Below are 45,597 nucleotides of genomic sequence, written 5' to 3'. Positions count from 1 at the left end.
GGCATGCCTGCATTCAAGGACGTTGATTATTGCTCTCTTTGCTTTTACGCCGAATTTGCGCTTTTGGCAAAAGCAGTTTTTAATGGTTTTCATTCCACGTTCCCTGGCCGCCAAAGTCCAGCAATTACTGGAAAAATGGCCGGTCGGCAGAAAACACGCCAGATCCACATCGGGCACAACGGATTCGGGGACATTTCGGGCGGCTTGATCGCCGATTAGGGGACATCTCTGGGCAATAAGGTGACAGATTGGATGTCCCCCTATACCAATGATACCCTTTTCTTTCTTTGAAATCGGCCATGAGTGTCACATTCAGCCGAAAGCCCTTGACAGAATCGCCCGTTAGGACGCTAATGCGGGACAGGAAGCGAAAAGCGTTTGGGTGAATGCCTCGGAAAGGGCATAAGGGGCAGGATCAAGTCCCTTCGAACACCCGGACAATAAGGTTGCACAAGCGACCCAGGGGCAGAGGGCCGGGCCACCGGTCAGCAGGAGCAGTCATGCAGGTGATCCGACCTGTCGGCCGTGAGGCCGCATCAAAGAAATATGACCTGCTGTCAGCGATGATGGCATATGCGCTTGCTGGCGACCAGAACAGACAACGCCTGATTCTGCGGCTGATGGCCTTGATCACCACACGCTACAACTGGCAACGCAACGAGTTGGTCATGGGGCAGAAGGAAATTGCCCGTCTCTGGTCCGTCGATGAGCGCACGGTGAAACGCGACATGGCGCGGCTTCGCGGTCTGGGCTGGATCGAGGTCAAACGCGCAGGTGTGCGGGGCAGGGTGACCATGTATGGTCTGGATATTGAACGGATCATGCTGGATACCCGACCTGCCTGGCCGAATATCGGGGATGATTTCATCGCCCGGCTTGACGGTCCCGTCGCGCCCGCCGACACCAAGGTCGTGCCATTTCGCCGTCCCGAGCAGATTTCCGCTGACGGGCTGTGGGGTGCCGCCTGCGAATATCTGGCCGGGGAAGACCCGGCCCTTTTCGATGCCTGGATCGCGGGACTGGCCGATGGCGGACTGGAAGATGGATGTCAGACCCTGCTTGCACCCAGCAAGTTTCACGCAACCTATGTTCGGACTCATCTTCTGAAACGTCTGCAGATGACGTTGCGACGTCTCGACGGTTCGGTTTCAGCGGTCCGGATCCAGTGCAAGACGCTTTAGGGCCCGCATCGATACTGTAACAAATTGCCGCCCCACTGCGAAGTGAACGATATCCTGCCACATTTCGCATGTGGCGCCATATATTGCAGGAAGGCTACAAAGCAGTGTCGCGCCCAATATTGTTCATCATCCTAGCCACCACGGTTGTCCTTGCCTGGCTTGCCATCCCCACAGATCAGCTTGGGCTGGACTGGCTGCGCGATCAGGTTGCCAGCATTCGCGACATGATCCATGCCTATCCCCTGGCATCCTGGGGCGTTTTCTTTGCGGCCTACATCGCTGTAGCCGCGCTGTCATTGCCCATAGCTGTCTGGCTGACGCTTGGGGCAGGGGCCTTGTTCGGTTTCTGGCAGGGCCTGCTGCTGGTCTCATTTGCCGCCAGCATCGGGGCAACCTTTGCCTTTCTGGCGTCGCGTTACCTGTTGCGGGACTGGGTGCAATCCCGGCTGGGAAACCGTGCGCAGGTCATCCGTGACGGGCTTGACCGGGATGGTGCGTTCTATTTGTTCTCTCTGCGCCTCGTGCCGGTGTTTCCGTTCTTCATCATCAATCTGCTGATGGGGCTGACCGCCCTGCCGGCCCTGAGGTTCTATATCGTCAGCCAGATCGGCATGCTGCCTGCGACCGCGCTTTACGTGAATGCCGGGACGCAGATAGGACAGCTTGAATCCCTGTCGGGCATCTTGTCGCGCGAGGTTTTGATCTCGCTTGGCCTGCTTGCAGTATTTCCCTGGGTGATCCGCCTGGTTCAGCAAAGGTTGCGCCGCCGTCGCGCCTATGCCGGTTTCACGCGCCCGCGCCAATTTGATCGTAATCTCATCGTCGTCGGGGCAGGGGCGGCAGGTCTGGTGTCGGCCTATATTGCCGCAGCCACCAAGGCCAAGGTTACCCTGGTCGAGGCCGGAGAGATGGGCGGGGATTGCCTGAACACCGGATGCGTGCCCTCCAAGGCGTTGATCCGCAGTGCGGAACTGGCTCATGAGATGCGCCACGCCGACCGTTTCGGTCTGGAGCCACATCAGCCAGAGATCGTGTTTCGCAAGGTGATGCAGCGCGTTCACGATATTATCGCCGCCATTGCGCCCCATGATAGTGTCGAGCGCTACGAGAGCCTGGGCGTCGAGGTGCTGCGGGGTTATGCACGGCTGGTTGATCCCTGGACCGTAGAGATCGCCAAACATGACGGCAGCGTTCAGCGGCTGACGACAAGATCCATCATCATTGCCACCGGCGCGCAGGCTGTCATGCCTCCTTTGCCAGGATTGTCCGAGGTTGGTGCCTTGACCTCGGACACGATGTGGGAGGCCCTGCGCGATCGCGATCATGCACCCGGGCGACTGGTCGTTCTGGGCGGCGGGCCGATCGGTTCGGAACTGGCGCAGGCCTTCGCACGACTGGGGTCGCATGTAATCCAGATCGAGGCCGGAGATCGCCTGCTGGCCAAGGAGGATCCCGAAGTTTCGGATCTGTTGCGTGCCGCACTTAAATCCGAGGGTGTCGAGATTCTGACAGGGCAGGCGGCTACCGCCGCGGGGGTTGCCTCAGATGGCACGAAGTGGATCACCGTCGGGAATGGCGTGGATGCACGGAGGATCGAGTTCGATGAAATCATCGTTGCCGTCGGACGCGCACCACGCCTGAAGGGCTTCGGGTTGGAGGAGATGGGCGTCAGGGTTTCGCGCGTGGTCGAGACGAATGAATATCTCGAGACCGTCTTTCCAAATATCCTCGCGGCAGGGGATGTCGCCGGACCATATCAGTTCACCCACACGGCCGGCCACCAGGCATGGTTCGCCGCAGTGAATGCACTGTTTGGCAATATCCGGCGCTTCAAGGCGGATTACCGGGTCATCCCCTGGGCCACCTTTACCTCGCCCCAGGTTGCGCGGGTCGGCCTGTCGGAAACCGAAGCTGCCGAGCAGGGCATCCCGGTCGAAGTCACGCGCTATTCACTGGAGGAACTGGACCGCGCCATTGCTGACAGCCAGACTTCGGGTTTCGTCAAGGTGTTGACCCAGCCGGGCAAGGACAGGATCCTCGGGGTGACAATTGTCGGCGCTCAGGCCGCGGAACTGATCGCCGAATTTGTCCTGGCGATGAAATATGGTCTCGGGCTAGGGAAGGTTCTGGGAACGATCCATGTCTATCCGACGATGGCCGAAGCGAACAAATATGTTTCGGGCGAGTGGCGGCGCAATCATGTCAATGCGACCATGCTGTCTGTCGTCGAGCGTTTTCACGCATGGAGGCGAGGATGATCGACGCAAGGATTCTGCCGCTTCAGCGTGCCGTGCTGCAACCCGTCGGGTTCAGGCTAAAGAACCTGGGCATTCACGCCGACTGGGTGTCATTGGCCGGATTTGCCATTGGGGTTGGTGCATTTGTCGCGATTGCACTCGGGCAGACGGCGCTTGGCCTGGTCCTCATCCTGCTGAACCGCTTTTTCGACGGTCTTGACGGCGCGGTTGCGCGGGCGGCGACCCCTTCGGATCGGGGCGCATTTCTGGATATTGCGCTGGATTTCTTTTTCTATGCGCTGGTGCCCCTGGGCTTCGCGCTTCAAGATCCTCAGGTAAACGGATTGCCCGCCGCCCTGTTGATTACCTCCTTCGTGGGAAGCGGGTCGTCATTTCTGGCCTTTGCCGCGATTGCCGCGCGACGCGGGCTGACCTCGGCTCACTATCCGACGAAAGGCATCTATTATCTGGGGGGGCTGACCGAAGGGTTTGAGACCATCCTGCTGTTTGTCGCCATGTGCCTGTGGCCTGCGCAGTTTCCGCTCTTCGCAGCGATCTTTGCCGGGGCCTGCATGTTGACGACCCTGCTCCGATGGCGGCAGGGCTGGTTGGCATTCCAGAACAACGACGAGCCAGAACCATGAATTGCAAAGAGGTTCCGGGGCGACCCGCCCCTTTGCCTCCTATTGTCCTTATGAATGCCGCCAATAGGAGGCAGAGTGGAGCTGCTTCACTTTTGTTCCGGTTTTCTGCGAGCAATGCTCGCCATAGAGGAGACCGGACATGGCACCCAAACACAGTGACGATTTCAAACGCGAAGCGGTTCGGATCGCGACAAGCAGCGGGCTGACGCGTCGGATCTACAGCGCCCCGAGTGCCGATCTGGCCGAGGCCGAGCTCGATGCCTTCGAGGAGAAATGCGCCGGGAATGGTTTTCAGCCCGCAACCAGTTCGCCATACGACCCGTCTTAAGGACGACACAGACAAAATGCTCCATCTCCGCGGACAAAGCGCGTGCAAGGGCATCCGCCTTGTCATCCGGGTCGTCCCTTCGTCGGTCGCTACAGCTTGGCAACTGGTCCGAAACCTCGCGACCATCTCTGAGGCGCAGGTGATGTCCAGATCTATTGCTGGGGCCGGATTTTCGGGCTGCCGTTCTGAACGGCCCGGAAACCTGCGCGTATGATTGCCACCAGAGTAATGGCGGTCAATGCCCAGAAGAACCAAGTGATCGGACCCCGGACCAGGATTGCCGGACTCCCCCCCGACATCAGCATGGCCTGCCGGAAATTGTCCTCTAGCAACGGGCCGAGGATAAACGCGATCAGGAAGGGCGAAGCCGGAACATGATAGCGCATCATCAGAAATCCGAGCCATCCCATCACGAACATGACGCCTACGTCGAACAGGTTGTTGTTGACTGCAAAGACGCCATAGATGCAAAGGATCAGCACGCCGGGGATCAGCAATCTGCGCGGGATATCGGCCACATATTTGAACCCCTTGATTGCTGCGGATCCGATCACGAACAGAAGGAACGAACTGAGGATCAGGCCGATGAACAATCCATAGATGATGTCGATATTGGTCACGAACATCATCGGACCGGGCTGCAAACCATGCACCATGAAGGCGCCGATGATAATGGCCGTGATCACGTCGCCCGGCACCCCCAGTGCCAGCAAGGGGATCAGCGTGGCACCCGCAACGCCGTTGTTGCCAGCCTCGGCAGCGGCCACGCCTTCAACCTCGCCCTTGCCGAAATTGTCCTTGTTCTTCGACGTTCGGCGGGCTTCGGAATAGGACAGAAAGGCCGAAGGTGCCGCGCCGATGCCGGGAATGGATCCCAGAACAACGCCGATCACGCTGCCCCGGACGATGGATCTGAAGGAGCGGCGGTAATCGGCGAATGTGACCCAGTTCTTGCCCAGACTGCGAGCCTTGCCCAGATGGCCCGTCGGGTTCAGCACCATGGCCAGAACTTCGGGGATGGCGAACAGGCCAATCAGCACTGCAATGAAATTCAGCCCTCCCATCATGTTCGGGTCACCGAAGGTGAAGCGGTTTGTCCCATAGACCAGGTCCAGCCCGATAGTTGCGAGCAACAGACCCAACAGGGCCGACAGGGCGCCTCGCAACAGGCTTTCTCCAGAGACGCCCGCAATGATGGTCAGCGAGAACAGGATCAGGGTAAAGAATTCGGGCGGTCCGAAGTTCATAGCGAAAGAGGCCAGCCATCCCGCGAACAGGACCAGTGCCAGATTCGAGATCAGATCGGCCGTGCATGAGGCCCAAAGAGCCATGCCAAGGGCGCGCCCGGCCTCTCCGCGTTCGGCCATGGGATATCCGTCCAGGATGGTGGCCGAGGATGCCGGTGTGCCGGGGGTCTTGATCAGGATGGCTGGAATCGAGCCACCGAAAATTCCGCCCTTGTAGACGCCCAGCAACAAGAGAAGCGCAGGAATGGTGGGCATGGCGAATGTGAAAGGCAGCGTCAGGGCCACCGCCATGGTTGCCGACATGCCCGGAATGGCACCGCCGATGACGCCGACCACGACACCTATTGCAAGGGACATCACCGCCTGGAGATTTCCGACGAGCGCAAGGCCCGCCATCACGCTGTCGATTGCATTCATGGCAGCCTCACCAGATTTCCTTGCGGGATAGCAACGCTGGCGACATGGGCAAAGAATGCATAGAGCGCCAACGGCAGTAGAATGCCGCAGATCACGGCGGCAACCGGATGGCGGGTGCGCACCAGCGCTGCAGTCGCGATGAAGGCAGCCATGCTCATCCAGACCATGCCGATACTGGCCGTGCCGAGAGTGATGATCAGCATGATCAGCGTCATGATCGCCAGCCGGATGCCGGCCTGCCGTGGATCGCGAACCGGCTCGTCAAATCGTGGCCCGTCCTTCGCCTCGCGAAATGCGGCCAGCACCAGCCCGACACCCACCAATCCGGTCAGGCCCGAAAGGACATAGGGCCAGAAGGTCGGGGACAGAACGATGTTTCGGACATTGCTGGGTGACGTGACCCAGTTCGGGATCGCGATCAACAGCAGAAATGCAGATGCCACGATGGCCGTCAGGCCCAGGCGCATCTGTATGGTATAAGCGTTCACAGCATCCTCCCCGATGCTGAAGGCGCCGCAACAGCACGCTGTGCGGCGCTTTCGAAATGGATTGAAGCGCGATCAGCCTTCGATCCGCATGCCCAATTCCTCGGCAAGGGCGCGGAACGTGTTGTATTGCCCTTCGATGAAGGCACTGGCTTCCTCGGGGCTCATCAGATCAACGATCGAGCCAAAGGATTCCATGCTGTCTACAAAGCCCGGATCGGCAGTGGCCTCTGCCATCCACACGCCCCATTTGTCGGCGATGTCATCAGGAAGCTCCCTGGGGCCCGCGATTCCGGTCCAGCCGACCAGCTGCTGCAATGCCGGTTTGCCCAGATCCACTGCCGTGGGCGCATCAAAACCCGCCAATGGCTCGGCAGTGGTCACAAGGATCGGTTTCAACTGGCCATTGACCACGAAACCGGCCAGCGCCGAGGAGTTGGTGCAGACGAATGTCGTGGTCCCGTTCAACACGGCCGTCGCGGCCGCTCCGCCGCCTTTCTGGGGAATATGCGTGACCCTGTTCAACGGATCCTCGACGCCAAATTCGTCCAGAACCATGACCGCGGCGATATGCAGCAAGGTGCCGACTCCCGAGGAACTGTAGGAGACATTGCCCTCATCGACCATGGCCACCAGATCGTCGATCGACTCGATTCCGGAATCCGGGCGGACGGCACAGACCACCGGGTTGATCTCGTAAACGGTGACGAACCGGAAGTCGTCGATGCCATAGGGCAGAGTAGCTTTCATGGCCGGACTGACCGTATGTGAGCCAACGCGCGCAAACAGCATCTTGTAGCCGTCGGGCTTGGCATTCTGGACCGAGACCGAACCCGTGGCACCTCCGGCGCCCGTGACATTGGACATGACAAGCGGTTGGCCAACGGCATCGCCCAATGGTTTGGCGATGGTGCGGGCCGAAATGTCGGTGGCACCACCGGCCCCGAAGGGGATGACCATGGTGATGGGGCGTTCAGGGTATTCTGCCAAGGCGGCAGTCGCCGCGAAAGTCAGAGGGATCGCGCTGGCGATGGCTAGGGCTTTCGATCTCATTCATTCCTCCCAGGAAATACGCTGCATGTCTGGCCGGATGGCAGGATTGATCCATGCAGTTTCTTATTATCCGGAAACTATAGGAAGAAGGTAAGCTTACAAGAAGAAATAATATATTACCTTTCATGTAAGTAAAAATGACAGTAATTTTCCAGGGAAGTTGTGGGCGAGGTGCTGCTTTGATGACGCGCCCTTGTGGTTTCTGAAGGCCAGACTGCCGCGGTGCGGCGAAATATGACCGAAATTTGTCCGCAATGCGGGGAAGATGTTTGTTGCGGGAGATGTAGAGGCATTTTTATGTAAGATAGAATTACAATAATGGTTAGAAATTGAAGTCTTTTGTTAGAAAATAAGGGATATATAAGTTGACCGGTGATTGAATTGTTGGGAATGCCAAGTTGTCCGAGCGTAGTGAAAAGCTGGAAGTTTCCGTATGGCGTGGTCAACACGACAGGGGCTTTTACGAAACCTTCGAGGTTCCGGCCTATGACAATCAGACCATTCTGGATGTTGTCAGCTGGATCCAGCAGAATGCCGATCCAACGCTGACCTATCGCTTTGCCTGCCGTGTCGGAATGTGCGGCTCTTGCGCGATGATGGTGAACGGGACGCCGCGCTGGACCTGTCGCACCCATGTGAAAAAGGTGTTGAAAGACAACAGGATCAAGGTTGCGCCGCTGCGCAATCTGCCGGTCATCAAGGATCTTGTCACCGATATGGATCCGTTCTTCGACAAATGGGTCAAGGCCGGTGGACAACACAGGCCGACGCGGTCGCGCCATGATCCGATCGAGGAAATTCGTCCCTCCAGCACCGGGCGCGTGGCAGCGGATGCAGGGATCGAATGTATCAACTGTTCGGTGTGCTATGCGGCCTGCGATACCGTCAGCGCCAATGAAGATTACCTTGGTCCCGCTGCGCTGCAACGTGCCTGGACGATCGTGAACGATGAAAAGCATGGGGCCCGGCAAGAGGTTCTGGATGCGGTATCTGCCAGCGGGGGCTGCCACAACTGTCATTCGATGGGAAATTGCACGGCTTGTTGCCCCAACGGGCTGGATCCGCTGTCGGCGATTGCCGGGCTGAAGCGCGCGACCATGCGCAACTATCTGAAAAGAGGCCGCTGATGCTGGATATCCGACTCTATATGGCGCAACGGCTCAGTGCGATGGTCATGGTGCCATTCGTTTTCGTGCATCTGGGCGTGATGGTCTATGCAATCCAGGGCGGGTTGAGCGCGGCGGAAATTCTGGGACGCACGCAGGGATCTCTGTTCTGGTTCCTGTTTTACGGCATGTTTGTCGCCGCCGTATCGCTGCATGCGGCGATCGGATTGCGCGTCATTGTCCATGAGGTCAGCGGGCTGCGCGGATTGTCTCTGTCGGCGCTGACCTGGGGCGGCTTTGCGATCTTCTTTTTTCTGGGGGCACGGGCCGTTACGGCCGTGACGATGATCTGATGCGCAGCTATCGCAATCATCCGCTTTGGTTCGCCTTTTTCCTGCATCGTGTTTCGGGGCTGGCGTTGGCGTTGTTTCTGCCGGTACATTTTTATGTGCTGGGCATGAGCATCCGATCTCCGCAGGCGCTGGACGGGTTTCTGAATTGGGCGGAACTGCCGCTGGTCAAATTCGCGGAATTCGGGCTGGTCTTCCTGCTGGCGGTGCATTTCTTCGGCGGGCTGCGCCTGTTGGCGCTGGAGTTCCTGCCCTGGTCGGCGCCGCAGAAATCACTGGCCGCCGGCGCTGTGGCAGGGGCCTTCTTCATTTCCGGCATATTTCTGTTGAATGCGGTGTAAGCCATGCCTTTGAAAATCGAAATCGACCGCCACGATACCGACATTCTGATCCTTGGCTCTGGCGGTGCGGGGTTGTTTGCGGCTTTGCATGCCCAGAGATCGGCGCCGCCCGGGACACGTGTGACCATTGCGGTCAAGGGGCTGATCGGCAAATGCGGCTGCACCCGGATGGTGCAGGGCGGCTATAATGTGGCGCTTGGCCGGGGTGACAGCGTCGAGCGCCACTTCATGGATACGATTCACGGCGGCAAGTGGCTGCCTGATCAGGACATGGCCTGGAGGCTGTGCGAGCAGGCCGTTGTCCGGGTGCGCGAGCTGGAAAACGAGGTCGGCTGTTTCTTCGACCGCGAGGCCGATGGACAGCTGCATCACAAGGCCTTTGCCGGGCAAACTGCCGACAGGACCGTGCACAAGGGTGATCTGACCGGAATCGAGATCATCAATCGCCTGATGGAGCAGGTGCTGTCTCGTCCGATTGAAAAGCTGCAGGAACATCGTGCGATCGGGTTGATCCCGACGGCCGATGGCTCCGCCTTGGCGGGGGTTCTGTTCATCGACATGCGCAGCGGCACCTTCCGCTTCGTGCGTGCAAAGACAGTGATGATGGGGACAGGCGGCGGTCCGACCATGTACAAATATCACACGCCATCGGGTGACAAGACCATGGACGGTCTGGCCATGGCCCTGCGCCTTGGGCTGCCCCTGCGCGACATGGAGATGGTTCAGTTCCACCCGACCGGTCTGCTTGCCGGAGAGTATACCCGCATGACCGGCACGGTTCTCGAGGAAGGGCTGCGCGGGGCAGGCGGGCAATTGCTGAATGCGCGCGGCGACCGGTTCATGTTCGACTATGACCCTCGCGGCGAACGCGCGACCCGCGATGTGGTCAGCCGGGGGATCTATGCCGAGATGCGCAAGAACAATGACCCCGACCAGGTGGGCATGTTCATTTCCATGGCGCATCTGGGGCCAGACAATGTCCGCAAGAAATTCAACGGGATGGTGAAACGCTGTGAAGACAGCGGCTTCGATCTGGCCGCCGGCAAGGTCGAGGTCGTGCCGACGGCGCATTACTTCATGGGCGGCGTGGTCGTTGATCCTGACACCCGAACCGCGATCGAAGGCCTGTATGTCGCTGGCGAGGATGCGGGCGGGGCGCATGGATCAAACCGACTGGGCGGCAATGGTGTTGCCAATTCCACCGTCTATGGCGGCGTTGCGGGCGATGTCATGGGCATGGATATCCGCGCCATGACCAGCCTGCGCGACCCTGATGAAGCGGTGCTGGCGGCCGAGGTCGACCGGGCGCTGCGGCCGTTGGGGAAAAAGCCCGGCCATGTCCTGAGCCTGCGATCACGATTGCAGGAAGCGATGTGGGAGGATGTCGGCGTGATGCGCACCGGCCCCGGCATGGAGCGCGGCCTGAAACGCATTGACGAAATTCGCGCCGAACTGCTGGAAACCGGGGTGGATGCCTCGAATCTCGCCTTCAATCTGACCTGGCATGACTGGCTGAACATGGCTTCTCTGACCGAGGTTTCCGAGGTCATCACCAAGGCGGGCATCGCCCGTGAGAACTCTCGCGGGGCGCATTTCCGCGAGGACTTCCCCGAGGCGGGGGCGCTTGAAGAGTCCTATTTCACCATGGCGCGTCAGCAGAATGGCGTCATCGAGGTCGAAAGAAGCCCCGTCCGCTTCACCATCGTCCGACCGGGCGAAACCATCCTGCCGGAAGGCGAACCCGAAACACTGGTGGCACAAGCATGATTTCCATTGATCTGATCCAGAAGACGGCCCGATCCCTGATGGACAAGGCCGCCATCGAGATCCCCGAGGATTATCTTGAGGGGTTGCAGGCTGCGGCCGAAACCGAAGACGGCGATCTGTCCTCATTCGTATTGCAGGCCATGCTGGACAACTATGTCGCGGCCAAGGAGGACCGTCGCGCCATGTGCGGTGATACCGGCGTGCCGCGCTGGTTCATCAAGATGGGGAATGACGCCAGGATCGAGGGCGGCATGTTCGCGCTGGAAACGGCCCTGCGCCGCGCGACGGCTGAAGCTACAAATGGTGTTCCCTTGCGTCCCAACCGGGTTCACCCGCTGTGGCGCACCGATCACAACAACAATGTCGGCATCGGCGCCCCCGAGATCGAATACGGTTTCGAACCCGAAGGGGATTGGGTCGATCTGATCACGGTTCACAAGGGCGGGTTGTTCGGCACCGATTACCGGATGTTGTTCCCCTCGGATGGCATCGAGGGGATCAAGCGCTTCTATCTGGACAGCCTCGTCGCCTTTGGCAAGCGCGGCCTGGCCTGTCAGCCCGCGATCATCGGTATTGGACTGGGCGGGTCGAAGGACACCTGCATGGTCTTGGGAAAACGTGCGGCGGTCCTGCGCACGGTGGGCAGCCGCAATTCCGACCCAGGCATCGCCCAACTGGAGGATGAGCTGAAAGAACTTGGCAATTCCATAGGAATGGGCGCGATGGGTTTCGTGGGCAAGAACATGGTGATCGACTGCAATATCGAGGTTGGTTACTGTCATACGGGCGGCATGCAGATGTCTGTCCACGCCTTCTGCCTGTCATCACGCCGCGCGGTGGCCCGCCTGTATCCCGACGGGCGCGTCGAATATCGCACCGACCCTGATTGGTTCACCCCCTATCAGCGACGTGAAACCGTGGAATGGGAACCCGCACTGGAGGATGCCGGATGAAACCGCGCGAAGTCGTTTTGAGCACCACCCCATCAGCGGAAAATATCGCCAAGCTGCGATTGGGTGATATCGTCTATCTTGACGGTCTGATGTATACGGCGCGCGAAGGTGTCTACATGCGCGCGCTGGAACAGCAGGCAAATATTCCCATGGAACTTCCTTCGCAAAGCGCGGCCAATTTCCATTGTTCGCCCGCGGCCAATATCCGTGCAGATGGCACCTTTGATCTGGGGGCCGTTACGGCGACAGCCTCCTTCCGCTTTGCCAAATGGTTGCCGGAATGGATTGCCAAGACCGGCGCCAAGCTGATCATCGGCAAGGGCGGCATGTCTTCAAAGGATTACAGAAGCTATTTCGTGCCCAATGGCGCGGTCTACCTCTCGACCGTCGGCTATGGCACCGGCGCGCTATTGGGGCGCGGCGTCGAAAATGTCGAGGCGGTTCACTGGCATGAGGAACTGGGACTGGCGCAGGCCATGTGGGTCATTCGCTGCAGGCATATGGGACCGTTCATCGTCGCTTCGGATATGGAGGGAAACTGCCTGTTCGAGCGCGAGAATGAGAAGATCAGCAAGAACCTGGATCGGATCTATGAAGGCACGCGCCCCGCAGTGCTGAAGCGCTTCGGGGAAACCGATGACCGCTCTGAAGAGCTGATCGGCTGACCCGGCGTCTGGCCCGGCCGAACTGGCAACCTGCCATCAGGACAAGGCTGCCAGTTGGGGTGCCTTTATCGGGTTTCCATGGGCGCGGCGATATCTCGGCCCGAGTCTCGCAGCAGGCGCATGGAGTTGAGCGTGACCAGCACGGTCGCGCCGGTATCGGCCATGATCGCGGGCCAGAGGCCGGTCAGCCCGGCTATCGTGGTGATCAGAAAGACCAGTTTCAATCCAAGGGCAATCGCGACATTCTGCCGGATCACCCGCATCGTTGCACGTGCCTTCGCGATCATGCGCGGCAGGTCACTGATCCGGTTGCTCATCAGAACAGCATCGGCGGCCTCCATCGCGACATCGGTTCCCGAGCCGATCGCGATCCCGACCTGTGCGGCGGCAAGGGCAGGGGCATCATTGACGCCGTCGCCGACCATGGTCACGATGTCTGATTGCGCCATGGCAGCGACAATCCCTGCCTTGTCTTGTGGCAGCATGCCGGCCTGAAATGCCATTCCCAGGGGGGTGGCAAGGGCGCGGGCCGTACCTTCATTGTCTCCGGTCAGCATCAGCGATGACATGCCTTGGGCCTTCAGGGCCTGCACGGCCTTTGCGGCCTCGGGGCGGGCTTCGTCGCGCAGGGCGATCAGTCCGATCATCATGCCGTCGGCACAGATGACCGACAGCGTCTTGCCCTCGGCCTTCAGGCGGGACATCTGCGTCTCTGCGTCAGCATCGGCCTTGTCCTGCAGCGGGGCGTGATCGGGCGCGCCGACATAAATCTGCATGACCCCGACCACGGCCCTCATGCCTTGGCCCGGCAGGATGGTAACCTCCCTTGCGTCCAGGCGATTCACCCCTTGTTGATCCGCATGGGCCACCACGGCCATGGCCAGCGGGTGCGAGCTCTCTCTTTCCACGGCGGCGGCGATGGCCAGCGTGTCGTAACTGCCCGCCGACAGATCGATGAAATCCGTCACGACGGGCTTGCCCGATGTCAGGGTTCCGGTCTTGTCGAAAACCACGCGATTGCTGTGGGCCAAGGACTCCAGCACGGCGCCGCCTTTGATCAGCATGCCGTGGCGTGCCGATGCCGCCAGACTGGCCGCGATGGCCGCCGGGACAGAGATCACCAGCGCGCAGGGACAGCCGATCAGCAAGAGCGCCAGCCCACGATAGATCCAGTCATCCCAGGCCAGGCCCAGAAAGAGCGGGGGCGTGATGGCGACCAGCGCAGAGACGGCAATCACGATGGGCATATAGATGCGCGAGAAGCGGTCGATGAACCTCTCGGTCGGAGCCTTGGCGGCCTGGGCCTCTTCGACCAGGGCGATGATCCGCGAGATGGTGTTGTCGGCACTGTCACGATCCACCGAAATGCGCAGGGTCGCGTCATGGTTGATGGTGCCGGCGTTGACGCGATCACCTGGGGATTTCTCCACCGGGATGCTTTCGCCGGTGATGGTGGATTCATCGACCGCGCTGCTGCCCGAGGCGATCACGCCATCTGCCGCAATTCGATCCCCGGCCCGCACGATGATCTGCTGTCCGATCTTCAGGTCTTCGGTCGCGATTTGGTTCAGATTTCCCGAGGCGTCCTGGACCAATGCATGTCGTGGCAGCATTTCCGCAAGTGCCTTGATGCCCGATTGCGCCTGCCTGGCCGCCCGGCCTTCCAGCATTTCACCCAGAATGAACAGGAACACCACGAAAGCGGCTTCGGTCGGTTCGCCGATGATGATTGCACCGAGCGCGGCAATGGTCATCAACATCTGAATCGTAAAGATGGCCCCCATCCGTGCGGCGGCGATGGCGCGCAGGGCAATCGGAATCAACGTGACCAGCGCGGCAATGGAGAAAGCCAGCCTTTCGGCATTTGGGAACGGGAATGACACGGCATGGGCCGCAACAATCGCACCGGCGGCCAGCGCAAGCTGGGCGGGTTTGCCTTGCAGCCATCCTTTGCGCCTTGACCTGTCTTTTTCGGGATGTGAAAGACATTCAGCGCCGAAACCAAGCCGCCCCATGACGCGGCGGATATCGGCTGCCGTGGTATCCCCGTCGGGCAATGTCACAAGCAATTCCTGGCGGGGCAGAGAAACCTCGACATCCGTTGCGCCGGGCATCCCCTCCAACGCGGTCCGGATCGTGGCCACACAGCCTCCGCAATCCATGCCTTCGATCTTGAACCGGAAACGGTTGTCGGGACTCGAAATGTCGGCCATGGCGCGATCTCCTGAAGATTCGCATCATAACCTAGTATCTCTAGCAACTATAGGTTCAAGACCAAAGAAGTAGATGGCGACGATTTTTTGTGGAATGGTCATTGACCCTCCAGCCGCTGGAAGCATTAGGTCCACGAGATGACGGCGAAGCACGAAAGGAAGATCGCCATGCAGTCCCAACGGGTCATCAGGATTGGTGTTGATGGCATGAATTGTGCCTCATGTGTCGGTCGCGTCGAAAGGGCGTTGCAGGCGCGCGAAGGGGTCGAAAGCGCCGAGGTGAATCTGGCCACCGCCAGCGCGACCATCCGTCACGACGGCAGGCTGACGGTTCAAGACGTCGAGCATCTGCTAGATGAAACCGGCTATCCGGCAAGACTGGAGACAAGTATCTTCGATATCGACGGTCTGTCTTGCGCCTCCTGCGTTGCACGGGTCGAGGCTGCCTTGAACGCGGCACCCGGCATTGCCGGCGCCGAGGTCAATTTCGCGGCGGGCACAGCGAAGGTGCGGCATCTCCCGCAGGTCGGGCCGGCGCAGATCGCCACCATCGTGGCGGATGCCGGATACAGGGCGCAGCCACATCAGTCCGGTCAGGACAGGGCAGCGGATCACGAGCAGCAGCAGGCCGGGGCGCTGAAACATCATGTGCTGATTGCCTCTGTCCTGGCCCTGCCGGTCTTCCTGCTGGAGATGGGCGGGCATGTGGTGCCAGGCTTTCACGATATGGTGGCGGCGACCATCGGGATCCGAACGTCCTGGATGCTGCAGTTTCTGTTGACGACGCTGATCCTTTTCGGGCCGGGGCGGCAATTCTTTCGCCACGGCGTGCCGGCCTTGTTGAAGGGGGCGCCGGATATGAATTCTCTGGTCGCCCTGGGCACCGCTGCGGCCTATGGGTTTTCGACCGTGGTGACGTTCTGGCCTGCGCTTTTGCCCGAGGCCAGCCGCAACGTCTATTTCGAGGCCGCCGCCGTCATCGTCGCGCTGCTGCTGCTGGGGCGCTATCTCGAAGCTCGCGCCAAGGGCCGCACGGGTGAAGCGATCCGCAAGCTGTCGGGCCTGCGCGCCCGCACCGCCCGCGTCGAGCGCGATGGCGCAGTGGTCGAATTGCCCGTCGAGCAGATCGAGGTCGGCGATGTCGTGCATCTGCAGCCGGGTGAGAGGATTGCCGTCGATGGCATGGTCGTTTCGGGTAGGTCATGGGTCGATGAAAGCATGATCACCGGAGAACCGATTCCGGTCGAGAAATCGGAAGGGATGCCGGTTACGGGTGGCACCATCAATGGCAACGGTGCCTTCGCCTTTCGCGCGACCCGTGTCGGCAGTGATATGGTGCTGTCGCAGATCATTGCGATGGTCGAAGAGGCGCAGGGCGCGCGTCTGCCCATTCAGGGGTTGGTCAACCGCGTGACCTTGTATTTCGTGCCGGTGGTCATCGCGGTTGCGGTGCTGGCATTTGCGGCATGGATGTTGTGGGGACCCGAGCCGAGATTGGCCCATGCACTGGTGGCGGGGGTGGCGGTGCTGATCATCGCCTGCCCCTGTGCCATGGGGCTGGCAACGCCGACCTCGATCATGGTCGGCACCGGGCGCGCCGCCGAATTGGGTGTGCTGTTCCGCAAGGGGGACGCGCTGCAGGCCTTGCAGTCCGTGGATGTGGTGGCCTTTGACAAGACCGGCACGCTGACCGAGGGACGCCCGACCCTGACCGATGTCGAGGTCGTCGCCGGGATCGAACGCCGCGAGGTTCTGGCGCAGATGGCAGCCGTCGAGGCCAAATCCGAACATCCCGTCGCGCGGGCTGTCGTGGAAGGTGCGCGAGAGGCCGGTCTGATCCTTGAAACCGCAGACGATTTCAGGGCGATGACAGGGCAGGGCGTGCGGGCCACGGTTGGCGGGCACGACATTCTGATCGGCACCATCCATCTGATGCAGCAGGAACAGATCGCACCAGATGCCCTCGCGTCGCGTGCCGATGAACTGGCACGACAGGGCAAGACGGTGCTGTTCGTGGCGCGCGATGGGCATCTTGTCGCCGTGGCGGCGGTGGCCGATCCCATCCGTGACAGCGCCCGGAGCATGGTGGCGGACCTGCATGAGCAGGGCGTCAAGGTCGCGATGATCACCGGTGATCGCAAGGCCACGGCCGATCGCGTGGCGCAAGAACTGGGCATCGACGAGGTCGTGGCCGAAGTGATGCCCGATGGCAAGGTGGCAGCACTGACCCGTTTGCGCGGCTCGGGCGCGGTGGCCTTTGTTGGCGACGGCATCAATGACGCGCCCGCCCTGGCCTCGGCGGACGTGGGCGTCGCTGTCGGCACGGGGACCGATATTGCCATCGAAAGCGCGGATGTGGTGCTGATGGGGCATGATCTGGGCGCAGTTGCCAATGCCTTTGCCATCAGCCGGGCGACAATGACCAATATCCGGCAGAACCTGTTCTGGGCCTTTGGCTACAACATCCTGCTGATTCCGATTGCAGCGGGAATGCTCTATCCGCTGAACGGTATCCTGTTGTCACCCATGCTGGCTGCCGGAGCCATGGCATTGTCGAGCGTGCTGGTGGTGAGCAATGCCTTGCGCCTGCGTCGCGTCCGGCCTGCCACGTCACGACACGATCAGTGATCAGGGATGATGGCGATGACCCGGGTGCAAAAGGTATTGCAACCGATTGCAATTTCTGTATCGTCTCTCGCGAGGCCGCAGCGGGAGGCGAGGCGGCTCGACCCATCTGGAATATCGGGAGAAGGAGCCTGAAATGATTGGCATTGGAATATTGGGCTGTGGCCGGATCGGGCAGGTCCATGCCAGGACATTGGCGGGCTTGTCCACGGCGCGTGTCGCTGCGGTTTCGGACGCATTGCCGCAGGCAGCGCAATCACTGGCCGACGCGACGGGCGCGCAGGTTCTTGATGCACAGGCGCTGATCGAATCCAAGGATGTCGATGCAGTGATCATCGGCACGCCAACCTCGACACATGCCGAACTGATCGAAGCCACGGCCAAGGCCGGCAAGGCGATCTTCTGCGAGAAACCCGTGGATCTCATGGCGGATCGCATCCGTGATCTGATGAAGGTTGTTTCTGATTGCGGCGTGCCCTTCATGACGGCCTTCAACCGTCGATTTGACCCGAATTTTTCCGAACTCAAGCGACGGCTGGATGACGGCGCGCTGGGAGAGGTTGAAATCGTTACCATCCTGTCACGCGACCCCACGCCCCCCCCGCTGAGCTATATCGAGACCTCGGGCGGGCTGTTCCGCGACATGATGATCCACGATCTGGACATGGCGCGCTTCCTTCTGGGCGAAGAACCGGTCCAGATTCATGCTGTCGGCTCGGCGCTGGTCGATCCCGAGATCGGCAAGGCCGGCGATGTCGATACGGCGGCGGTGACCATGACCACGGCCAGCGGCAAGATCTGCCAGATCAGCAATTCACGTCGTGCAACCTATGGCTATGACCAGCGCATCGAGGTGCATGGTCAGAAGGGCATGCTGCGGGCTGCCAACCAGTTGGACCATACGGTCGAGCAGGCGGGCGAGGCCGGCTTTGCCACTGCCCCGGCCCAGCACTTCTTCCTCGAACGCTACGCGGCTGCCTATGCTGCGGAAATGCACCATTTCGTCGATGCGCTGACCGCAGGACGCTCGCCGGTGCCGACCATCGAGGACGGGTTGAAGGCCCAGCTTCTGGCGGACGCTGCAACCGAAAGCTGGAAAAGCGGAACGATCATCCAGCTTTGATCATGTGAAGCGCAGCAGACCATCGCGGTTTGCTGCGCTTGCCCCTTTTGCATCGGGAAGGGTCAGGGCCGGGCGCAGTCCAGAAATCGCGCCTCGGCCAACGAAATTTGTCGCTCCTTGTGGTGCAGGACAAAGAAATTGCGTTGCGGCAGGTCGATATCGACCCGCGCAATGCGCCCGTTTTCCAGCAATGGCTGGATGACAAGTGTGGACAGAATGGCGGCACCGCCGCCGGCCTTGACGGCGCTGCGCACCGCTTCGTTCGATGGCAACTCGAAAGCGACGCGCATCGAGGCCTTGTCCAACCCATTGCGCTTCAAAAGGTCCTCCCAGACGGCGCGGGTGCCCGAGCCCGGCTCCCGCAGCACCCAGGTTCCCTCTTGCAACTGAGCAGCGGTCAGGGGCGGCGTCCTGGCCCAGGGGTGATCCGGGGCAACCACCAAAGCCATTTCGTCACCGGTCAGCTTGGTGACGGACAGGGTCGGGGCCTCGACCACACCTTCGACAAACCCCAGATCGATGGTTGCGCCCTGCACCATGGACGCGATGTCCTGTGTGTTCCCGGTGGTGAGGCTTAGTGAAAAATCAGGGTATTCATTGTGGAACCGCTGCATGACGCCGGGCAGCCAGTAATTGGCGACTGTCTGGCTGGCCCCCAGTCGCAGCGTGCCGCGCCGCAGTTGCGCCAGATCGGCCAGCAGACGTTCGGCCTGTTCCGCCCGACCCAATACGGCACGGGCCTCATCGAGAAATTGCCGTCCGGCATCAGTCAGAACGATCCGCCGCCCGACCCGGTCGAACAGGCGGACGGCGTGGCGTTGTTCAAGGGCCGAGATGGCGGCGCTGGTTGCACTTTGTGTCAGGTTCAAAGCCGCCGCCGCCTGTGTCACATGCTGACGTTCGGCGACGGCGATGAAGATGCGCAACTGTTCCAGCGTCATGTCGTGATCAATACCAATCCCAGACTGAGCGCAGAGATGAACAACCAGGCACCGGCCCCCAGCAGGGCTGGGCGCGGCCCCTCGGCCACCAACTTGCGCAGATCTGTTTCAAGTCCCATGGCAGCAAGGGCCATGGCAAGCATGAATTGCGTTGCGCTGGTGGAATAGGGGGCAAGATCTTCGGGCAACCAGCCGGTGCTGGCCAGACCGACCATGACCAGAAAGCCCAGGACGAACCACGGGATCGGGATGCCGCCGCCATCGTGATCCTGACCGGACTGGCGCATCCGCCGTGCGGCCGCCACGCCCAGCATCAGCACCATCGGCGCCAGCAGCATCACGCGGGTCAGCTTGGCCAGGGTGCCGAATTCTCCGGCCTCTTGCCCGCGCGCATAGGCGGCGGCAACAACCTGTGCGACCTCGTGAATCGATGAGCCTGTCCACAGTCCGAACGCATGCGCGTCCATGCCCAGGAAACCTCCGATCAGCGGCATCAGCACCATCGAAAGAGAACCGAAGATGGTCACGCAGGCAACTGCATAGGCGACATCCTCGTCACGAGCGCGGGTAACCGTATTCGTTGCGATCACCGCCGAGGCACCACAAATCGAGCTGCCTGCAGCGATCAGCTGCGTCAGCCCCGCGTCGACCTTCAGCAGCTTGCCCAGCCATGTCGTGAAGGCAAATGTTGCCACCAGCGTCACGATGACCACTGTCACGCCAATGCCGCCGACCTGCATGACCTGTTGAAACGTCAGTTGCAGACCCAGCAGCACGATCCCGGCGCGCAACACGCGCTTCAGGCTGAACTTGACGCCCGGTTTGGCGATGGCGGGTGTGCCGCGCAGATTGTGGATCACCATGCCGATCAGGATCGCAAGGATAAGGGGGCTTAGCGCCGAAAAGCCTGGCAGCAGGCGCAGGCCAAAGGCCGCAGCGGCGATCAGCGCGGTCAATGCCAGACCGGGCAGAACGGATCGCGCACCGTGATCCGCAGGCGCGGCTGCGATAGGGGGGGCATCGAAATGCTCGGTGCTGGGAGTACTCATGTCCAGTTGTCCTGTCTTGGTGGTGGCGCCACAGGTAGTTCACGACAATTAAACAATCCAATTGATTATAATTTGCGAACCGTTCGATATTATCGAACGATTGACAAGGCTTTATCCGGCTGTATCCGATAGGTTTGATTGTCGCGGAAAGAGAGGTGCCAAATGCAGATCGGAATCGGAGCTCTTTCGCGGGAAACCGGGATCAAGGTGCCCACCATTCGCTATTACGAGAAGATCGGGCTGGTCCCGGAAGGCGACCGCACCGCGGGCAACCAGCGCCGCTATGATCAGGCCGATATTGACCGGTTGCGCTTCATTCGACATGCCCGCGCCTTGGGTTTTGACCTCGCGGCGATCCGGGAATTGCTGGCCATGTCAGAGAAACCCCAGGCGTCCTGCCATGAGGCGGACAGCATTGCGCGCGAGCATCTGGCCGAGGTAGACCGTCGCATCGCCCAGTTGCAGGCGCTGCGCGAAGAACTGGGTCGGATGATTTCCGAATGCAGCCCTGGGCGGATTTGCGACTGCAAAGTCATCAATGTTCTGGCCGATCACGCGAATTGCCTGCACGATCAGCATTGATCCGTCAGCCCCCGTGACAATCGCGACCCGGCGGGAGGCGATCTGGCTGTCGAGCGAGGAAACCGCAGCGGATCCGCATATCCAAAGCCTGCGCTTGCAGGCTTTGGATGTTGTGATTGCCGACTGTTCGCCGATCAGTGGCTGTGGCGGGGCAGCGCCTTGTTGCCGATGTCGCGGAACTGGTCGGCCCCATCCAGCACCATGCCATCACTGAACTGGCGCACGCGGTCGCGGAAAATAGCCTGCCATGGCGACTGGCTTTCGGGCACCTTATAGCCTCCGGCAGCGTCCAGCGCGGCACGGCGGGCGGCGATTTCCTTGTCGTCCAGCAGCAACTGCACCTGACGCGTGTTCAGATCGATCCGCAGCCGGTCGCCATCCTGCAGAATGGCCAGATTGCCGCCATCGGCCGCCTCGGGCGAGGCGTTCAGGATCGAGGCCGAACCCGAGGTCCCCGATTGCCGCCCGTCACCCAGACACGGCAGGCCACGAATGCCCTCCTTGATCAGGTAGGAGGGCGGGCGCATGTTCACCACTTCGGCACCGCCCGGATAGCCCTTGGGGCCTGCACCACGCATCACGAGGATGCTATCGGCGGTGATGCCCAACGCCGGATCGTCGATGCGCTTGTGGAAGTCCTCGGGGCCGTCAAAGACAAAGGCCGGACCTTCAAAGGCCATGGGATCGGCGTCATTGGACAGATAGCGTGCGCGGAAGTCATCGGTGATGACCGAGGTCTTCATGATCGCCGTGTCAAAGAGATTGCCCGACATGTTCAGGAAGCCGGCCTTGTCGGTCAGCGCACGATCCAGAGTGCGGATCACATCGCTGTTTTCGCAGGGCGCATCCGCATAGAGCCCGCCAAAGGCCTCGCCCGTCACCGTGATCGCATCGGGATGGGGGATCAGCCCGCCGCGCAGCAATTCGGCGACTACGGCCGGAAGACCGCCTGCCAGATGGAAGTCCTCGGACAGATAGGCGCCGGCAGGCTGGACGTTGGCCAGCAGCGGAACCTCATAGCCGATCTTTTCCCAATCGGCGTTACTGATCTCGATGCCCAGATGTTTGGCGATCGCGACCAGATGAATTGGCGCATTCGTCGATCCGCCAATGGCCGAATTGACGACGATGGCGTTTTCAAAGGCCTCGCGGGTCATGACATGCGAGGGTCGCAGATCCTCGCGGACCATATCGACAATGCGCCTGCCGGTGTAATAGGCCATCTGGCCGCGTTCGCGATAGGGGGCCGGAATCGAGGCCGATCCGGGCAGTTGCATGCCAAGCGCCTCGGCCAGCGAATTCATCGTCGAAGCCGTGCCCATGGTGTTGCAATAGCCCACCGAAGGTGCCGAAGCCGCGGCCATGTTCAGGAAGCCTTCGCCGTCAATTTCCCCCGTGGCGTATTTTTCGCGGGCTTTCCAGATGATCGCGCCCGATCCTGCGCGCTCGCCCTTGTGCCATCCATTCAGCATCGGGCCGACCGAAAAGGCGATGGCGGGGATGTTCACCGTGGCGGCAGCCATCAGCAGCGCGGGCGTGGTCTTGTCGCAGCCAATCGTCAGGACCACCCCGTCGATGGGATAGCCATAAAGGCTTTCGACAAGGCTGAGATAGGCGAGATTTCGATCCAGCATCGCCGTGGGTCGCTTGCCGGTTTCCTGGATCGGATGGACGGGAATTTCCAGTGGAATGCCACCGGCAGCGATGATGCCGTCGCGGGTGCGCTTGGCCAGTTCGACATGATGGCGATTGCAGGGAGACAGGTCGGAACCTGTCTGGGCAATGCCGATGATCGGCTTGCCCGAGCGCAATTCTTCCAGCGTCAGCCCATAGTTCAGGTAACGCTCCAGATAGAGCGCGGTCATCTCGGGATCGGCCAGATCGTTGAACCAGCTTTCGGAACGAAGAGGTTTGCGTGTGCTGTCTGTCATGGATAGCTCCGAAGGTTAATGACCAGTGATGCCCGGGAAGGCGATCAAAAGGGCAACGGCAAGAATCTGCATGCCGATGAAAGGCAGCAGCGAGCGGAAGATATCCCCCAGCGAAATATCGGGTGGGGCAACCGATTTCAGATAGAAGGCCGCGGGTCCGAAGGGCGGGGACAGGAAACTGACCTGCATGTTCATGGCGAAGACGACGCCGAACCAGACCGGATCGTAACCCATGTCGCGCACGATGGGCACGAAGATGGGCATGCACAGCAGGGCAATCCCTACCCAGTCGAGGAACATCCCAAGCACGAAAAGGATCGCCATCATGAACAGGATCACCACGGTGGGATTGTCGGAAATCCCGGTGATCAGGTTGGACACGAAATTGATGCCGCCCATCAGGTTGAACACGCCGACCAGGGCCGAGGCCCCAATGCCGATCCAGACGATCATCCCCACTGTGCGCAGGGTCTGTTTGGCGGCGCCGATCATCAGATCGACGGTGAACTCGCCCCGGATGATGGTAGAGAGGGTGACGCCGATCACGCCAATGGCCGAGGCTTCGGTTACCGAGGCGATCCCGCCATAGATCGAACCAAGCACGAAGATGACCACGAGGATCGGCAGGAACAGACCCTTGAGCAGGCGCAGCTTTTCCGCGCGAGTGATATCTTCGGGTTCGGCAATGGGGGCCAGCGCCGGGTTCATATAGGCACGGATCAGGATATAGGCGGCATAGAAGCCCGCCAGCATCAGGCCGGGCAGGAAGGCGGCAGAGAACAGATCGCCGACCGAGACATTGGCGGTCAGCCCATAGATGATCAGGACGATCGAGGGCGGCACCATGGTGCCAAGCGCACCGCCGGCGCAGCAGACCCCGATGGCCAGATTGCGATCATAGCCAAGCCTCAGCATCTGCGGCAGGGCCAGCAGGCCCAGCAGGATGACCTCGCCGCCGATGATGCCGGACATGGCTGCCAGCACGACGGCCACCAGCAATGTCTGGATGGCGACACCGCCCCGGATACGCCCGGCCAGCACCTTCATGGCGTCAAACAGGTCCCGAGCGATGCCGGATCGGTCAAGGATTGCCGCCATCAGAACGAACATCGGCACCGAGACGAAGACAAAGCTGTTGACGAAGCTGAAGATTCGCGAGGTGATCAGGGGAACCGCCATGGGGCCGAACCAGCCAAGCGCAAAGATCAGCGCGACCAGCAGGGTCACGAAAGCCAGCGGCATGCCCGTAAGCAGCAGCGCCATCAGCATGACAAACATGGCCAGCGTCGCGCCGCCAATGCCAAGCGACTGAAAATCGAAGAGGAAATCCATCAGGCTTGGCCCTTCCTGCGCAGGTAGTTTATCGTGAAGATCGTGAACTGGACGACCAGAAGGACCAGGATGATCAGAAGGAAGATTTTCAGCAGCCCCGGATAGGGCGGGTTCCAGGCCGAGCCCGAGGTTTCCAGTCGAAAGTCGCCCTGCGGAGTCCACGCCGCGCGTTTGACACTCAGCCATGCGGCCCATGCAAAGAACAGCGATGCGATCAGGCAGGTCAGCGAGATCAATATGTTGAAGACCCGCTTCATGCCCGCCGACAGCCGGTCGTAGAAGATGACCACGCGGATATGCTTGTCGATGGCGGCAGCGTAGAGGCCACCATAAACGAAGGCGAGGGCACTGAGGAATACGACCGTTTCATGCACCCAGCGTGTGGGCGCATTGAAGACGTAGCGCATCACCACCTCGTAGAACAACAGTCCGGCCGAGGCGAGAATGCCGATGGCGAACAGCAGGCCGATGGCATTGACGGCTTTCCCGAACAGTCCGGCTTCGGGCACGGCTTCGGGTGTCTGGTTATGGCTGGCGAGAGTTTCGTCGATGACATCGGTCATGGGCGCATACGGCCTCTGGTCTTGAGGTGGAAAAACCCCCGGCATGCGGCCGGGGGCGATATGTTCAGGGAAAGCGTGATCAGTCTTCGGCCATCAGGCCGTTTTCGACCAGATAGGTGGTCAGCAGATCATAGACCTTCTGCGAGTTTTCCGAAGCCTGCGCAGCCTTTTCCCATTGGCTGCGGGCGATGGCGCGGAACTTGGCGCGGTCTTCATCAGACCAGTCGTGCACGGTGATTTCGCCACCGGCCTTCGCCTCTTCCACGGCCTCCATGTCGCGCTTGAGAACCGTCTCGGACTGATAGGTCGCGAATTCGCGCACCGAATCCTCCATTGCGGTTTTCAGATCGTCGGGCAGAGAATCCCATTTGGCCTTGTTGACGGACACCTCGATCAGGGGCATCGAGTGAAAGCCCGGATAGACCGGATGCTTTGCCACATCATGCAGGCCCTGTGCAGCATTGGTCGAAAATGTGTTATAGTCGGCGGCGTCAATCACGCCCTTGTCCAGCGAGGTAAAGACCTCGGATCCGGGCAGGTTCACAGGCGAGGCACCGGCTGCAGCAAAGACATTCTGCACCATGCCTTCGGGGGCACGCAGTTTCAGGCCCTTCAGATCATCCACGCCATCCAGCGGCACCTTGGAGACAAAGGCTTCAAGGCCCGGGGTCGTCGCACCGATGAAATGCAGGCCATAGGGCTCGAGCATTTCATTCATCAGTTCCTTGCCGCCGCCGTTTTCCATGAAGTCGAACATCTGATCAGGCGAGGACCATGCACCCACCGGGTTCGCGATCAGGCCGAAAGCCGGATCCTTGCCCGAGGCATAGGATGTGTCGGTGAAATGGCCGTCCAGAATGCCCGCGGCGACAGCATCCATCGTTTCGGAATGGGCGACGATGGTTTCGACGGGCAACATCTCGACGGCGACGCGACCATCGGTCTTTTCCGACACCATTTCGGCCCATTCCTTTTGCAGCACGAAGTTCGTGTTGCCGGCGGGGTCCGAGGATTGAATGCGGAAAGTGAATTCCTGGGCTTGCGCGGCGCCGCCGAGGGCAAGTGCAACGGCGGTTCCAAGAAACAGGCTGCGGCGAGTCAGGGTCATGGCAGGGCTCCTCCCTAATTTCAACGTGCTCGGGCACGGGAATCTGTCCGGGCTGCGAGTCTGCGGCACGATACGTGACATAAAATGACAGCGCAATCATTTTTGTGGCGCTGATTGCCCTGGCTGGCGTTCATGCGGTGCAGTCACCGACATGTTGGTTGAAATCGGAACGCTCAGATCATTCAGTTCAAGCTGAACATATTGTATCTTCAAGTAATTCTTGAATGATTCCGGTGGTTCGGCAAGAATGCCCCCGCGAATAGGAAAGCGATACGCCATGGTGCGAAAGACAAAAGGCCGTTCGAAAAGGCCGACATTGGTTGATGTTGCCCGAGAAGCTGGTGTTAGCGCGATCACCGTATCGCGCACGATCCGGTCGCCTGAAATCGTCTCCGAGACCGCGCGGCGCAAGGTCGAAGAGGCGATCTCCCGGCTGGGATATACACCCGATCCGGCGGCGTCGGCATTGGCGTCACACAGCACCTCGACCATTGGCCTGTTGGTGCCCTCTCTGACCAACAATGTCTTTTCCGATGTCTTGCGCGGCGTCTATGAGGGGGTTGAAGGGACAAGATTCTTCATACAGATCGGCAATTATCGCTATAGCGCGCTGGAAGAAGAAGGGCTGATCCGCAATTTCCTCAGCCAGCGCCCGGCCGGATTGATCGTTTCGTCGATGGATCAGACACCGGCAGGGCGGGCATTGCTGGAATCGGCGTCCTGTCCGGTCGTGCAGATCATGGAAATCTCGCCCGGAGCCGTGGACATGAGCGTCGGTTTCGATCAGTTGGCCGCGGTGCGCAGCGGTGCGCGGCACCTTCTGGATTGCGGCTATCGGCGCCCCGGGTTCATCAGTGCGCGCATGGATCCCCGCGCACAACGCAGGCTGGCCACCTTTCGTGAATTCACCGCCAGCGCGGGGGTGCTGGATGACAGGCGCATCATCACCACGCCGCAGCCGTCCTCGGTGGGCATGGGGCGCTATCTGATGGAACAGCTTCTTTCCCGTGCCCCGGATATCGACGCGGTGATGTGCAACAATGACGACCTGGCCGTCGGGGCGCTGATGGAGGCCAAGCGGCGCAATATTCCGGTTCCAGATCAGATGGGAATCTGCAGCTATAACGATATCGAGATGGTGCGCCAGATGGTGCCCGCGCTGACGGCGGTTGCAACGCCGCGCCATGAAATCGGCGCGCGCGCCATTGCCATGTTGCTGGCTGAAATAGCCCAGCCGGGTTCGGTCGACCAGCGTCACCTCGATCTGGGCTATGAATTGATGATCCGTGAGTCCACCCGTCCGGTCTGAAGGCGCTGGCGGTGCGGTCAGTTGACGGGGCGCAGGGTCCCCCGTTCGATCACGCGGCAAGGAAATAGCCGCGCTTCGGGATAGCGGTCGGGCTCGCTAAGCATGGCGGCCATCAGTTCGATCGAGGAACTGACGATCTGCTTGATCGGCTGATGAATCGTGGTCAGATCGATCCCCGCCCATCCGGCCATTTCCATATCGTTCAGCCCGATGATGCCGACATCGCGTCCGGGCGTCAGCCCGTGGTCGCGCAGGGCAGACAGCGCACCGATGGACAGAACGTCATCGGCGCAGAAATAGGCCTCGGCCAGACCATCCTGCAATTGCTGCTGCATGGCCAGACGCCCGGCGTCAAAGGAGTAATTCTCGGCAAAACGATGGGCAACGGTCAGTTGGGCATTGCGCGAGGCTTCGTCCAGAAAGCCGGCCATTCGATCCTGTGTCGAGGTCGCGCTTGCCGGCCCTCCAATGAACCCGACTTTGCTGTACCCCCTTTGCGCCAGGGTGCGCAGGGCCATTCTGCCGCATTCAACATTGTCGATGCCCACGATATGCACCTTGGGAGAGCTGGTGTATTTGCCAAAGGCATGAACCACGGCCACCCCGGCATCGCGAAAGGCCAGCGCGAAATCGGACGGCAGGGTCGATGAGGCGACAATGACTCCGTCCACCGAGTACTGACGCAGCATCCTCACCGATTTTTCGGGGTCGGTTTCATCAGAGAGATTGACCAGGAGCGGTCGCAGGTCGCGCTCTTGCAGGCCGCGGGTGAACTGGTCGAAGATCTCGAGGAAGATCGGGTTGTGGAAGTTGTTCGACACCAGGCCAATCAGGCTGGTGCGGCCGGTATTCAGGCTGCGTGCCAGCACATTGGGTGAATAGCCCAGTTCCTGGGCCGCCTTTTCGACCTTGCGTCTTGTCTTGGCCGAGACAGAGGCGCCCTTGGTAAATGTGCGCGAGACAGCCGAACGCGAAACACCGGCGCGTTCGGCGACCTCTTTAAGGGTAATGACCATTGCGGCTCCGATCCATGTGAATGCCTTTCATTGCGAACCGGGGTTCATGCATTGCTTCCCTAAAATATAACAAATGCAATCGATTGCAAAACAGTCTTTTGCATTTTGGTCAACACCGAGTTCGCATTTCGGCATCACGTGGCTGAGGACGCGGCAGCCTGTCCGGCTGCGGAACCGGGCGGGCGTAGGTCCGCGTTGTTCACGCATGAAGGGCAGGGATGCCGTGATCAAGGGAGACGCAGATGCTGGCTTGGCTGAATGAACATGGCGCGTTGCTTCAGGCGGCTGTCGGGATTGTCACGGCGCTCGTCTGGGTCATCTATCTGCATATTTTCGTGTCGGGCCAGAAACGGCAGCGCCGCAACGAAATCCTGATCACGGTGGCGGGGCAACGGGACCTGACGGGGCATATCCTGGTCTGCAATCTGGGCTTCGAGCCGGTCTATATCCTGGATATCCTGATGAAGAGATGTGCGGGCGACGACCATACGGTGTTTTCCGTCGCGGACCGATCCGAGGTGCGGGCGGAAGATCAGACTTCGGTTGACAAGGTCACGTTGCAGATGCCGCTCAACAGCGGTGACTTCGTGGATGTCGGACCCATCGAGACCCTGCTCAGCCGTGGCGATGCGACAGGCACAGACCTGTCCACCCGAGAGGATCTGACCCGGCTGGAACTGACCGTGGCCGCCGTATCGGCCGCGACCACAAGCATTGTCGCGGCGCGCCGTGTTTTCGAGCTGGAAACCTCGGAAAGGGGCGCAAGGATATTGCGCCCGCTCAGCCTCTACGCCGAACAGATCCGCGACCGGCGCGGGCGGCGCGCCATCGAACGGCAATTGCAGGCCATGATCTGATCGCAGACCTTGCCGGGTGGGGCCACCCCCCGGCAAGGCCCAGCCTGAACTGCCGAGATCAGGCCATCGCCGGTTGTGTTACCGGACGCAGGCGCTGTTCGGTTTCGGGGTCGAAGTACAGCGCATCGGCGGGGTCGAAGTCGATGCCCACGGCGGTTCCTGCCGGCAGGCTTTCATCATTGCGCGATTCAGCGACCAGACGGGTGCCATCAAGACAATTGACATAGTCATAGGACACGCCGCCCAGCCTTTCTCGCAGATCCAGACGCAGGCTGGACCCACCGGGGCTGACCCGCAGATGCTGGGGCCGCAGGCCGACCAGAACCCTGCCCGAGGCGGTCGCGGGCAGTTGGGGTGCGGCGATCATCCTGTCGCCAAGGGCCGGAATGCGGATCTGGTTTCCCTGCACGACTCCGTCAAGGAAATTCATGCTGGGCGAGCCGATGAAACCGGCGACGAATTTGTTGTCGGGATCCTGATACAGGTCCATCGGGCTGCCAACCTGTTCGATCGAGCCGGCGCGCAGCACCACGATCTTGTCGGCAAGGGTCATCGCCTCGACCTGATCATGGGTGACATAGATCATGGTTGCGCCGATTTCCTTGTGCAGCCGGGAAATCTCGACGCGCATGTCCACGCGCAGTTCAGCATCAAGGTTGGACAGCGGCTCATCGAAGAGGAAAACCTCGGGACCGCGAACGATAGCCCGCCCGATGGCCACGCGCTGACGCTGACCGCCCGACAGGGCCTTGGGCTTGCGCGTCAGATAGTCCTCAAGCTGCAGGATGCGCGCCGCTTCGGCGACCTTGGCCTTGACCTGATCCTTGGGCTGACCGTTCATCTTCAGGCCAAAGCCCATGTTTTCTTCGACCGTCATATGCGGATACAGCGCATAGGTCTGGAACACCATTGCCACACCGCGTTCGGCTGGATCGGCATGGGTCACGTCGCGCGCGCCGATTTGAATTGCCCCGTCTGTGGTTTCTTCCAGTCCGGCGATCATCCGCAGCAGGGTCGATTTCCCGCAGCCCGACGGGCCGACGAAGACGCAGAACTCGCCATCTTCGATTTCCAGGTCAACACCATGGACCACCTGAACGGGGCCGTATTTCTTGATCACATTCTTCAGCGTGACGCCGGTCATTGGGTGGTCTCCTCCGTGTTGCGTTCCGGAAAACGCCAGTTTTCGACATCGCGGGCGATTTCGGCCGCGACCTGCTTCAGTTCGGGGGCAAGCCTGCTCAGCTCGTCCAGCGATCTCTTGGATGTCTGCGCGGTCAGCGACAGGGCGCCCAGAACCGAGCCGCCGCGCGCCAGAATGGGAACCGCGCAGCAGATGATACCGGGTTCATGCTCCTCGCGGTCAAAGGCATGGCCGTCGCGCCGGATCTGTTCCAGCTCGCTGACCAGAGCTTCGGCACTGCTGAGCGTGGTCGGCGTGTGGGGGTGGTAGCTTTGCGCATTCAGCGCGTTCTGCAATGCATCCGGCGAAAGAAAGGCCATCATCGCCTTGCCGACGCCGGTGCAATAGGCGGGGCCGACGCGCCCGGCCTGAGAGAACATCTCGACCGTCTGCGCCGCGCTGCGCTTGTCGACATAGAGGACATGCCCACGGTCAAGCTGGGCGACATGGATGGTTTCGCCGGTCTGCCGGGCAAGTCGGTCGATATGCGGGCGTGCGATGGGGGCCAGGGATGACTGCGCCCAAGCCGAATGGGCCAGCCGGACCAGGCGGACACCCAGCGCATAGGTTCCCATCTCGGATTCATGCTGCAGCATCCCCTGATTCGTCAGCGTTTGCAGCAGGCGGTACAAAGTCGCTTTCGGGTAGGGCGATTGCGAAAGCAGGTCGACGAAGCGGACGGGGCGCCCAAAACTCGCAACCATATCAAGCACATCCAGCGCCTTTCCCACAGTTCCGTCCGAATGGCCCTCGGCGCTCATCGTCTGTTTCTCCTGCATCTCGGTCTTGACAGAAATACCAATGTTGCAGATAGTTTTCAATATTCAAGACTAAGTTTCGAATAATGGAACCATTTTGGGAGGATTTCATGGTCCGTTATCGCACAGGCGCAGTGGCGCTTACCGCGGTTCTGATGATGTCCACCGCCGGCATGGCGCAGGACAAACGAGTCGTAACCTACAACGCTGATTTCGATCCTGCGCCGCTGGCGGCGATGGAAGAGGTGATCGCGTCTTTCGAAGAGGCCAACCCGGATATCGAGGTGCAGCTGAACAATTTCGATCACGAGGGCTACAAGACCTCGATTCGGAATTTCCTCAGCGCCGATGCCCCGGATCTGGCCAACTGGTATGCCGGCAACCGGATGAAACCCTTTGTCGATGCTGGCCAGTTCGCCGATGTCTCGGATGTCTGGGAGGAGCACGGGCTCAAGGACAAGCTGGCCTCGGCCTTGCCGTCGATGACCTTTGACGACAAGCAATGGGGCGTTCCCTATACCTACTATCAATGGGGCATCTATTATAACAAGGATGCCTATGAGGCAGCAGGCGTTGAAGTGCCCGGACCCGAAGGGGTCAGCTGGGATCAGTTCCTGCAGAACTGTGAAAAGTTCAAGGCGGCAGGCATTGACTGCGTGACGACCGGAACCAAGGCCCTGTGGCCGGGGGCGGGGATTTTCGATTATATCAACCTGCGCACCAATGGCTATGAATTCCATATGCAGTTGACCGCCGGGGAAGTCGCCTGGACGGATGACCGGGTCAAGGCGGCCTTCGCGGAATTTGCCAAGCTTCAGCCCTATCTGACCCGCAACCATGCCGCACTTGACTGGCAGGACGCGGCAGCATTGCTGGTTCAAGGCAAGGCCGCGAATTATGTCATGGGCAATTTCGCCGTTGCCGTCTTCAAGGAAGGCGGAATGACGAATGACAATCTTGGCTTCATGGGCTTCCCGGAAATCACCGAAGGGCTGCCCCGCGCCGAAGAGGCTCCGACCGATACGGTTCATCTGACCACGGGTGCCAAGAATCCCGAGGACGCCCGCAAGTTCCTGGCATATCTGGCTACGGCCGAGGCCCAGACCACCATCAACAATGCGATGGGTCAGTTGCCGATCAACAAGGACGCAACGGTTGGCGACGATCCCTTCCTGCAGGCTGGCTTCGAAATGCTGTCCACGGCCGATGGCGGGATCGCGCAGTTCTTTGACCGCGATGCTCCGGCAGAAATGGCCAAGGCCGGCATGGAGGGCTTCCAGGAATTCATGGTCAAGCCAGAGAATGTCGATCGGATCCTCGAGCGGCTCGAGAAGATTCGCGGCCGCGTTTACTGAGACCGATACTTGAACCAACCGGCTGTCCCGCATCTTCGGGGCAGCCGTCACCGAATGACCGGGGATTGAAGATGGCGAATACCGTCTGGAAGGCAAAGCGGCGGAACCTGGCTCCGTGGCTGTTCCTTGCGCCCGGGCTGATCATGTTCATCGTGTATGTGATCATCCCGATTTTCCAAAGCATGTGGATCAGCTTTTACGACTGGGACGGACTGGGCGAAAAGACATGGCTGGGATTGGCCAATTATGTCGAGCTGCTGGATGATGACGCGTTCTACACATCGCTGAAGAACAATGTGATCTGGCTGGTTCTGTATATGCTGGCGCTGCCGGCGGGCCTGTTCATCGCGATATTCCTGAACCAGTCGATCCGGGGAATGCGTCTTTACAAGTCGCTGTTCTTCTTTCCATTCGTGATTTCCCAGGTCGTGGTCGGCCTGATGTTTTCATGGTTCTACGCGCCGAATTTCGGGTTGTTCTACAATCTGATCGAAAGTTTCACTGGGCAGGGGATCGCCATTCTGGCCGATGACCGCTTCGTGACCTATGGCATCATTGTCGCTGGTCTCTGGCCGCAAATCGCCTATGTGATGATCCTCTATCTGACCGGTCTGAACAATGTTGCTCCCGACCAGATCGAGGCCGCGCGGCTTGACGGTGCGAAAGGCTGGAAGATGCTGTGGTATGTCGTCCTGCCGCAATTGCGCCCGGCGACCTTCATCGCTGTGGTGGTGACGGTGATCGGTGCCCTGCGATCCTTCGACCTTGTCTCGGTCATGACTGACGGCGGGCCCTATGGATCTTCGCGCGTGCTGTCCTTCTACATGTATGAACAGGCGCTTTCGGAATACGGGTATCGCATGGGCTATGGTGCCGCGATCGCCGTTGTTCTGTTCGCGATCATGATGGTCTTCATTTCGGGCTTCATCTGGAAGATGTGGCGCGACGAGAGGGGGCGCTGAGCCATGTTTCCACGTCCAATTGAACAAACCTCGCCAGCCAGCCAGTGGCTTTACAAGATCGCCGTGCCGGTCGCGCTCGTCGTGTGGCTGCTGCCCCTGCTGGGCGTGGCGCTGACCTCGATCCGGCCTGCAACCGACCTGGCCCAGGGCAACTACTTTGGCATTCCTTCGGCCATCGCGCTGGAGAACTACGTCCAGATTTTCACGGAATCGCCCATTGCCGGCTACATGCTGAATTCCTTCAAGGTCACGGTGCCGACCGTGATCGGGGCGGTTGCCCTGTCCTGCATGACCGGCTTTGCGCTGGCAATTTACGGCTTTCGCCTGAATCTGATCGTCTTCTTCATGTTCGTTGCGGGCAATTTCGTGCCTTTCCAGATCCTGATGGTTCCGGTGCGCGATCTGACGCTGAAAATGGGCATGTATAACAGCTGGACCGGGCTGGCGATGTTCCACATCGCCTTTCAGACCGGATTTTGCACCCTGTTCATGCGCAATTTCATCAAGGCATTGCCTTATGAACTGATCGAGGCGGCACGTGTCGAAGGTGTCACCGAGTGGCAGATCTTCTGGCATGTCGTCCTGCCCCTGATGCGTCCGGCCATCGCGGCGCTGTCGGTGCTGATCTTCACCTTCATCTGGAACGACTATTTCTGGGCGACGGTTCTGACCACCTCGGCGGAATCTCAACCGATCACGGCGGGGCTGTCGTCGCTGAACGGGCAATGGATCGCGCAATGGCATCTGGTCAGCGCGGGTTCGATCCTTGCCGCGCTGCCGCCGGTGCTGATGTTCTTCCTGATGCAGCGCCATTTCATTGCCGGTCTGACGCTTGGAGCCGTCAAATGAGCCATCTCTGGCATCTGCGCCATGATGATCAAAGCCTTGTCCTCGCCGCAACGGGCGGGGGCTTGCCTCGGGCAATCTATTGGGGGCCGGCGCTTTCCGGTGATGACAGCGAAGAGATGATGCTGGCCGCGGACCGTCTGGATTATACCGGCGGCATGATGGATGGCATTCCCGATCTGTCCATCTGTCCCGAGGCGCGCCGCAGTTTTCCGGGGCAACCGGGCATGGTGCTGCGGGCTGGTGATGGCACGCCCTTGGCACCGCGCCTTGTCCATGTCAGCGACGCGCGGGACGGCGGTGTCATCCGGCTGACCTATGGTGATGCCGATCTCGGGCTGACCTATGTGGCGACCTTCCGGCTGCATGCGACCTCGGGTGTCATCGAAGCCAGCGCCAGCCTGCATTCAGAGGTGCCGATCCGCGTCGAATGGCTGGCTGCTCCGGTGCTGCCCGCTCCGCAGCTTTCCGACGAGATGATCGATTTTTCAGGGCGCTGGATCGGTGAATTCCAACCCTGCCACAGCACCTGGGGCGCGGGCATCCGCATGCGCGAGTCCCGCACCGGTCGCAGTGGACATGAACATTTCCCCGGGCTGATCGTCCCGGTGCGTGGCGCGACGAATACGCAGGGGCAGGTCTATGCCTTCCATTACGGATGGTCGGGCGGTCATCGCATGATCGCCGAAGAGCTTCCCGATGGTCGCCGCCAGATCCAGTTCGGCCATGCCGCAGGCAGCGAACTGGAAGCAGGAACCAGCTTTCAGACAGCACCCTTGCTGATCAGTTTCTCCCAGAGGGGAATGAACGGCTGCGCCACGGCATTTCAGCGCCATTTCCGCGACACGATCATCCGTTTTCCCGATCCGGCGCGGGCGCGCCCGGTGCATTACAATTGCTGGGAAGCAGTCTATTTCGACCATGATGTCAGCGAATTGCAGCAGATTGCGACCCTGGCTGCGGATCTGGGGGCAGAAAGATTCGTGCTGGACGATGGCTGGTTCGGCAGGCGCGACAATGACCTGCGCGCGCTTGGTGACTGGACCGTCGATCCCCGGAAGTATCCCGACGGTCTGGACCCGCTGATCAACCACATCCACGGTTTGGGGATGCGCTTCGGGATCTGGTTTGAACCCGAAATGGTGAATCCCGACAGTGACCTGTATCGTGCCCATCCCGAATGGGCACTGGGGGATGCTGACCAGTTGCTGGGCCGCCAGCAGATGGTGCTGAACATGGCCCTGCCTGCGGTGCGGGACTATCTGCATGACCATATCGCGGCGATGCTGTCGCAATATCAGATCGACTATATCAAATGGGATCACAACCGCCTGCTGCCCATGCCGGATGCCGCGCAGACGCGGGGCATCTATGATCTGCTGGACCGGCTGCGTGCCGATTTCCCGCATGTTGAAATCGAAAGCTGTGCCTCGGGCGGGGGGCGGATCGACGCGGGGATATTGTCGCGCACGCATCGCGTCTGGCTGTCTGACAGCAATGATGCGCAGGAAAGATTGCGCATCCAGCACGACGCGGCGCTGTTCCTGCCTGCCTGTATCACCGGTAGCCATGTCGGTCCGCGTGAATGTCATACCTCGGGGCGGGTGCTCGATATTCGCTTTCGGGCATGGGTCGCGGCCCAACGACATATGGGATTCGAGATGGACCCGCGCGAGCTGACACCCGAGGAAGCCGGGGTCCTGCGCGATGTCACTGGCTGGTGGAAGGCCAATCGCGACTGGATGATGCAGGCTGATATCCTGCGGCTGGACAGCGCCGATCCCGCGGTGATCGCCGAACAGCAGCTGGCAGGCGACGGCGCGCGCTTCGTGGTGTTTGCCGGGATTGCGACCACCTCGGCGCAGATTTCCCAGCGCCCCCTTCACCTGACCGGATTGCAAGCCGATGCGCGTTATCGCGTCGATCTGCGCAACCGCGATGATGCCGGCCCTGCCTCGCGTGGCGAACCCGCATTGAAGTCTGGGCCCCTGGAACTGAGCGGCCAGTTCCTGATGAACCATGGTCTGATCCTGCCCAACAGCTTTCCCCAGCGCATCTGGGTGATCGAAGGCATGCGACTGTGACCGGACCGCGTCGCTGCGTGACAGGGGCGCGGTTACAGCAATTCCGGCGGGCAGAATGACCCGCCCCGACAGAACGGAGAGCCAATGATGAGTGAAATTGCGACCTATCATGATCTGAAGGATGCGTCGGTATTCATCACCGGCGGAGGGTCCGGCATTGGCGCCAGCCTGACCGAAGGCTTCCTGCGCCAGGGCGCGAAAGTGGCATTTGTCCAGCGTTCTGACAGCTCGGAATTCGTCGAGGAGATGTTCGACAAGACCGGCAACCGGCCGTTGTTCATCAAATGTGACATTACCGACACCGCGGCACTGCAGGGCGCGGTCGAACAGGCCGGGGCAGCTCATGGTCCGGTGACGGTGCTGGTCAACAATGCTGCCAATGACAAACGCCATAGCACGCTGGAGGTTGACGAGGAATTCTGGGACTGGTCAATGGCGATCAATCTCAAGGCCTATTTCTTCGCGGCGCAGGCGGTTCTGCCGCAAATGAAACAGGCGGGCGGCGGCTCGATCATCAATTTTTCCTCGATCAGCTACATGATGGGCAATGCGGGCTATCCGGCCTATGTCACGGCCAATTCCGGCATCAACGGCATGTCGCGCGCGCTGGCACGGGAATTCGGCCCCGATCGCATCAGGGTCAACGCGCTGGCACCCGGTTGGGTGCTGACGCAGAAGCAGAAAGACCTCTGGGTAACGCCTGAAGGTCTGGCGGCTCATCTTGATCGCCAATGCCTCAAGGATACGCTGGATCCTGATGATATTGTCGGCGGCGTGCTGTTCCTGGCATCGAAAGCGTCAAGAATGATGACCGGTCAGGCAATGGTCATTGACGGCGGCGTCGTGGTTACAGGATGAGCGGCACGGATTCCATGGAACCGGCTGCGCCGGAGTGGATTGCGGTGGATTGGGGCACCTCGAATCTGCGGGTCTGGCTGATGGATGCGCAGAACCGCGTCATTGCGGAACGCCACAGCGACAAGGGGATGTCCAGTTTGAGCGCGGCCGAATATGAACCGGTTCTGCTGGAGCTGATAGGCCCCGCCACCGGATCGGCGCGACGACTGGACGTGATTTGCTGCGGCATGGCCGGTTCGCGACAAGGCTGGGCCGAGGCGCCTTATCGCGCCGTGCCCTGTTCCCCGGTGGATTTCCTTGCCGCCACCCGGGTGGAAACCAACGATCCGCGCCTGTCGGTGCGTATCCTGCCCGGTTTGCGGCAGGATGTGCCCGATGATGTCATGCGCGGCGAGGAAACCCAGATCGGCGGCTTCCTGGCGGAAAAGCCTGATTTTGAAGGCACCGTCTGTCTGCCCGGGACGCATTGCAAATGGGTGCGCATCCGTGATGGAAAGGTGCTGGAATTCCGCAGCTTCATGACAGGAGAGTTGTTCGCCCTGTTGTCCGGGGCATCGGTCCTGCGCCATTCGGTCGATACGGATGAATTCGATCAGGAGCATTTCCTGATTGCCGTTATGGATGCGCTGAACGCGCCGCAGTCATTGACCAGCGAGCTGTTTTCGCTGCGCGCGGCCTCGCTGCTGCGCAATGTTGCGCCGGTGGCGACGCGCTCTCGCCTGTCGGGGCTGCTGATTGGCACCGAACTGGCCGCCGCGCGCAGCTTCTGGCAGGATCAACCCGTGGCGATCATCGGGGCCTCGGGGCTTGGACGGTCTTATCAGGCAGCGCTGGAAAGTCAGGGAAATACAGCAGAAATCTGCGATGTCGCAGAACAGACGATGCGCGGGCTTTGCGCTGCGCGCGCAGCATGGAAGGAAGTCACCAATGCAACGTGAGATTATCGCAATCCTGCGCGGGATCACGCCCGATCAGGCTGAAGAGGTCGCGACGGTCCTGATCGATGCCGGAATTTCCAAGATCGAAGTGCCGCTGAATTCGCCCCAGCCCTTTGACAGCATCCAGAAGATCCTGAAAATCGCCGGAGAGCGGGCCATTGTCGGGGCCGGGACGGTTCTGACGGTCGAGGATGTGCAGCAGTTGTCCTCGATCGGTGGCCAGATGGTCGTTTCGCCTGATTGCAATCCCGAAGTCATTGCCGCGACCAAGGCGATAGGGATGCTGTCCTATCCAGGCGTGATGACCCCCAGCGAGTGTTTCGCCGCTTTGCGCGCCGGAGCGGACGGGCTGAAGCTGTTCCCGGCCAGCCTGATCGGCACGGCGGGGCTTTCGGCAATGCGCGCAGTGCTGCCTGAAGGCACCAAGACCTATGCGGTCGGCGGTGCGGGGCCCGACAATTTTGCCCAATGGCAGCAGGCCGGGGCAGCCGGTTTCGGTATCGGCACCGCCATCTTCAAGCCCGGATTTTCCACGGACGAGGTTGCAAAACGTGCGCAGGAGATCGTGGCAGCTTATGACAGGGCCTATGGCGCATGACGGCTGAGGTCTTTTCCGACACGGTTTGCCGTTTGGGCGAAGGACCACTGTGGCATCCGCTGCGCGAGGAATTGTTCTGGTTCGATATTCTGGGCAAATCCATGTTTGCCAAGCCCCTGAACGGACCCGAACGTCGCTGGCATTTTGATGAACATGTCTCGGCGGCAGGCTGGATTGATCAAGACAGCCTGCTGATGGCTTCGGAGACAGGGCTCTATCGCTTTGATATCCAGTCTGGGCAGCGTGAACTGATCGTCTCGCTGGAGGCCGACAATCCGGTGACACGTTCCAATGATGGCCGCGCCGACCCATGGGGCGGTTTCTGGATCGGGACCATGGGCAAGAACGCCGAGCCAGGGGCCGGGGCGATCTATCGCTTCTATCGGGGCGAATTGCGCAGGCTGGTTTCAGACGTGACCATCACCAATGCAATCTGCTTTTCGCCTGATTCCCCACTTGCCTATTACGTCGATACGGCCAAGGGGCAGGTCATGCGACAGGCTTTGGAGGAAACGACCGGCTGGCCGCTGGATGCAGCAGAGGTCTTTCTTGATCTGTCCGGACAGGATTTCGGAGCCGATGGCGCCGTGACCGATGAAGACGGCAACTTTTGCGTGGCGCTTTGGGGTGCTTCGCGGGTGGACTGCTATGACCATGCGGGCCTGCTGATTTCTCAGGTGAAGATCCCCACGTCCCAGACCAGCTGTCCGGCCTTTGGTGGCCTGGATTTCAAGACCATGTTTGTCACCACAGCAGGTGATGGTGTCTCGGAACTGGGGGCTGGGATGACCTATGCCGCGCCGGTGGCCAATGCCGGACGCGCCGAACCGCAGGTGATATTGCAGGAATGAGCAAACGTGAGCTGGGGGTCTGCTATTACCCCGAACATTGGCCCGAGGCGCAATGGGCCGAAGATGCCCGCCGCATGGCTGAACTGGGCCTGGCCTGGGTGCGGATCGGCGAATTTGCCTGGGGCCGCGTCGAACCGAGGCCCGGGCAGTTCAACTGGGGCTGGTTGGACAGGGCCATCGAGGTTCTGGGTGCGCATGGTCTGAAGGTCGTGCTGGGGACGCCCACGGCGACGCCGCCCAAATGGGTGCTGGATCGCCATCCCGACATGCTGGCTGTGGATGCCCAAGGGCGTCCGCGCAAGTTCGGCTCGCGCCGTCACTATTGCTTCAGCCATCCGGGCTATCGTCAGGAATCCGCACGGATCGTGACGGAATTTGCGCGTCGCTATGGGCGCAACCTGCATGTCGGGGCATGGCAGACCGACAATGAATATGGCTGCCATGACACGGTGCTGTCATACTCGGATGCCGCACGCACGGCCTTTCGGGACTGGCTGCGCGCGCGCTTTCCGGCGCAGGATCGCAATGGCGGGGATATCGAGGCGTTGAACCGCGCATGGGGCAATGTCTTCTGGTCGATGGACTATGAGGATTTCGACGATATCGATCTGCCCAATCTGACCGTGACCGAGCCGAATCCGGCGCATGTGCTGGCCTTTCGCCGTTTCAGCTCGGATCAGGTGGTGCAATACAACCGCATGCAGGCCGAGATCATCCGGCAGTATTCCGACGCGCCTCTGTCCCACAATTACATGGGCCGGGTGACGGAATTCGATCACTACAAGCTGGGCGAAGATCTGGATATCGCGACCTGGGACAGCTATCCGCTTGGTTTTCTTGAGGACCGCGTTGGTGCGGGCGTCGAAGATCAGCGTCGTTTTGCACGTCAGGGCGATCCGGATTTTCAGGCCTTTCACCATGACCTCTACCGCGCTGTCGGGCGCGGGCGTTGGTGGGTGATGGAGCAGCAACCCGGCCCGGTGAACTGGGCACCCTATAACCCAGCCCCCGCGCCGGGAATGGTGCGGCTGTGGACATGGGAGGCCTTTGCCCATGGGGCCGAGGCCGTCTGCTATTTCCGCTGGCGTCAGGCCCCCTTTGCGCAGGAACAGATGCATGCCGGGCTGTTGCGCCCCGACAGCGCCGAGGCGGAAGGCTTTGACGAGGCGCGGCAGGTCGCGTTCGAACTGGCCGATGCACCGGATGTGCAGCCCGTGACAGCCCCTGTCGCCCTGATCTTCGACTATGATGCGGAATGGGCCTGGGCGGTGCAGCCACACGGCAAGGGGCTATCCTATTTCGGGTTGGTGCTTGACCATTACCGTGCGCTGCGGCGTGCCGGTCTTTCGGTGGATATCATCCCCCCCGATCACGACGCGCTGGCGGATTACCGGGTCATTCTGGCACCTGGTCTGATGCATATGCCCGCGCGGCTGAAACAGGCGCTGGCGGAATGCGGCGCACAGGTTCTGCTGGGGCCGCGCAGTGCCGCGCGCGATGCGCATATGAACATACCTGTCCCGCTACCACCCGCACTGCCCGGATTGAAAGTGACCGTAAGCCGTTGTGAAAGCCTGCGTCCCGACCTCCCCGAAGCGATCGAGGGCGGCGGTCAGATCACCGGCTATCGCGAGCATCTGGAGCATGACGGGCAGGTCGTGCTGCAGGACGCGCAGGGTCGTGCGCTGGCTGTGCGAGACGGCAATCTTGTCTATATGGGGGCATGGGGCGACGCCCGGGCGCTTGATCGTCTGGTCGCCGATCTGTGTGAGCGCAGCGGTCTTGCACATATGGCGCTGCCTGATGGGGTGCGCTGCCGCGATACCGCCAGCGAACGCTTCTGGTTCAATTACAACACCGAAGCGGTCGACCTGCCCGGTATGGGTGAGTTGCCGGGTTGCGCTGTGTTGCGCCAGCCGTGCCCCTGATCAGGCCGCAGCCGTCCACAAGCGAAAACGTCTGGTGCCGGTGATTTCGCGCACCAGACCCATCGCCAGCATCCGGCTGAGCAGCCGTTCGGCAGTGTCCCGGCTGATCCCGGCATGTTCTTCCACCATGGCGGTGGTCATCAGCGGTTGCGCGGCCAGCGCGGCGATCACCCGAAGCGAATTGCTGCCCTTGATCCGTGACGTGCGCGATCTGGCCTCTTCGGCCCAGCTGTTGACACGCAGCAGTTGCACCCTTGCCTCGGCTGCGCCCTCGGCCACCGCTTCCAGATGCCGGGTCATCCTGTCGACGGGGTTGCCGCTGTCATTCCAGATCCTGCGGCCATGCCGTCCCAGTGGCACGAAGGTCAGGGTTTCGCAGCAGGCGGCCATGGAACGCCCGGTCCATACGGCCGCCTCGGTCAGATCATCGGCAGGCGACAACTCGGCCAATCGCCACAGGATACGGGCAACCGGAGGGCGTGCCAGCGGATGCAGGCCGTCGAACTCTTCCAGTTTGCGGGCGAATTCCTCGCTGGCCTCATCGAATTCATCCCCGGCGGGGCGCAGCGCCATGGGCTCGGCCAGTCTTGACATATCGGCTTTGCGCAGGCCCAGGAAATCCCGGGTGTCGTCCAACTGGCCACGACCCTCCAGGCGACGCAGGGCCCAACGCGCCAGATGCATGGCACTCAGATCTGTGTCGGCCCGCGCCTGCATGACGTCGCGGCCGATTTCCTCGCGCCGGATCGGGGTCCCTTGCGCCCAGAGCATGGCCTCGACTTCGATCAGGGCAATGCGGCGGATGGCGCCAGCCTGCCAACCCCGCGGCATGCCCGCGATCAGCGCGTCCAGCCGCCCCACGGCCAAGGCCGCCATTGCCATGGGTCCGGCGCATTCGGCCTGAGCAGCATACCATGGCGGCGCGGGCACAGCCTCTTGATGCATCGCGACGGGCAGGGGAGGTTCAAAGGGAGGGCTGTGGTGGTCCATGTCGTCCGCTGTTCAACTGTGTCGCCGTCCCATGATAACGGCTTTGTGCGCAATGGACAGGTCTTGGCCAGGCCAATTTGCAGCTGGGCCATCTTTGTGACAACGGGACGAGCGCAGGCCTAACTCGCTGCCGATTGGTGCAGGGTGTTGGTTGTTGCGCCCGTGATCAGCTCGCCGTGGACCAGCAGCTCTGCATAGGGTGCTGCAGGCGTGCGGATTCGGCGGATCAATGTCTCTGCCAGGGTCTGGCCCAATTGATAGGGCCGGATCGATATGGTCGTCAGCGGTTCGGCGGCCAGCGCGGCCTCTTCGATCCCGTCAAAGCCGACCACGGAAACATCCAGACCCGGCCGCAGCCCTGCGCGGGCAAGGGCCAGCGTGGCGCCAAGGGCGATCATGTCGCCATTGCACACCACCGCAGTCACTTCGGGATGGGCGACATGCAACTGCTGAAAGGCCTGCATGCCGGCCTTCCGGCTGTCGTCACAGGGCCAGATGACGGGCTGGGCCAGATTGCGCTCGGCCATGATTTCGCGATAGCCGGAAATCCGGTCAAGACGGGATTCAACATCCAGATTTCCGCCGAGATAGGCGATGCAGCGATGCCCCAGATCGGCCAGATGCGTGGTCGCGAGGCGTGTGGCCGCACGATTGTGAATGCCGACATGATCAGCGGCATGACCGGCTGCGTGCCGCAAGAAAGTTACATTTGGCACGCCATGCGTGTGCAGCAGGGCGACCGTATCTGCTGGCGTATCGCGTGCGGGAACCCACATCAGCCCGGCACGGGCGCTGCGCACCAGCAGCTCGATCTGGCGACGTTGGCGTGTGGCATCGTCCCGGCTGTCGAGAACCGAGGCGAGATAGCCCTGACTGTCCAGAAAATCGGTGACGCCGCTGACGACCTCGGCATTGAAAGGGTTGGCGACGTTATGGACCAGCAAGCCGACTTCGCGCACTTCGCCCGAGCGCATCGAGGCCGCGCGCCCGTCAGGCACATAGTTCAGCCTTTTGGCCGCGTTCATCACCTTTTCACGCGTGTCTTCCGAGATGCGACCAACGCCGCGCAGGACCTGACTGACAGTGGCGACCGAGACTTCGGCCTCGGCTGCGACAGATCGGAGAGTTGGTTTCTTCATGATTTCCGCCAGATGTATCGTTTTGGCAGATTTCCGTTGTCTGCCTTAGAATATTACCTTGCTGCCGCAAAAAATTGCAATAATGAAAGTGTTTGACAGTGATATAACGTTATATCAAACTGGTGGCACGAGGAATCGCCGGTCAGTGCAAGGCCAGGGTGGTTGGAATTGCTGCATCTCGCGGCTTCTTGGGAGGAAGACAATGAAATCATTCAAGCCAATTCTTGGTGCAGTTTCGGGTCTGGCGCTAATGCTGGGTGCGGTTTCCGCGCAGGCGGAAGTGCTGTTCTGGTCGACGCAGGCGCAACCTGTCGAGGAAACGCAGAAGATGCGCGATGAGGTCGTGGCCGGGTTTGAAGCCGGTGTCGATTACCAAGCGCCGGAAAGCGGTCCGTGGCTGACACGTGCGCAGGCCGAATTGTCCGCCGGATCGGGGGCCGTCGGGGTTCTGGGTGGTCTGCACGGCGATCTGACCGCCGTGCGTGGTGGGCTTGCCGATCTGAGCGATATCGATATTTCGGCAATTCCTGCCGAACTGGCGGCCCTGGGCAAGCTGGATACCGAGCAGCAGAAATACATCCCATGGATGCAGGCCACATTCCTGATGGTGGCCAACAAGAAGGCGCTGGCATACTTGCCCGAAGGCGCGGATCTGAATGCGCTTACCTATGATCAGCTGATCGATTGGGCCAAGGCCATGGCCGAGGGCGAGGGCGGTCCCAAGTTCGGCTTTCCGGCCGGTCCCAAGGGGCTGAAACACCGTTTTTTCCAAGGTTTCCTTTTGCCCAGTTATACCGGCTCGACGGTCAACGAATTCCGCTCTGCCGAAGCCGAAGAAGCCTGGGGCAAGTTTCGGGAACTGTGGCAATATGCCAACCCTGCCTCGACCAATTACAACTTCATGCAGGAGCAGCTGGTCAATGACGAGGTCTGGCTGACATTCGATCACATCGCCCGCATTTCCGAGGCATTCAACACGCGGCCCGACGATTTCGTGGCCTTTCCGGTTCCGGCCGGACCCAAGGGACGCGGATTCATGACCGTGGTTGCCGGTATGGGCGTGCCCGAAACTGCGCCAGACATGGCCGAGGCCAAGGCTCTGATCGATTATATGCTGAAGCCTGAAACCCAGCTTGCGACCTTGCGTGCCACCAATTTCTATCCGGTTGTGTCGGTTGATATGCCGGATGACGTTCCGGCATCGGTCAAGGCCTCGGGCCCGGCCATTGCGACCATGACGGCGGCCGAAGATGCGCTGCCTGTTCTGTTGCCGATGGGCATGGGCGATCTGAACGGCCAGTTCAATCAGGTCTATGTCGACACATTCGAACAGATCATCCTCGCCGGACGCGAAATCCGCCCGACGCTGGAACAGCAGGCCGAGGCCCTGCGTGCGCTGATGGATGAAGCGCAGGCACCCTGCTGGCTACCGGATGCGCCCTCCGAAGGAGCATGTCCGGTCAATTAATCCCTGGGCGCATGGTTGCGGCCATCCAGGCCGCACCAGCCAATCCTGAATTCACGGGGTCATCATGCCGCGCTATATTCCCTATCTGCTGTTGCTGCCCGCAACGGTGTTTCTGATCATATTCTTTCTGTATCCGTTCACGCAGGTGGCCATCGAGAGCTTTACCTCGAACGGGAGCTGGAGCCTTGCGAATTTCCAGAAGGCAAGCAGCCACTG

General features: G+C 60.7%; 41 protein-coding genes (1 of these 41 cut by a window edge). 26 read left to right on the top strand and 15 right to left on the bottom strand.

Features of this window, described 5'->3' with window-relative positions; genetic code table 11:
• The first annotated feature begins 500 nt into the window (after positions 1-500).
• The 4 genes from JHW44_RS18445 (at position 501) to JHW44_RS18430 (ending at position 4,390) form a co-directional block, all read left to right on the top strand.
• Positions 501-1,181 carry a hypothetical protein gene (locus JHW44_RS18445; protein ID WP_089345043.1) on the top strand — a complete coding sequence of 227 codons (681 nt, stop codon included), beginning with the start codon at positions 501-503 and terminating at the stop codon, positions 1,179-1,181.
• Positions 1,182-1,285: 104 nt separating this feature from the next.
• A complete protein-coding gene (locus JHW44_RS18440) occupies positions 1,286-3,439 on the top strand; it encodes an FAD-dependent oxidoreductase (RefSeq protein WP_218822585.1) in 2,154 nt (717 codons plus the stop codon).
• Positions 3,436-4,062, top strand: coding sequence for a CDP-alcohol phosphatidyltransferase family protein (locus JHW44_RS18435; protein WP_089345045.1), 627 nt, complete (start codon positions 3,436-3,438; stop codon positions 4,060-4,062). Before JHW44_RS18440 ends, JHW44_RS18435 begins: the two co-directional genes overlap by 4 nt.
• Before the next feature lie 139 nt (positions 4,063-4,201).
• Entirely contained in the window at positions 4,202-4,390 is a 189-nt protein-coding gene (locus JHW44_RS18430) for a hypothetical protein (RefSeq protein ID WP_089345046.1), read from the top strand.
• A 152-nt stretch (positions 4,391-4,542) separates the two neighbouring features.
• Here JHW44_RS18430 and JHW44_RS18425 read toward each other — a convergent pair whose 3' ends face one another.
• From JHW44_RS18425 to JHW44_RS18415, 3 genes are all read right to left on the bottom strand, one after another.
• The gene (locus JHW44_RS18425; RefSeq protein WP_089345047.1) at positions 4,543-6,054 is read right to left on the bottom strand and encodes a tripartite tricarboxylate transporter permease; all 1,512 of its coding nucleotides are present in this window, start codon (positions 6,052-6,054) and stop codon (positions 4,543-4,545) included.
• Positions 6,051-6,542: a tripartite tricarboxylate transporter TctB family protein gene (locus tag JHW44_RS18420; protein ID WP_089345048.1), complete on the bottom strand. Its 492-nt coding sequence runs from the start codon at positions 6,540-6,542 to the stop codon at positions 6,051-6,053. Before JHW44_RS18420 ends, JHW44_RS18425 begins: the two co-directional genes overlap by 4 nt.
• Positions 6,543-6,614: 72 nt before the next feature.
• Positions 6,615-7,592: a Bug family tripartite tricarboxylate transporter substrate binding protein gene (locus tag JHW44_RS18415; protein WP_089345049.1), complete on the bottom strand. Its 978-nt coding sequence runs from the start codon at positions 7,590-7,592 to the stop codon at positions 6,615-6,617.
• Between the two features lie 398 nt (positions 7,593-7,990).
• On the opposite strand from JHW44_RS18415, the gene JHW44_RS18410 reads away from it, so the two are divergent.
• The 6 genes from JHW44_RS18410 to JHW44_RS18385 are packed head-to-tail and all read left to right on the top strand — an operon-like array spanning position 7,991 to position 12,774.
• Entirely contained in the window at positions 7,991-8,719 is a 729-nt protein-coding gene (locus tag JHW44_RS18410; protein WP_089345050.1) for a succinate dehydrogenase/fumarate reductase iron-sulfur subunit, read from the top strand.
• Positions 8,719-9,051 (top strand): succinate dehydrogenase, encoded by a 333-nt coding sequence (locus tag JHW44_RS18405; RefSeq protein ID WP_089345051.1) that lies wholly within the window; start codon positions 8,719-8,721, stop codon positions 9,049-9,051. The genes JHW44_RS18410 and JHW44_RS18405 overlap by 1 nt, the downstream gene beginning before the upstream one ends.
• A complete protein-coding gene (sdhC, locus tag JHW44_RS18400) occupies positions 9,051-9,389 on the top strand; it encodes a succinate dehydrogenase, cytochrome b556 subunit (protein WP_089345052.1) in 339 nt (112 codons plus the stop codon). Before JHW44_RS18405 ends, sdhC begins: the two co-directional genes overlap by 1 nt.
• Before the next feature lie 3 nt (positions 9,390-9,392).
• Complete coding sequence (locus JHW44_RS18395) at positions 9,393-11,156, top strand: L-aspartate oxidase (RefSeq protein WP_089345053.1); 1,764 nt, start codon at positions 9,393-9,395, stop codon at positions 11,154-11,156.
• On the top strand, positions 11,153-12,109 hold the full coding sequence (locus JHW44_RS18390) for a fumarate hydratase (RefSeq protein ID WP_089345054.1): 957 nt from the start codon (positions 11,153-11,155) through the stop codon (positions 12,107-12,109). Before JHW44_RS18395 ends, JHW44_RS18390 begins: the two co-directional genes overlap by 4 nt.
• A complete protein-coding gene (locus JHW44_RS18385) occupies positions 12,106-12,774 on the top strand; it encodes a fumarate hydratase C-terminal domain-containing protein (protein ID WP_089345055.1) in 669 nt (222 codons plus the stop codon). The genes JHW44_RS18390 and JHW44_RS18385 overlap by 4 nt, the downstream gene beginning before the upstream one ends.
• A gap of 65 nt (positions 12,775-12,839) precedes the next feature.
• Here the strand turns inward: JHW44_RS18385 and JHW44_RS18380 are convergent, their stop codons facing one another.
• The gene (locus JHW44_RS18380; RefSeq protein WP_089345056.1) at positions 12,840-14,987 is read right to left on the bottom strand and encodes a heavy metal translocating P-type ATPase; all 2,148 of its coding nucleotides are present in this window, start codon (positions 14,985-14,987) and stop codon (positions 12,840-12,842) included.
• 168 nt (positions 14,988-15,155) lie between these two features.
• Between JHW44_RS18380 and JHW44_RS18375 the strand changes: the two genes are divergently transcribed.
• Both JHW44_RS18375 and iolG read left to right on the top strand, forming a co-directional pair.
• Entirely contained in the window at positions 15,156-17,615 is a 2,460-nt protein-coding gene (locus tag JHW44_RS18375) for a heavy metal translocating P-type ATPase (RefSeq protein ID WP_089345057.1), read from the top strand.
• A 133-nt stretch (positions 17,616-17,748) separates the two neighbouring features.
• Positions 17,749-18,735: an inositol 2-dehydrogenase gene (gene iolG, locus JHW44_RS18370; protein ID WP_089345058.1), complete on the top strand. Its 987-nt coding sequence runs from the start codon at positions 17,749-17,751 to the stop codon at positions 18,733-18,735.
• Between the two features lie 62 nt (positions 18,736-18,797).
• On the opposite strand, the gene JHW44_RS18365 is transcribed toward iolG, so the two are convergent.
• Complete coding sequence (locus tag JHW44_RS18365) at positions 18,798-19,676, bottom strand: LysR substrate-binding domain-containing protein (protein WP_089345059.1); 879 nt, start codon at positions 19,674-19,676, stop codon at positions 18,798-18,800.
• Positions 19,673-20,725 carry a YeiH family protein gene (locus JHW44_RS18360; protein ID WP_089345060.1) on the bottom strand — a complete coding sequence of 351 codons (1,053 nt, stop codon included), beginning with the start codon at positions 20,723-20,725 and terminating at the stop codon, positions 19,673-19,675. The genes JHW44_RS18365 and JHW44_RS18360 overlap by 4 nt, the downstream gene beginning before the upstream one ends.
• 162 nt (positions 20,726-20,887) lie before the next feature.
• On the opposite strand from JHW44_RS18360, the gene JHW44_RS18355 reads away from it, so the two are divergent.
• Positions 20,888-21,307 (top strand): MerR family transcriptional regulator, encoded by a 420-nt coding sequence (locus tag JHW44_RS18355; protein WP_089345061.1) that lies wholly within the window; start codon positions 20,888-20,890, stop codon positions 21,305-21,307.
• Positions 21,308-21,441: 134 nt separating this feature from the next.
• On the opposite strand, the gene JHW44_RS18350 is transcribed toward JHW44_RS18355, so the two are convergent.
• The 4 genes from JHW44_RS18350 to JHW44_RS18335 form a co-directional block, all read right to left on the bottom strand.
• Positions 21,442-23,238 (bottom strand): IlvD/Edd family dehydratase, encoded by a 1,797-nt coding sequence (locus JHW44_RS18350; protein ID WP_089345062.1) that lies wholly within the window; start codon positions 23,236-23,238, stop codon positions 21,442-21,444.
• Between the two features lie 15 nt (positions 23,239-23,253).
• The gene (locus JHW44_RS18345; RefSeq protein WP_089345063.1) at positions 23,254-24,570 is read right to left on the bottom strand and encodes a TRAP transporter large permease; all 1,317 of its coding nucleotides are present in this window, start codon (positions 24,568-24,570) and stop codon (positions 23,254-23,256) included.
• The gene (locus JHW44_RS18340; RefSeq protein ID WP_089345064.1) at positions 24,570-25,133 is read right to left on the bottom strand and encodes a TRAP transporter small permease subunit; all 564 of its coding nucleotides are present in this window, start codon (positions 25,131-25,133) and stop codon (positions 24,570-24,572) included. The genes JHW44_RS18345 and JHW44_RS18340 overlap by 1 nt, the downstream gene beginning before the upstream one ends.
• A 79-nt stretch (positions 25,134-25,212) precedes the next feature.
• A complete protein-coding gene (locus JHW44_RS18335; RefSeq protein ID WP_089345065.1) occupies positions 25,213-26,241 on the bottom strand; it encodes a TRAP transporter substrate-binding protein in 1,029 nt (342 codons plus the stop codon).
• Between the two features lie 247 nt (positions 26,242-26,488).
• Here JHW44_RS18335 and gntR point away from each other — a divergent pair, with 247 nt between their 5' ends.
• Entirely contained in the window at positions 26,489-27,550 is a 1,062-nt protein-coding gene (gene gntR, locus JHW44_RS18330) for an HTH-type transcriptional regulator GntR (RefSeq protein WP_336385723.1), read from the top strand.
• A gap of 17 nt (positions 27,551-27,567) precedes the next feature.
• Here gntR and JHW44_RS18325 read toward each other — a convergent pair whose 3' ends face one another.
• Entirely contained in the window at positions 27,568-28,566 is a 999-nt protein-coding gene (locus JHW44_RS18325) for a LacI family DNA-binding transcriptional regulator (RefSeq protein ID WP_089345067.1), read from the bottom strand.
• A 242-nt stretch (positions 28,567-28,808) separates the two neighbouring features.
• Between JHW44_RS18325 and JHW44_RS18320 the strand changes: the two genes are divergently transcribed.
• Positions 28,809-29,423: a hypothetical protein gene (locus JHW44_RS18320; RefSeq protein WP_089345068.1), complete on the top strand. Its 615-nt coding sequence runs from the start codon at positions 28,809-28,811 to the stop codon at positions 29,421-29,423.
• Between the two features lie 58 nt (positions 29,424-29,481).
• Here the strand turns inward: JHW44_RS18320 and JHW44_RS18315 are convergent, their stop codons facing one another.
• On the bottom strand, positions 29,482-30,567 hold the full coding sequence (locus tag JHW44_RS18315) for an ABC transporter ATP-binding protein (RefSeq protein WP_089345069.1): 1,086 nt from the start codon (positions 30,565-30,567) through the stop codon (positions 29,482-29,484).
• Positions 30,564-31,385, bottom strand: a complete 822-nt coding sequence (locus JHW44_RS18310) for an IclR family transcriptional regulator (RefSeq protein ID WP_272850347.1) — start codon at positions 31,383-31,385, stop codon at positions 30,564-30,566. The genes JHW44_RS18315 and JHW44_RS18310 overlap by 4 nt, the downstream gene beginning before the upstream one ends.
• Positions 31,386-31,474: 89 nt before the next feature.
• Here JHW44_RS18310 and JHW44_RS18305 point away from each other — a divergent pair, with 89 nt between their 5' ends.
• The 9 genes from JHW44_RS18305 to JHW44_RS18265 all read left to right on the top strand — a co-directional run bounded on the left by JHW44_RS18305 (position 31,475) and on the right by JHW44_RS18265 (position 41,784).
• Complete coding sequence (locus tag JHW44_RS18305) at positions 31,475-32,719, top strand: ABC transporter substrate-binding protein (RefSeq protein WP_089345105.1); 1,245 nt, start codon at positions 31,475-31,477, stop codon at positions 32,717-32,719.
• Between the two features lie 71 nt (positions 32,720-32,790).
• On the top strand, positions 32,791-33,681 hold the full coding sequence (locus JHW44_RS18300) for a carbohydrate ABC transporter permease (protein WP_089345106.1): 891 nt from the start codon (positions 32,791-32,793) through the stop codon (positions 33,679-33,681).
• Positions 33,682-33,684: 3 nt separating this feature from the next.
• Positions 33,685-34,530 (top strand): carbohydrate ABC transporter permease, encoded by an 846-nt coding sequence (locus tag JHW44_RS18295; RefSeq protein WP_089345070.1) that lies wholly within the window; start codon positions 33,685-33,687, stop codon positions 34,528-34,530.
• Entirely contained in the window at positions 34,527-36,611 is a 2,085-nt protein-coding gene (locus tag JHW44_RS18290) for an alpha-galactosidase (protein ID WP_089345071.1), read from the top strand. The genes JHW44_RS18295 and JHW44_RS18290 overlap by 4 nt, the downstream gene beginning before the upstream one ends.
• 87 nt (positions 36,612-36,698) lie before the next feature.
• The gene (locus JHW44_RS18285) at positions 36,699-37,469 is read left to right on the top strand and encodes an SDR family NAD(P)-dependent oxidoreductase (RefSeq protein WP_089345107.1); all 771 of its coding nucleotides are present in this window, start codon (positions 36,699-36,701) and stop codon (positions 37,467-37,469) included.
• Entirely contained in the window at positions 37,466-38,407 is a 942-nt protein-coding gene (locus JHW44_RS18280; protein WP_245847261.1) for a 2-dehydro-3-deoxygalactonokinase, read from the top strand. Before JHW44_RS18285 ends, JHW44_RS18280 begins: the two co-directional genes overlap by 4 nt.
• A complete protein-coding gene (locus JHW44_RS18275) occupies positions 38,397-39,005 on the top strand; it encodes a 2-dehydro-3-deoxy-6-phosphogalactonate aldolase (RefSeq protein ID WP_089345073.1) in 609 nt (202 codons plus the stop codon). The genes JHW44_RS18280 and JHW44_RS18275 overlap by 11 nt, the downstream gene beginning before the upstream one ends.
• Positions 39,002-39,856 carry an SMP-30/gluconolactonase/LRE family protein gene (locus JHW44_RS18270; RefSeq protein ID WP_089345074.1) on the top strand — a complete coding sequence of 285 codons (855 nt, stop codon included), beginning with the start codon at positions 39,002-39,004 and terminating at the stop codon, positions 39,854-39,856. Before JHW44_RS18275 ends, JHW44_RS18270 begins: the two co-directional genes overlap by 4 nt.
• Positions 39,853-41,784, top strand: coding sequence for a beta-galactosidase (locus JHW44_RS18265; RefSeq protein ID WP_089345075.1), 1,932 nt, complete (start codon positions 39,853-39,855; stop codon positions 41,782-41,784). Before JHW44_RS18270 ends, JHW44_RS18265 begins: the two co-directional genes overlap by 4 nt.
• On the opposite strand, the gene JHW44_RS18260 is transcribed toward JHW44_RS18265, so the two are convergent.
• A complete protein-coding gene (locus JHW44_RS18260) occupies positions 41,785-42,774 on the bottom strand; it encodes a Fic family protein (RefSeq protein ID WP_089345076.1) in 990 nt (329 codons plus the stop codon).
• 119 nt (positions 42,775-42,893) lie between these two features.
• Entirely contained in the window at positions 42,894-43,913 is a 1,020-nt protein-coding gene (locus JHW44_RS18255; protein WP_089345077.1) for a LacI family DNA-binding transcriptional regulator, read from the bottom strand.
• Between the two features lie 202 nt (positions 43,914-44,115).
• Here JHW44_RS18255 and JHW44_RS18250 point away from each other — a divergent pair, with 202 nt between their 5' ends.
• On the top strand, positions 44,116-45,381 hold the full coding sequence (locus tag JHW44_RS18250) for an ABC transporter substrate-binding protein (protein WP_089345078.1): 1,266 nt from the start codon (positions 44,116-44,118) through the stop codon (positions 45,379-45,381).
• A gap of 64 nt (positions 45,382-45,445) precedes the next feature.
• A protein-coding gene (locus tag JHW44_RS18245) for a carbohydrate ABC transporter permease (RefSeq protein WP_089345079.1) crosses the window boundary here: on the top strand, positions 45,446-45,597 show its 5' end (the start). 691 nt of this gene lie beyond the right edge of the window; only the first 152 of its 843 coding nucleotides appear in the window; it begins with the start codon at positions 45,446-45,448; the stop codon falls past the right edge of the window.

Origin of the sequence: Paracoccus seriniphilus (assembly GCF_028553745.1) — a bacterium.
Lineage (GTDB): Bacteria > Pseudomonadota > Alphaproteobacteria > Rhodobacterales > Rhodobacteraceae > Paracoccus > Paracoccus seriniphilus.
The sequence above is the reverse complement of the archived record's forward strand: the minus strand, read 5'-3'. Positions and strand labels throughout refer to the sequence as shown.

Bases quoted from the DNA above. Each gene is read 5' to 3' on its own strand.
- JHW44_RS18445 (WP_089345043.1), top strand. From the start codon at position 501: ATGCAGGTGATCCGACCTGTCGGCCGTGAGGCCGCATCAAAGAAATAT.
- JHW44_RS18435 (WP_089345045.1), top strand. From the start codon at position 3,436: ATGATCGACGCAAGGATTCTGCCGCTTCAGCGTGCCGTGCTGCAACCC.
- JHW44_RS18430 (WP_089345046.1), top strand. From the start codon at position 4,202: ATGGCACCCAAACACAGTGACGATTTCAAACGCGAAGCGGTTCGGATC.
- JHW44_RS18425 (WP_089345047.1), bottom strand. From the start codon at position 6,054: ATGAATGCAATCGACAGCGTGATGGCGGGCCTTGCGCTCGTCGGAAAT.
- JHW44_RS18415 (WP_089345049.1), bottom strand. From the start codon at position 7,592: ATGAGATCGAAAGCCCTAGCCATCGCCAGCGCGATCCCTCTGACTTTC.
- JHW44_RS18405 (WP_089345051.1), top strand. From the start codon at position 8,719: ATGCTGGATATCCGACTCTATATGGCGCAACGGCTCAGTGCGATGGTC.
- sdhC (WP_089345052.1), top strand. From the start codon at position 9,051: ATGCGCAGCTATCGCAATCATCCGCTTTGGTTCGCCTTTTTCCTGCAT.
- JHW44_RS18395 (WP_089345053.1), top strand. From the start codon at position 9,393: ATGCCTTTGAAAATCGAAATCGACCGCCACGATACCGACATTCTGATC.
- JHW44_RS18390 (WP_089345054.1), top strand. From the start codon at position 11,153: ATGATTTCCATTGATCTGATCCAGAAGACGGCCCGATCCCTGATGGAC.
- JHW44_RS18385 (WP_089345055.1), top strand. From the start codon at position 12,106: ATGAAACCGCGCGAAGTCGTTTTGAGCACCACCCCATCAGCGGAAAAT.
- JHW44_RS18380 (WP_089345056.1), bottom strand. From the start codon at position 14,987: ATGGCCGACATTTCGAGTCCCGACAACCGTTTCCGGTTCAAGATCGAA.
- JHW44_RS18375 (WP_089345057.1), top strand. From the start codon at position 15,156: ATGCAGTCCCAACGGGTCATCAGGATTGGTGTTGATGGCATGAATTGT.
- iolG (WP_089345058.1), top strand. From the start codon at position 17,749: ATGATTGGCATTGGAATATTGGGCTGTGGCCGGATCGGGCAGGTCCAT.
- JHW44_RS18365 (WP_089345059.1), bottom strand. From the start codon at position 19,676: ATGACGCTGGAACAGTTGCGCATCTTCATCGCCGTCGCCGAACGTCAG.
- JHW44_RS18360 (WP_089345060.1), bottom strand. From the start codon at position 20,725: ATGAGTACTCCCAGCACCGAGCATTTCGATGCCCCCCCTATCGCAGCC.
- JHW44_RS18355 (WP_089345061.1), top strand. From the start codon at position 20,888: ATGCAGATCGGAATCGGAGCTCTTTCGCGGGAAACCGGGATCAAGGTG.
- JHW44_RS18350 (WP_089345062.1), bottom strand. From the start codon at position 23,238: ATGACAGACAGCACACGCAAACCTCTTCGTTCCGAAAGCTGGTTCAAC.
- JHW44_RS18345 (WP_089345063.1), bottom strand. From the start codon at position 24,570: ATGGATTTCCTCTTCGATTTTCAGTCGCTTGGCATTGGCGGCGCGACG.
- JHW44_RS18340 (WP_089345064.1), bottom strand. From the start codon at position 25,133: ATGACCGATGTCATCGACGAAACTCTCGCCAGCCATAACCAGACACCC.
- JHW44_RS18335 (WP_089345065.1), bottom strand. From the start codon at position 26,241: ATGACCCTGACTCGCCGCAGCCTGTTTCTTGGAACCGCCGTTGCACTT.
- gntR (WP_336385723.1), top strand. From the start codon at position 26,489: ATGCCCCCGCGAATAGGAAAGCGATACGCCATGGTGCGAAAGACAAAA.
- JHW44_RS18325 (WP_089345067.1), bottom strand. From the start codon at position 28,566: ATGGTCATTACCCTTAAAGAGGTCGCCGAACGCGCCGGTGTTTCGCGT.
- JHW44_RS18320 (WP_089345068.1), top strand. From the start codon at position 28,809: ATGCTGGCTTGGCTGAATGAACATGGCGCGTTGCTTCAGGCGGCTGTC.
- JHW44_RS18315 (WP_089345069.1), bottom strand. From the start codon at position 30,567: ATGACCGGCGTCACGCTGAAGAATGTGATCAAGAAATACGGCCCCGTT.
- JHW44_RS18310 (WP_272850347.1), bottom strand. From the start codon at position 31,385: ATGCAGGAGAAACAGACGATGAGCGCCGAGGGCCATTCGGACGGAACT.
- JHW44_RS18305 (WP_089345105.1), top strand. From the start codon at position 31,475: ATGGTCCGTTATCGCACAGGCGCAGTGGCGCTTACCGCGGTTCTGATG.
- JHW44_RS18300 (WP_089345106.1), top strand. From the start codon at position 32,791: ATGGCGAATACCGTCTGGAAGGCAAAGCGGCGGAACCTGGCTCCGTGG.
- JHW44_RS18295 (WP_089345070.1), top strand. From the start codon at position 33,685: ATGTTTCCACGTCCAATTGAACAAACCTCGCCAGCCAGCCAGTGGCTT.
- JHW44_RS18290 (WP_089345071.1), top strand. From the start codon at position 34,527: ATGAGCCATCTCTGGCATCTGCGCCATGATGATCAAAGCCTTGTCCTC.
- JHW44_RS18285 (WP_089345107.1), top strand. From the start codon at position 36,699: ATGAGTGAAATTGCGACCTATCATGATCTGAAGGATGCGTCGGTATTC.
- JHW44_RS18280 (WP_245847261.1), top strand. From the start codon at position 37,466: ATGAGCGGCACGGATTCCATGGAACCGGCTGCGCCGGAGTGGATTGCG.
- JHW44_RS18275 (WP_089345073.1), top strand. From the start codon at position 38,397: ATGCAACGTGAGATTATCGCAATCCTGCGCGGGATCACGCCCGATCAG.
- JHW44_RS18270 (WP_089345074.1), top strand. From the start codon at position 39,002: ATGACGGCTGAGGTCTTTTCCGACACGGTTTGCCGTTTGGGCGAAGGA.
- JHW44_RS18265 (WP_089345075.1), top strand. From the start codon at position 39,853: ATGAGCAAACGTGAGCTGGGGGTCTGCTATTACCCCGAACATTGGCCC.
- JHW44_RS18260 (WP_089345076.1), bottom strand. From the start codon at position 42,774: ATGGACCACCACAGCCCTCCCTTTGAACCTCCCCTGCCCGTCGCGATG.
- JHW44_RS18255 (WP_089345077.1), bottom strand. From the start codon at position 43,913: ATGAAGAAACCAACTCTCCGATCTGTCGCAGCCGAGGCCGAAGTCTCG.
- JHW44_RS18250 (WP_089345078.1), top strand. From the start codon at position 44,116: ATGAAATCATTCAAGCCAATTCTTGGTGCAGTTTCGGGTCTGGCGCTA.